At 70.2% G+C, this 40,597-nt stretch carries 33 protein-coding genes and 1 pseudogene (1 of these 34 only partly in view); 12 read left to right on the top strand and 22 right to left on the bottom strand.

Features of this window, described 5'->3' with window-relative positions; translation table 11 throughout:
* Nucleotides 1-234: the final stretch of a LacI family DNA-binding transcriptional regulator gene (locus WYM_RS19195; protein WP_019179616.1), read on the top strand. Its footprint begins 807 nt before the window's first position; the window shows 234 of its 1,041 coding nt (coding positions 808-1,041); the start codon falls outside the window, past its left edge; its stop codon occupies nt 232-234.
* Nucleotides 235-251: 17 nt separating this feature from the next.
* Here the strand turns inward: WYM_RS19195 and WYM_RS19200 are convergent, their stop codons facing one another.
* The 4 genes from WYM_RS19200 to WYM_RS04410 all read right to left on the bottom strand — a co-directional run bounded on the left by WYM_RS19200 (nt 252) and on the right by WYM_RS04410 (nt 6,152).
* Nucleotides 252-2,816 carry an alpha-L-rhamnosidase gene (locus WYM_RS19200; protein ID WP_192813709.1) on the bottom strand — a complete coding sequence of 855 codons (2,565 nt, stop codon included), beginning with the start codon at nt 2,814-2,816 and terminating at the stop codon, nt 252-254.
* A gap of 287 nt (nt 2,817-3,103) precedes the next feature.
* Nucleotides 3,104-4,954, bottom strand: coding sequence for a PKD domain-containing protein (locus WYM_RS04400; protein WP_040569060.1), 1,851 nt, complete (start codon nt 4,952-4,954; stop codon nt 3,104-3,106).
* 201 nt (nt 4,955-5,155) lie between these two features.
* On the bottom strand, nt 5,156-5,524 hold the full coding sequence (locus WYM_RS04405; RefSeq protein WP_019179619.1) for a nuclear transport factor 2 family protein: 369 nt from the start codon (nt 5,522-5,524) through the stop codon (nt 5,156-5,158).
* A 73-nt stretch (nt 5,525-5,597) separates the two neighbouring features.
* Nucleotides 5,598-6,152, bottom strand: coding sequence for an XRE family transcriptional regulator (locus WYM_RS04410; RefSeq protein ID WP_157524867.1), 555 nt, complete (start codon nt 6,150-6,152; stop codon nt 5,598-5,600).
* Nucleotides 6,153-6,234: 82 nt separating this feature from the next.
* Here WYM_RS04410 and WYM_RS04415 point away from each other — a divergent pair, with 82 nt between their 5' ends.
* Entirely contained in the window at nt 6,235-7,104 is an 870-nt protein-coding gene (locus WYM_RS04415) for a DMT family transporter (RefSeq protein WP_019179621.1), read from the top strand.
* A 13-nt stretch (nt 7,105-7,117) separates the two neighbouring features.
* Here the strand turns inward: WYM_RS04415 and WYM_RS04420 are convergent, their stop codons facing one another.
* The gene (locus WYM_RS04420; RefSeq protein ID WP_019179622.1) at nt 7,118-7,672 is read right to left on the bottom strand and encodes a helix-turn-helix domain-containing protein; all 555 of its coding nucleotides are present in this window, start codon (nt 7,670-7,672) and stop codon (nt 7,118-7,120) included.
* A gap of 65 nt (nt 7,673-7,737) precedes the next feature.
* Here WYM_RS04420 and WYM_RS04425 point away from each other — a divergent pair, with 65 nt between their 5' ends.
* Both WYM_RS04425 and WYM_RS04430 read left to right on the top strand, forming a co-directional pair.
* The gene (locus WYM_RS04425; RefSeq protein ID WP_019179623.1) at nt 7,738-9,276 is read left to right on the top strand and encodes an FAD-dependent oxidoreductase; all 1,539 of its coding nucleotides are present in this window, start codon (nt 7,738-7,740) and stop codon (nt 9,274-9,276) included.
* A 192-nt stretch (nt 9,277-9,468) separates the two neighbouring features.
* A complete protein-coding gene (locus tag WYM_RS04430; protein ID WP_019179624.1) occupies nt 9,469-9,801 on the top strand; it encodes a hypothetical protein in 333 nt (110 codons plus the stop codon).
* Between the two features lie 39 nt (nt 9,802-9,840).
* On the opposite strand, the gene WYM_RS04435 is transcribed toward WYM_RS04430, so the two are convergent.
* The 6 genes from WYM_RS04435 to WYM_RS04465 all read right to left on the bottom strand — a co-directional run bounded on the left by WYM_RS04435 (nt 9,841) and on the right by WYM_RS04465 (nt 16,529).
* On the bottom strand, nt 9,841-11,253 hold the full coding sequence (locus WYM_RS04435; RefSeq protein ID WP_019179625.1) for a serine/threonine-protein kinase: 1,413 nt from the start codon (nt 11,251-11,253) through the stop codon (nt 9,841-9,843).
* Between the two features lie 286 nt (nt 11,254-11,539).
* Nucleotides 11,540-12,550 carry an alpha/beta hydrolase gene (locus WYM_RS04440; RefSeq protein ID WP_019179626.1) on the bottom strand — a complete coding sequence of 337 codons (1,011 nt, stop codon included), beginning with the start codon at nt 12,548-12,550 and terminating at the stop codon, nt 11,540-11,542.
* A gap of 68 nt (nt 12,551-12,618) precedes the next feature.
* Nucleotides 12,619-13,992 (bottom strand): FAD-dependent oxidoreductase, encoded by a 1,374-nt coding sequence (locus WYM_RS04445; protein ID WP_019179627.1) that lies wholly within the window; start codon nt 13,990-13,992, stop codon nt 12,619-12,621.
* Between the two features lie 78 nt (nt 13,993-14,070).
* Nucleotides 14,071-15,126 carry a polyprenyl synthetase family protein gene (locus WYM_RS04455; RefSeq protein WP_019179628.1) on the bottom strand — a complete coding sequence of 352 codons (1,056 nt, stop codon included), beginning with the start codon at nt 15,124-15,126 and terminating at the stop codon, nt 14,071-14,073.
* 9 nt (nt 15,127-15,135) lie between these two features.
* The gene (locus WYM_RS04460; protein ID WP_083866142.1) at nt 15,136-15,852 is read right to left on the bottom strand and encodes a class I SAM-dependent methyltransferase; all 717 of its coding nucleotides are present in this window, start codon (nt 15,850-15,852) and stop codon (nt 15,136-15,138) included.
* A 122-nt stretch (nt 15,853-15,974) separates the two neighbouring features.
* Nucleotides 15,975-16,529 (bottom strand): DUF402 domain-containing protein, encoded by a 555-nt coding sequence (locus WYM_RS04465; protein WP_019179630.1) that lies wholly within the window; start codon nt 16,527-16,529, stop codon nt 15,975-15,977.
* 22 nt (nt 16,530-16,551) lie between these two features.
* Between WYM_RS04465 and WYM_RS04470 the strand changes: the two genes are divergently transcribed.
* Nucleotides 16,552-17,841 (top strand): isochorismate synthase, encoded by a 1,290-nt coding sequence (locus WYM_RS04470; protein ID WP_040569038.1) that lies wholly within the window; start codon nt 16,552-16,554, stop codon nt 17,839-17,841.
* 332 nt (nt 17,842-18,173) lie between these two features.
* Complete coding sequence (locus tag WYM_RS04475; RefSeq protein ID WP_019179632.1) at nt 18,174-18,944, top strand: class I SAM-dependent methyltransferase; 771 nt, start codon at nt 18,174-18,176, stop codon at nt 18,942-18,944.
* A gap of 5 nt (nt 18,945-18,949) precedes the next feature.
* Here the strand turns inward: WYM_RS04475 and WYM_RS04480 are convergent, their stop codons facing one another.
* From WYM_RS04480 to WYM_RS19205, 3 genes are all read right to left on the bottom strand, one after another.
* Nucleotides 18,950-19,813, bottom strand: coding sequence for a polyphosphate kinase 2 family protein (locus tag WYM_RS04480; RefSeq protein ID WP_019179633.1), 864 nt, complete (start codon nt 19,811-19,813; stop codon nt 18,950-18,952).
* Between the two features lie 33 nt (nt 19,814-19,846).
* Nucleotides 19,847-21,652 (bottom strand): 2-succinyl-5-enolpyruvyl-6-hydroxy-3-cyclohexene-1-carboxylic-acid synthase, encoded by a 1,806-nt coding sequence (menD, locus tag WYM_RS04485; protein WP_026059543.1) that lies wholly within the window; start codon nt 21,650-21,652, stop codon nt 19,847-19,849.
* A 71-nt stretch (nt 21,653-21,723) separates the two neighbouring features.
* Nucleotides 21,724-22,224 (bottom strand): PLD nuclease N-terminal domain-containing protein, encoded by a 501-nt coding sequence (locus WYM_RS19205; RefSeq protein WP_019179635.1) that lies wholly within the window; start codon nt 22,222-22,224, stop codon nt 21,724-21,726.
* A 102-nt stretch (nt 22,225-22,326) separates the two neighbouring features.
* Between WYM_RS19205 and WYM_RS04495 the strand changes: the two genes are divergently transcribed.
* Complete coding sequence (locus WYM_RS04495) at nt 22,327-22,617, top strand: DUF4229 domain-containing protein (RefSeq protein ID WP_019179636.1); 291 nt, start codon at nt 22,327-22,329, stop codon at nt 22,615-22,617.
* Nucleotides 22,618-22,750: 133 nt separating this feature from the next.
* On the opposite strand, the gene WYM_RS04500 is transcribed toward WYM_RS04495, so the two are convergent.
* Nucleotides 22,751-23,731, bottom strand: a complete 981-nt coding sequence (locus WYM_RS04500; protein WP_019179637.1) for a 1,4-dihydroxy-2-naphthoate polyprenyltransferase — start codon at nt 23,729-23,731, stop codon at nt 22,751-22,753.
* A 199-nt stretch (nt 23,732-23,930) separates the two neighbouring features.
* On the opposite strand from WYM_RS04500, the gene WYM_RS04505 reads away from it, so the two are divergent.
* A complete protein-coding gene (locus WYM_RS04505; protein WP_040569062.1) occupies nt 23,931-24,323 on the top strand; it encodes a VOC family protein in 393 nt (130 codons plus the stop codon).
* Between the two features lie 7 nt (nt 24,324-24,330).
* On the opposite strand, the gene WYM_RS04510 is transcribed toward WYM_RS04505, so the two are convergent.
* Both WYM_RS04510 and WYM_RS04515 read right to left on the bottom strand, forming a co-directional pair.
* On the bottom strand, nt 24,331-25,485 hold the full coding sequence (locus WYM_RS04510) for an AMP-binding protein (RefSeq protein ID WP_019179639.1): 1,155 nt from the start codon (nt 25,483-25,485) through the stop codon (nt 24,331-24,333).
* Nucleotides 25,486-25,582: 97 nt separating this feature from the next.
* Nucleotides 25,583-26,653: a 1,4-dihydroxy-2-naphthoyl-CoA synthase gene (locus WYM_RS04515; RefSeq protein WP_019179640.1), complete on the bottom strand. Its 1,071-nt coding sequence runs from the start codon at nt 26,651-26,653 to the stop codon at nt 25,583-25,585.
* A gap of 76 nt (nt 26,654-26,729) precedes the next feature.
* On the opposite strand from WYM_RS04515, the gene WYM_RS04520 reads away from it, so the two are divergent.
* Together WYM_RS04520 and WYM_RS04525 are read left to right on the top strand one after the other, a co-directional pair.
* Complete coding sequence (locus WYM_RS04520; protein WP_019179641.1) at nt 26,730-27,287, top strand: hypothetical protein; 558 nt, start codon at nt 26,730-26,732, stop codon at nt 27,285-27,287.
* Nucleotides 27,288-27,295: 8 nt separating this feature from the next.
* The gene (locus WYM_RS04525; protein ID WP_019179642.1) at nt 27,296-30,262 is read left to right on the top strand and encodes an ATP-binding cassette domain-containing protein; all 2,967 of its coding nucleotides are present in this window, start codon (nt 27,296-27,298) and stop codon (nt 30,260-30,262) included.
* A gap of 99 nt (nt 30,263-30,361) precedes the next feature.
* Here the strand turns inward: WYM_RS04525 and metH are convergent, their stop codons facing one another.
* From metH to WYM_RS04545, 4 genes are all read right to left on the bottom strand, one after another.
* Nucleotides 30,362-34,015 (bottom strand): methionine synthase, encoded by a 3,654-nt coding sequence (metH, locus tag WYM_RS04530; protein ID WP_019179643.1) that lies wholly within the window; start codon nt 34,013-34,015, stop codon nt 30,362-30,364.
* Between the two features lie 79 nt (nt 34,016-34,094).
* Entirely contained in the window at nt 34,095-34,895 is an 801-nt protein-coding gene (locus WYM_RS04535) for an LLM class F420-dependent oxidoreductase (protein ID WP_019179644.1), read from the bottom strand.
* Nucleotides 34,896-34,961: 66 nt separating this feature from the next.
* Nucleotides 34,962-35,921, bottom strand: coding sequence for a permease prefix domain 1-containing protein (locus tag WYM_RS04540; RefSeq protein ID WP_019179645.1), 960 nt, complete (start codon nt 35,919-35,921; stop codon nt 34,962-34,964).
* A 1-nt stretch (nt 35,922) separates the two neighbouring features.
* Nucleotides 35,923-36,258: a PadR family transcriptional regulator gene (locus WYM_RS04545; protein ID WP_019179646.1), complete on the bottom strand. Its 336-nt coding sequence runs from the start codon at nt 36,256-36,258 to the stop codon at nt 35,923-35,925.
* Between the two features lie 143 nt (nt 36,259-36,401).
* On the opposite strand from WYM_RS04545, the pseudogene WYM_RS19210 reads away from it, so the two are divergent.
* Nucleotides 36,402-37,410 (top strand): annotated as a pseudogene (locus WYM_RS19210) (o-succinylbenzoate synthase).
* 62 nt (nt 37,411-37,472) lie between these two features.
* Here the strand turns inward: WYM_RS19210 and WYM_RS04555 are convergent.
* Nucleotides 37,473-38,129 (bottom strand): TetR/AcrR family transcriptional regulator, encoded by a 657-nt coding sequence (locus WYM_RS04555; protein ID WP_019179647.1) that lies wholly within the window; start codon nt 38,127-38,129, stop codon nt 37,473-37,475.
* A 154-nt stretch (nt 38,130-38,283) separates the two neighbouring features.
* Here WYM_RS04555 and WYM_RS04560 point away from each other — a divergent pair.
* Nucleotides 38,284-40,597 (top strand): MMPL family transporter (locus WYM_RS04560; RefSeq protein ID WP_019179648.1); only part of this gene is annotated, 2,314 nt, incomplete at its 3' end.

Genomic DNA, 40,597 nt, shown 5'->3' on the forward strand with positions numbered 1-40,597 from the left:
GATGACATCGGCGTCGTGGGCTTCAACGATGAACCCCGGGCGGCACATGCCAGGCCCCCGCTGACGTCCGTGCGCCAGCCGCTGCGCGCCATGGCGGCGCGGGCCGTTGAACTCGTCGCCGAATTGCGCCGTCACGAAGACGACTCCTTCGAGCGGATCGAGCTCCCGAGCGAACTGATCGTGCGCGGATCGACGAGGAAGCTTCCCGTCGAGGAACAACCCTCGGGCAGCTGACGCGCTCATGCCGCCAGTCAGTCGCGCGGATAGGAGCGTGCGACCTCGCCCGGGCCGACGACCTCCACCGCACTGCCGACACGCATTGTCGCCGTGCACCCCTGCGGGATGCTCGCCCTCAGTTCGACCGCCTCCGCGTGCCGCCTCCATGACACTTCGATCGGGCCTCGTACGGTGTCCAGGCGTGTTCGGGCGTGGTCGATGGGCCCGTCCACATCCGGAGCGACCAGCACTTCTGCGTAGCCTGGCGCCGTCGACTCGATGCCCCCGATCCGGCGTACGAGCCAGTCGTCGACGCATCCGAACGCGTAGTGGTTGAACGAGGATCGCGTCGGTGTCCCGTCCTCGCGGATGGCGTCCCACGATTCCCAGACGGTGGTGGCGCCGCGGTCGACAGCGTAGAGCCACGACGGGGTGGTCTCTTGCCAGAGGATCCGCCGGGCGACGTCCCGCTCCCCCGCCTCCCAGAGCACATCGAGGAGGTGCGGGGTCGAGAGGAAGCCCGTGTCGAGATGATGGTCCGCCTCTTGGATCAGGCGTACGAGGTGCCCGACTGCGCGCTCGCGTCGCTCGTCGGGGATCAGGTCGAATGCGATCGCCAGCACGTAGATGCCCTGCAGATCGATTGGCAGGGTTCCATCCTCGGCGACGTACTCGTCGACGAATGCCCGGCGGATGCGCGCTGCGCGTGTGGCCAGGGCGGTGAAATCCTCGTCCAGACCCAGGACGCGGGCAACCTCCGCAGCCAGCTGGGTACTACGCGCGTGGAACATCGCGGTCACGATTTCACTGCGAAGGCGCGGCATCGCCATCTCGACCGGATCCAGGCCCTCGCGCATGATGCTCGGTGCGAGCCAGTCGCCGAACTGCCACCCGGTGTTCCACATCAGCCTGTGGCGGGCGAGCCGTTCGGGGTCAGCATCCCTCAAACGATCGGGGACCGCGGTCAGCGCCTGAGCCTGCTGGAAGTCGACCCACCTACGTATGGCGGAATAGTTCTCAGCGAGCACACGCGTGTCGTCGTACCGCTGATACAGGGTCCACGGGACATGCACGATGGCATCGCCCCACCCTGCGGCGGCGGTGACATCCGACGGACCTCCGTCATGCATCGAGGGGATCACCGGGATGACGGGCGGGATCCGGCCATCCGGATGCTGATCGACACGAGCGTTCGCGAGCCATCGCTCCACGAAGGGGCGGATGTCCATCACGGTCGCTGCGGATGGAGCGTAGACGAGCAGGTCTCCGGTCCAACCGGCGCGTTCCCGCTGCGGGCAGTCGGTCGGGATGGAGAGAAAGTTGCCCCGCTGCGACCACACGACGTTCTCGTGCAGACGATTGATGCGCTTGTCGGAGGTGTGAAACTCGAGCGTCTCGCGCAGGTCGGAAGCGAGGACGACACCCGTTGCGGCGTAGAGCTGGAAATCCTCGTCTGAGGTGATGCTGGCGTACCGGAACCCGTGGAAGGTGAAGGTCGGCTCGTATTCCTCGACCTCCTCGCCGCGGGCGACGTAATGGTCGGTCTGATCCTTGTTCGGGCCGACGATGTTGTCGAAGAACGACCCGTCGGGCGCGAGCACCTCGCCGTGCTGCAGGGTGAGGCGCACGCCGCTCGAGGCCCTCACACGAATACGCAGGCGACCGGCGATGACCTGTGCGAGATCAACGAGATACTCCCGGGGCGAGACGTGCGTGATCCTGCCGTCGATGTCGCGGGTCCTGCGAATCGGCTCGCCGGCGAACGGGACGAGCGTCGTGACATCGTCACCGCCGTCACGGCACGGAGCCCAGCCCACGACCTCGCGGGTCGGCTCACTCCAGCCTGGGTCGGCACGACGAGCGTCGAAACACTCGCCGATGAAGATGTCGGCGTAGTCCCACGGCGCAGAATTGCTCATACTGGCTGCCGCATCGGAGACGACGATCTGCCGCTCTCCGTCCGGGTACTCCACCGACAACTGCCAGATCACGGCGAGTTCGTCCCCGTATTGCGCGCTCGATCCGGTGATCCCGATGCGGCCGGCGAACCACCCGTCCGAGACTGTCATGCCCACGACGTTCTCTCCGGCCGCGAGATGGTCCGCTACGTCGTAGCACTGGAAGGACAAGCGTGAACCGTACGCGTCCCACCCTGGCGCCAGCACCTCCTCACCGACTGCTCGGCCATTCACTTCGGCCGTGTAGATGCCACGCGCCGTCGCGTAGAGGCGAGCGCGCACGGGCGCGTCTCGGAGGTGGAACGGCTGCCGGACGCGCCGGGGCGGGTGCAGCCGCTCAGACGGATCACCCACGGGGACGGCACGGCCGGCAACGATGTCGGGGATCGTGAAGATCTCGCGATCGACCCGCTTCTGTGATGGCACCACCCACCGCGCGCTCCAGTCATCAACGCGTAACAAGGAGGTGCCGAAGGTGCCGGACGCGGACGCCTCCTCACCCTCCGTCGACCAGGCGTCGACGGTCCAGCTGTAGTCGGCATCCGACTCCAGCGCGGCGCCGCCGTACACGACGTCGATGGCGTGGGCGCTCTCGAGTCGACCGCTGTTCCAGACGACCTCAAACCCTTTCGTGATGGTCACAGCACACGCGGCTTGGGCGAATCCGAGACTCGACCGCCAGCCGAACACCGGCACGGCCGTGGCGATCGCGGACGGGCTCGTGCTCCGCTCCACCGTCAGCGAGTGAATCGTCCTCGAACCCTCGCTCATGGCGATTCCTTCCTGCCCGCGTGGGACGCGGCACCGACGAACCACGTTAGGACGGCGGTCTGCTCGACCCAATCAGTGAGCGAGAATTGCGCAAGCAGCCCTTCATGCGTGGCCGGCCGCGGATGGATGCCCCCGGAGGGGCATCCATCCGCGCACCTTCACGGAGTGACGACCACTCGCACTCGGTCGATGTTCTGCAGCAGGGCGAACTTCGCACCGACATTGCCGTCGCGCTCCGCCGTCACCCGCACGCTCACGAAGTACGTACCGGGTTGACTGAAGGTGTGCTTGGTCGTGAGCGCCACGATCTTCTGTGGTGTCCGCACCGCGCCGGTGACATAGGTGCCGTCGCCTTCGAAGTCCCATTCGGCGGCAACGACCTTTCCGCCGCCGAGCGGCGTGTGCGCGGCCGCGATGAGGTTCACGGGCTTGCCCACCTTGGCCTTGATGACACCGTTGCCGAGCGACACGAAGTCGACGGTCGGCTGGATGCCACCGCGAACGAGCGCGAGCGGTGACACCTCGATCTGCGAGTCCTTGATCGAATAGCGAGTGGATGCGGGAGCCGGCACGCCGTCCTCCGCCCAGCGGGCCACATCGCGCAAGGCCTGCTCGACCCCGCCGTACCAATCCACGAGCGTGGCAGCCCGCGCGCCCGTGGGCGTTGCGTCCTGGTGGTCGGCGTGGTCCGTGAAGTACACCCGGTAGTTCCCGGATGCTGCGGATCCGAGAGCCGCCTCGACGCGCTTGCGGTACCAATCTGTGTGCAGCGGCAGCGCGTCGCTGTCGTACAGGTTGGACACCACGATGACCTTGCCGTTGATCGTCCCGTCGAAGGCGGCGTTGCCCGAGACCGCCCCGGAGAAGCTGGGCTCCACAACCGCACGCTGCGGGTAGATCGGCGTGCCGTCGGGCTTGCGGAACTGGTTGAGCGCGACCCAGCCCGTGTTCGCTGCCGGCAGCTGGTAACGGTAAGCGAATCGCTTGGCGATATTCCAGCGGTGCCCGACGGTGTCACCCATCTCGGCCAATTCCGTCCGCACGCGCTCCCCCAGCGGACTGTTCTCGGTGCCGAGATAGCCAGGTGCGTTCCAGAAGTCGACGACGTAGGTGGGGTCGTATGTAAGCGGCGCGTCGGAGTCGAGACCGCCACCGAAGTAGGCCGGGTCATATCCGAGGAGGTAGTCGGAGTTCTCCCACGCCTTCCACGGAATCCCGAGCTTGTGCAGCTCGGTGAGCATCGCACTCTCTGCCGCGTCGAGCGTCGCATACGGATCGCCGCTGCCCCCGGGCAGGAGAGCGTCGCGGATCGCCTCTGCCTTGTCGCTGAGGATCAGCTCGGCCGCCGCGCGTCCGTTGAAGTTGTAACTGTTCGGTGTCGGAACCGCCTGAACCATCGGAACGAATCCCTGCCAGACCCCCTCGGTGTTCTCGGCAGCACCCACCGTCTGGAACGACCCACCGCTCGGACCGTAGAGGTAGCCGAAGATCTCACGATCGCTGCCGTAGTACTCCGCCGCCAGGGTTTCTGCGAACTTCGCCGCCGCAGCTGAGTGGCGATAACCCAGAGAAATGGAACCGTTGCCCGCCTGCACGGCATATCCGCCACTGGCCAGGGCGAACCCGATGGCGCGATCGCTCGCACGAGCAGTGCTCTGGCCTGCCGCAAACGTCGTCGGGTACGTGTACTGGAAGAACCGCCCATCCCACTGCGCCTTGTCTTGTTCGGCATGCAGATAGATGTTGAATTGGATGTTCGTGCCTTCGAAGTGTCCGGACACCCGGCGGTGAGCAACCGGCGACGTCTCGTCGGTCTCCGCGTCGATCACCGGCTGTGCGTAGAGGGCGTCGATGCAGTCCGCAGTCACCGCCATCGGAGCATTCGGCGCCGACTGAACGCAGGGCGCGGGTGCGGCTGCAGCGGGCACCGCCGGCAGCAGCACAGCTACCAGCGCGATCGCCGCGCCGAGCGCGACCGGCGCTCGGCGAGCAAGAGAGGTTTGGGGCACGGTGATTCCTCCAGCGTCTTCGATGGCTGCCTTCACGACCGTCGTGCCGGCAGGGCTCGCTCCTCACCGTCTCGGAGAGATGCGAACAGCGACTGACGCTAAGTCGTGCTGCGGACGCACACAACGAAGCGCTCGACTATTGCGCAAGATGCGACGCCGCTCGGACTGATGCGCTTACGACCTCTTCCCGCGCCTACGCAGTTAGGCCCAGGTGGGCGCGTTCCGGTCGACCCAGAATTCGGTGAACTCCGTTGCTCGGCCGTCGGCCCCGAGACGCACGATCCAGAGGTTGTCATAGACCGTCGTCGGATAGGTCGACACACCGCGGATCACCGCCGTGTCTTCTTCCACCGCGACGACGGACCACTCGAAGGTCGTGGACCCTGGGTCGTCCCGGTGCGCCTGCCATCCTGCGACGATCTCGTCGCGGCCCACCCATGGCGGATCCGCCGGCGACGGAAAGTACGACGCACCCTCGCTGAAAGCAGCCGCGATGTCGTCGGGAGCGTTGGACTCCCACGCTCGGCGGTAGGCGGCCACCCAGGCCGCGACGTCTCCCCGCGTCACCATGGCGTCCATTATGGCGAAACCTGCCCCGTTGGCGGATGCAACCGCACATCACTGCTGATGCGCTTCCGCGCCGCTACGCGATGACGATGCGCACGAAGGTGACGGGACCTTCGGTGGCGTTGAGGTAGCTGTACTGCTGATCGCTCGCGTACGTGGCATGCTCGCCGGGATCGAGAGTGAGGGTCGAGTCCTCGATCTGGATCGTCAGCCTTCCAGCGGTCGCCACGACCATCTCGCTCCAGCCCGCCGGATCGGGTTCCGCGTCGTATCGGTCTCCCGGCGCGAGGGCCCAGGTCCACAGCTGCACCTCACGCGCGGCGGGCGAACTGCTGTGGAGTACGCCGACGCTCGAAGGGTGGGCGCCGCGCCACGTGATCTCGTCGATCGCGGTACGAGGTGCGCCGCGCTCCGCGACGAGCGTAGCGAACGTGGTGTCCAGGGCGTCGGCCAGTCGATCGAGCGCGGAGAGACTGATGTTCGCCTCGCCGGCCTCGAGGCTGATGATCGTGCGACGGCTGACCCCCGAGTCCTTCGCGAGCGCGGCCTGGCTGAGTCCTGCCTCTGCCCTGAGCCGCCGCAGGTTCTCGCCGACGTGGCGAAGAACGGTCGCCTCACGGTCGCTTTGCATGTGCACAATATTGCACACTAGGGTGTGCAGTATGTTGCACTCCCAGTCGCGATCGCTTCGGGTGTCGCGTCAAGAATGGGCGTTGATCGCCATCACTGCGCTGTGGGGAGGGACGTTCCTCGTCGTCCAGATCGCCGTCTCATACAGCGGGCCCTGGTTCTTCGTCGGGCTGAGGTTTCTTGTGGCCGGGCTCATCAGCGCGGTGATCTTCCACAGGGCGCTGCGCCGGATGACGAGAGCGGACCTGCTGGCCGGTGCGGCCATCGGCGTCACGATCTACCTCGGCTACGGCTTGCAGACCGTCGGCCTGCAGACCATCGAGAGCAGCATGTCAGCCTTCATCACGGCGTTCTACGTGCCGCTGGTGCCGCTGTTGCAGTGGATCGTCCTTCGCAAACCGCCGGGCGCGCTGACTCTCGTCGGGGTGGCGCTGGCCTTCGTCGGACTGGTCCTGGTGGCCGGTCCCTCCGCCGAAGGAGTCGTCCTCGGCGAGGGTGAGCTGCTCACTATCCTCAGCACGGTCGCGATCGCCGCCGAGATCGTCCTCATCAGCCTCTTCGCAGGAAAGGTCGACCTGGTCAGGGTCACCGTCGTTCAGCTGCTCGTGGCAAGCCTGCTCGCCTTCGGCACCATGCCGGCCGTAGGCGAGGCGCTGCCCGCGTTCTCCTGGGTGTGGTTGGCATGCGGTGTGGGCCTCGGAGCAGCGAGCTGTCTCATCCAACTCACCATGAATTGGGCTCAGCGCTCGGTCTCCCCCACCCGAGCCACCGTCATCTACGCGGCCGAACCGGTCTGGGCCGGCATCATCGGACGAATCGCCGGCGAGCGTCTGGGGCCACTGGCACTCCTGGGTGCAGCGTTCATCATCGCCGGCATGCTCGTCAGCGAGATCAAACCGCGCCGGCAGAAGCAGACATCGGAGCCCACGGCCGAACCGACCGCGAGCCGATAGATCGCGCCTTCCGTCATGGGGCCTGGTGGGTGTGCATGCGCTCGCCCGCGGCGCTGAAGATGCTGAGCACCTCGGCCGGCCCGTCCGCCGTGGCGCTGAGGCTGTGCGGCATCTGCGTGTCGAACTCGACCGCCTCGCCGCGCTCGATGATGTGCTCGTGGTCGTTCAGCGCCAGCCGCACGCGGCCGCTCAGCACATAGAGCCACTCATAGCCGTCATGAACGCGAGGCGCCGGCGCGGCGTCCGACGCTGGAAAGATGACCTTGTAGGTCTGCACCGGTGAGTGCTCGAGCGTCAGGGGGGCGATGACCATTCCGTCGCGGCGTTCGACGCTGCGGCGCACGCGGGGGTCGACCGGCGCATCGGGGAGCAGGTCGTCGAGGCGTACGCCGAGCTGCCGGGTGAGTGGAAGCAGGAGGGGAAGCGACGCCTGCCGTTTCCCTGATTCCAGGCGAGAGAGCGTGCTCACCGACATCCCCGCGCGCGCCGCGAGGTCTTCGAGCGTCCAGCCCCGCGCCCGGCGGGCAGCCCGCAGGCGGGGTCCGATCTGTGCGAGTTCGGCATCCATGACCCAATCTTGCCATTTCAGCAACTAACTTTGCTGCCGGATCACCTACGGTCCACGCTGGAGATATGACGAACGAATGGGATGCCGTGGTCATCGGCGGTGGTGTGGCGGGCCTCAGCGCGGCGCAGATGTTAGGACGCTCACGGCGACGCACCCTCGTCATCGACGGCGGAAAGCCGCGGAACCGCTTCGCCGCCCACATGCATGGCGTGCTCGGCCATGACGGACTCGACCCGGCGCGCCTGCTCGAGACAGGGCGCGCCGAGGCTCGGGCCTACGGGGTCGAGATCGCGACCGGCACCGTCAGCTCGCTGATCGACGACGGCGAGTTCATCCGTGTGGAACGCGCAGACGGAGCGGTCGACACCGCGCGCGTCGTCGTCATCTCGACGGGTATCCGAGACGAGCTCCCGGCTGTCCCCGGGCTCCACGCCGAGTGGGGCCGAACGGTTCTGCATTGCCCGTACTGCCACGGCTGGGAGGTCGCAGGACTGCGCCTCGGCGTGCTGGCGACGTCCCCCGCGAGCGTTCACCAGATCGAGCTCGTGCGTCAGCTCTCCGACCACGTGACCGCCTTCACCGCCGCGGCGGAGCCGCTCGATGAAGACACCACGACGCGATTCGCCGCGCGGGATGTCGGCGTCGTCTCAGAAGGGGTGCGCGCGGTGCGCCGCGACCAGGACGGTCTCGTCATCACCACTGAGGACGGCGCGGAGCACATCGTGGACGCACTCTTCACCGGAGGAGACCCCGACCTCCGACTCGAGTTCGCTGGCGAGCTCGGCCTGGCGCGCAGTGATATGCCGGGCACGCCCGTCGCTGTCGACCTGCGAGGGGCCACGAGCCACCCTCGCGTCTTCGCCGCGGGCAACGTCACGGCGCCCTTCGCGAACGTCCCGGTCTCGATGGGCTCGGGTTCGATGGCCGGTGCCGGCGCGAACGCGATGCTCGTGGCCGAGGACTTCCGTCGCGCCGTGGCCGACCGCGCCGATCTTCGCAACGCCGGGTGGGAGGAGCGCTACGCCGCCGAAAACCACTTCTGGTCCGGACGCGTCAACGCGTCTGTGGCTGCCGTCGTCGCCGATCTGACGCCGGGCACGGCGCTGGATGTCGGTTCGGGTGAAGGAGGCGACGTCGTCTGGCTGTCGGAGCGAGGGTGGCACGCGACAGGCGTCGACGTGTCGCCGACAGCCGTCCGTCGCGCGACCGAGCTCGCCTCCGCTCGGGGCGTCGACGCCCACTTCGTCGTGGGCGACGGCGCCCGATCGGTCGAGGGCGAGTTCGATCTCGTGCTTGCGAGCTTCTTGCACTCGTGGGAGGCCGATTTTCCGCGCTTCCGGATGCTGCGCGAGGCGGCTGCACGGGTGGCTCCGGGCGGACGCCTCCTCGTCGTCTCGCACGCCGCGCCTCCCCCGTGGGCGCGCGAGCTGCCGGCGCATATGCCTCCGATGCACTCGCCGGAAGAGGAACTCGCCCTTCTGGACCTGGACCCGGCGCAGTGGCGGCCCGAGATCGTCGAGCTCCGCCGCCGCGAGGCCACGGCCCCCGACGGCACTCATGGACACCTGGACGACGGCGTCCTGCTTCTGCGACGAGTGACCTGACGCCCCTTGTCGCACCAGTGACCCTATGTCAAGGGCCTCGGGGTGAGCTCTCTTTGCGACGTACGGTGTCGTGTCGCGTCGGCAGCAGGGTGAGGAGAGGACGATCGATGTCTCCAGTGGAACTCCCGGCGGCGCCGTGGCGACTCTGACAAGCGCGCGCGACCGCGCGGGGTGCCGAGCGAAGCAGGCCACATGGGGAAGCTGATCTACGAGGGATTGGTGAAGGTCGACTTCGAGGACCGGACGCTCGCCCACATCCAGTACGTGATCGCCGCGAAGCTTCGCCGACGGGAGCCGATGTACTTCACGTGGCGCGACGATCCCAGCCTCGGCGACGGCCGCACGACGGTGTGGATCCACCCGCGCTGCTCCCTCGTGTACAAGTACATGAACCGCGCCCCGGCACGGTTGAACCCGGCGTGGATCGATGCGCTGTCGCGCACGGCGAATTCCGCCACGGGGCTGTATCTGGTGCCCGAGCCGCCGCCTCCCGCGGCTGACGATGGCGGGTCGCCGCGACGCTGACCCCGCGGCGGGGTCCCCCACCGCGCACGGAGACAGTGATCAGTCGTCGCCGTCCTGATCGTCCTCGGCGTCTTCCTCGTGCTTCTTCTGCTCCTCCTCGAGCCGTTTCTGCTCTTCTTCGGTCCGCTTGCGGTTCTCCTCCTCTCGCTTGCGGGCCTCTTCCTCCTGCTTGCGGGCCTCTTCCTCGGCCTTCTTGCGCGCCTTCTCCTGCTCCTCGAGCTGCTGTTCGGTCAGTCCAGGGTCGACCACGACCTCGTTCCCGCCCTCGGTCGGGGCCGGCACGTCGGTCGGACCGGGTCCTGCAGGCGTGGTCGCGGCCGGAGCCGGCTGCTGACCCGGGGTGCCGGCCGTCGTGACACCGATGATGGTGGCCGTCGCGACGACGGCGGCCGCAACGCCGGCACCGACGCCCGCGAGCAGGCGTCCGGCGCGGCGGCGGGAGTCGGGGTTCTTACCCGACGCGGCGGCGGCCCGCGCGGGTTCCATCGCCGCGGCGCCGGCGCCGACGCCGACGCTCGCGCCGGCTGTGGGCGCCACGAGGGTGGCGGCCGTCGCCGGGGCGGTCGCAGCGGTCGCTTCCGCATCGACCGAGCCGGCGGCGGTCGCGGCCGAGGTCAGGCCATCCGTGAGTTCCCCGGCGGCGACGGCCACTTCCGCAGCGGTCGGACGTCGCGACGGCTCGAGGTTCAGCATCCGCGTCAACAGCGACGTCCATCCGGGACCGAGAGAGACGGGGATGATCGGCGGACTCTCGACTCGGGCCAGCGCTGCGGCCATGCCTCCACCACGAGGGTGATCCCGCTCACCCGTGAGCGCTTCGAGAAGGACGAGACCGAGGGAGTAGATGTCGGCCGGCGGCGCGGGCTCGCCGCCGCGGAGCTGCTCGGGCGCGAGGTAGGCGACGGTGCCGATCACGAGCCCGGGCGAGGTCAGTCGCGAACCGTCGAGGAGGAGCGCGATGCCGAAGTCGGCGAGCTTCGCCCGGGGTCGGGCCCCCGGGAGGGCGGCGGGACTGAGGAGGACGTTGGACGGCTTGATGTCGCGGTGCACGATGCCGGCGGCGTGCACGACGTGGAGCGCCTCGGCGAGCTCGGCCGCGAGGTGCGCCACGATGCCGGGAGACAGGGGTCCCGAGTCCAGACGAGAGCCGAGCGTGGGCCCCTCGACGAACTCCATCACGAGATACTCGGGCTGCCCCGGCACGAGGTGGGCGTCGTAAAGGGTGACGAGCGACGGATGGTTCAGCGATGCGAGCACCGTCATCTCGCTGCGGGCACGCTCCGACACGGCTCCGTCGACACCGGGCCGGATCATCTTGATCGCGACCGTCCGGCCGAGCACGACGTCCTCCCCCCGGTAGACGCGTGCCATGCCGCCCTCGCCGACGCAGGCGCCCAGCCGGTACCGGCCGTCGAGCAGCGGTGTCAACGGGTCTTCCTCGGCGCCAGTCATCGGCTCCTCCCCCTCGTCGCGCCCCGGGCGTGCGCGCCGACCCTTCCGAAACTAGTCGCCTGTGCGCCGCCTCGCCGCCCCTGGACAAGCCGAAGGCCCCGGGTGCTGGGGACACCCGGGGCCTGTCGTCACCGGTTCTCGCACGTCCACCCCCCGGCGAACGGCTCTCGGCGACGAGTTGGGAAAGGTCTTGGGGATCGACCTCTCCCTGAGGCGCTGGGGACACCTCCCGTATAGCGTAACCCGATTGGTAGAACCATCTCTGTCCCCTCTTCGGGGGACACCCTCACCGGGCGTGCGCCACGTATCCGGCGAGCCAGCGGTCCAGCGCCTGATACGCCGCGGCGCGCGGCGCGGGGCGCGAGAGGAAGACGTCGTGGATCGCGCCGTCGATGCGCGCAACGGTCACGAGGCGCCCGATCCGGGTCGCGGCACGCGCGATGTCGTCGACGACAAGCACCGAGTCGGTCGAGGTCATCGACTCCCGCCAGGTCAGCGCCGGCGTGGAGTGCGCCGACAGCATCGCGAAGGCGGGGCAGTCCACCTCGACGCCCGCGGCCACGCGGCGGTGGCCGTTGAGCACGGCGGCGAGCCAGCCGGGCGCCGTGGGAAAGCCGCGGTCGGGGCGCCACGCCGCCCGCTCCTTCCCGGCGGGAAGGCTGCCGATCTCGTCCTGCGCTCGCGTGTAGAAGCCGAGATCGACGGCGGGCTGCGTGCCGCGGGGATCGATGCGCGCCCGCATCTCGACGATCGGAGCGAGCGCCTGGCGACCGATCGCGCCCACTTGCAGCTCGAGCCACGGACTGTTGAGCACCAGGGCGCTGGCCCGCCCCGGATGCCGGGCGGCCCACAGCGTCAGCGTCAGACCGCCGGTGGAATGACCCAGCAGGACCAGCCGACGGCGGGACGAGGCATCCGCCGCCGTCCCGTGCCCCATCGCTGCCAGCGCCGCCTCGATGTCGATGTCGTAATCGTCGAGCGAATCGACGTAGCCGGGCTGCTCGCCATCGCGCAGGCTTCGCCCGTACCGCCGGAGGTCGAGGGCATAGAAGCGCGCTCCCCGGCTGTTCCAGAAGCGCGCGAGCTCGGCCTGGAAGAAGTAGTCCGACCAGCCGTGCACGTAGAGCACGTCGACGTCCCGGAGCGACGCGAACAGCGTGGTGACCGGATTCGGGATGCTGCGGACCACGGTCGCGACGAGCGGCCCGTGATCTCCGTCCACCCCCAGCGGCAGGGTGAGCTGCTCGAACGGCTCGCCGAGCACGTCCGGGACCCACTGCTGAGAATGCCCGGCCATGACGTCAGCCTAGGGGTGAGGCTCTCTGCCCTCCGCCGGACTCAGCGACGGAGGGCAGGATGCGCGGTTCACTCGCCGCGCGAGATCGACACCATCTCGTCTCGGGGAACGACCTTGATGCGCGCACGCTCGTGCGGGGCGCCGAGCGCGACCTCGTGCTCGTCCAGCCGGTGCCAGCCCGCGAGGTCGGTCCACTGCACGCCGCGCGAGGCGAGCAGCTCGGGGATGCCCTCCTCGGACGAATCGACGGGCTGCCACCACGACCCCTGGTCGTTGATGAGGTGGCGGACGGTCTCCATCGCGTCGGACTTGGTGTGACCGATGAGGCCCACCGGTCCGCGCTTGATCCAGCCCGTGGCGTAGACACCCGGAACGCGCTCGTTGGAGTCCTTGCGCAGCACCTGGCCCTCATGGTTCGGGATCACGCCGTGGCGCTTGTCGAAGGGCACGCCCGCGAGCGGCGAGCCGAAGTACCCGACGGCGCGATAGATCGCCTGGATCGGCACCTCGCGGATCTCGCCGGTGCCCTCGACCCCGCCCTCGCCGTCGGGGCGGGTGCGCTCGTACCGGAAGGCCGCCACGCGACCCTCTTCGTCTTTCACGACCTCCAGCGGCTTGGCGTAGAAGTGCAGGTGCAGGCGACGGGAGGCCGTGCCGCCGGTGTTGTTGACCGAGTCGCGCTTGCGCCAGGCCTGCAGCACGCGGTCGATGACCATGACCTGCTTGTTGCTGGCGATCGCCGCCTTGGACGCCTCGTCGTAGTCGAAGTCCTCGTCGTAGACGACCATGTCGACATCGCGCAGCTCACCGAGCTCGCGCAGCTCGAGCGGCGTGAACTTCACCTGAGCGGGCCCGCGTCGGCCGAAGACGTGGACGTCGGTGACCGGCGAGTCCTTCAGGATCTCGTAGACGTTCTCGGGGATCTCGGTCGGCAGCAGATCCTCGGCGTGCTTGGCGAGCATGCGCGAGATGTCGAGGGCCACGTTGCCGTTGCCGATGACGGCGACGGATGCCGCCTCCAGCGGCCACTCGCGCGGCACATCGGGGTGGCCGTCGAACCAGCTCACGAAATCGGCGGCGCCGTACGACCCGATCGCGTCGATGCCGGGGATGTCGAGATCGGTGTCGCGGATCGCGCCGGTGGCGAAGATGACGGCGTTGTAGTGGTGCTTGAGGTCGTCGAGGGTGATGTCTTCACCGAACCGGACGTTGCCGAAGATGCGGATGTCGCCACGGTCGAGCACTTCGCGCAGCGCGGTGATGATGCCCTTGATGCGCGGGTGGTCGGGCGCGACGCCGTAGCGGACCAGGCCGTAGGGCGCCGGCAGCTGCTCGAAGAGGTCGATCGAGACGTCGAACTTGCGCTCGGCCTTCAGCAGGATGTCGGCGGCATAGATGCCCGCCGGTCCTGCACCGACGATCGCCAGCCGGAGCTTGGTCATGGGTGTCCTTTCGGGGAGCGGTCCGACGGGCGTGTCGAAGGTGGTGTTCGCGCCCTTCGACGGGCCCCGGACCGCAGGCTAACTGGAGCGGTCGGCGACGGCCTGAGCGAATCGGGTCAGCGCCTCGCGCACGGCCCCGTCCGGGAGCGGGGCGAGCGCGTCGATGGCCTGCTGCGACCACGAATGCGCGAGGTCGAGGGTGGCCTGCGTGGCCTCGTGCTCGCGCAGCTGAGAGAGCGGCTCGTCGAGGATCGCGGGGTCGGCGCCGTCGGCGATGAGCGCGACGCCGTCGTCGATGCGGGCCCGCAGCGCGGCTGAGGAGGCATCCGTCAGCTGCCCGAGCACGAGGTACGGCATGGTCGGCACGCCCGCGCGCAGATCGGTGCCGGGCACCTTGCCGGTCTCGTCGGGGTCCGCCGACAGGTCGATGACGTCGTCGAGCAGCTGGAACGCGACGCCGGCCTTCTCGCCGAAGACCACCATCGGCTGCTCGAACTCCCCGGGGCCTCGGGAGAAGATCACACCGGCCTGCGCGGCGGCGGCGATCAGCGAGCCGGTCTTGTCGGACAGCACCTGCAGATAGAACTCCACCGGGTCGTCGCCCTCGGCGGGCCCGACGGTCTCGTGCATCTGCCCGAGCACGAGCCGCTCGAAGGTGTCTGCCTGCAGGTGGATGGCCCGGTCTCCGTGACGCGCCATGATCTGGCTGGCCCGCGAGAAGAGCAGGTCTCCGGTGAGGATCGCGACGCTGTTCCCCCACACCGCGTGTGCACTGGGCACCCCACGGCGCTTGTCTGCGGCATCCATCACGTCGTCGTGATACAGCGAGCCGAGGTGCGTCATCTCGAGAGCGGTCGCACCCTCAATGACCTCATCGGTCGTGCCCTCGCCCAGCTGCGCGGTCAGCAGCGCCAGCATGGGGCGCACCCGCTTTCCGCCCGCTTGGTAGAGGTAGCGGCTGGTGGCGTCGGCGAGCGAGTCGGCGACGCGCAGCTCGTTCTCGAGGGCGCCGTCGACGCGCTTGAGGCCCGCTTCGACCGCAGAGAGAAGCTTGCGGGACCGGGGCCCGGCGAAGATGCGATCGGTGAGGCCCAGCTTGCCCGCGATACGCGAGCCCGGCGCTGAGGGAGTCACACCCCCAGCCTACCGGGGGCCGGCGGTCGGCTCGGCGGCCGCGACAGGGCCCCGCGGCTTGACAGCCCGGTGGAGGGCGACGATCCCCATCGAAAGATTGCGGTGCGCGACGCCGGTCCAGCCCGCGTCGCGGATCCACGCGGCCAGCGTGCGCTGGTCGGGCCAGTCGCGGATCGACTCGTTCAGGTAGTCGTAGGCGTCGGCGTTCGAGCTCATCGCCTTGGCGACGACGGGCAGGATCCGGTCGTTGTAAAAGCGGTACAGACCGCTGAACGCCTTCGACGGCGGGTGCGAGAACTCGCAGATCACCAGCCGTCCGCCCGGTCGCGTGACCCGGAGCAGCTCGCTCAGAGCTTTCCGGGGCTCGTTGACGTTGCGCAGCCCGAACGACATCGTGACGGTGTCGAACTCGTCGTCCTCGAAGGGCAGTGCCGTCGCGTCGGCCTGCACGAAGGACAGATTCCGGATGCCGCCACCCGGTGCGCTCGCACCGTGCCGGCGCTCGCCCTCGGCGATCATGCCCGGCGAGAAGTCCGCGGCGACGACGGTCGCGCCGCTGCGCGCGAGGGCGACGCTCGAGGTGCCGGTGCCGGCGGCGAGATCGAGGATCTTCTGGCCTCGGCGCGGAGCGACCGCCCGGGTCGTGGCGGCCCGCCAGAACCGGTCGTTACCCATGCTCAGCACCGTGTTGGTGCGGTCGTAGCCGGCGGCGACCTGGTCGAACATGCCGCTCACGCGCGACGGATCCTTGTGCAGGTCGGCGCGGTTCGGTTCAGCCGCGGAGGGTTCGGATGCCACGCCTCGAGTCTAGGTGCGTCCTCCTTCGCCGCGGCGGGGCCGGACGCCGTTCAGGGGAGGTCGAGACCTTCGAGACGGGTGAGCCACTTGTCGGCGGTCGCCTGATCGAACGGCGCCTCCCGCGCCTCGACCCGCCGCTCGAGGTCGACGGCGAGCGCCTCGAGCTTCTCGACGACGTCGGCCGGATAGCCGAAGTCGACGCGGTGCTCGTCCCACTCGTCGCGGTCGTCGATGAACACGCCGCGCTCGTCGAGGGCGCGGACCACGTCGAGGTCCATGTCGATGCCGGAAGGCTCTTCGTCCTCCCAGTGGGCGTCCCACGCGAGGTCGATGTACACCCAGTACGACGCGGGCGGTGCCTGGTTGAGCGTCACGACGTGATCGCCGTCCGGCGGCAGCAGCGTGACGTTCGGCGCGTCGGCCAGGAAGTCCCGCCCGGGCCGGAAGCTGCGCCAGCCGGCGAGCTGGCCGAACCAGTCGCCCCACTCGTCGGAGCCCAGGTAGACGCACTCGTGCACCCAGTGATCGGAGCCGTCCCACTTGCGCCAGCGGAAGAGCAGTCGCGTGCCCGGCAGCGGGCGCGGCGGTATGACGAGGTCGGTCATGCCGCGAGTCTAGGCTGGAGGGGTGACAGGCTCGCATCCACCGGACCGCCTGGTGGTCGAGACCCGCGAGATCGACCCGGTCGGCGATCTGCTGGCCTACACCTCGCCCGATGCGCCGCTCGCCTGGCTGCGTCGTGGCAACGGCATCGTCGGGATCGGCTCGCTCGGCGGGTTCGAGCAGGGTCCCGACGCATCGTCCGCCGTCGACGCACCCTCGCCCGCCGAGGCGTGGCGTCGGATGGCCGCGGACGCGGAGGTGGACGACCCCGTCGGGCTCCCGGGAACCGGGCTCGTGTCGTTCGGCACGCTCGTCTTCGACGAGCGCTCGACGGCCACCAGCCGCCTCGTGATCCCGCAGGCGGTCGTGGGGCGTCACCATGGCCGCTCCTGGATCACCCGCATCCGCTCCACGGGCTCCGACATCGTCGAGCCCCTGATCGACCCGATACCGTACGGCCCGTATTGGTCGGCCACGCTGGGTCCGGGCGCCCTTGCTCCCGCCGGATACCAGGCGGCGGTCCGCGCGGCGGTCGACGCGATCCTCGCCGGCGACCTCGAGAAGGTCGTGCTGGCGCGCGACCTCGTCGGCACGATCCCCGCCGGGGCGGATCTGCGACGGCTCGTCCGCGCTCTCGCCCACGACTACCCCGATACGTGGACGTACGCGGTCGACGGGCTGATCGGCGCGAGCCCCGAGACCCTCGTCACCGTCTCGCACGGAGCCGTGACCGCCCGGGTGCTCGCCGGGACGATCCCCCGTGGGACTGACGCAGGCGATGACGCCGAGGCATCCTCTTCCCTCGCGCACAGCGCCAAAGACATGCAGGAGCACCGCTACGCCGTGCAGAGCGTGCTCGACACCCTCGGGCCCCACGTGCGCGGCATGCGCGCCGACGCCGAGCCGTTCACCCTCGAGCTCCCGAACCTGTGGCACCTCGCCACCGACGTCGCAGGTGAGATCGCCGACCACGCGTCCTCGCTCGATCTCGTCGCGGCGCTGCACCCGACCGCCGCAGTGGCGGGCACGCCGACGGATGCGGCGATCGAGCTGATCCGCACGCTCGAGCCGTTCGACCGCGGCCGGTACGCCGGCCCGGTCGGCTGGGTCGACGGGGACGGCGACGGCGAATGGGCGATCGCACTGCGGTGCGCCCAGATCGGCAGCGGCCCGGTGCGGGGCTACGCGTCGTTCAGCGACACGGTCCCCGTGGTCGCGCACGCCGGAGCCGGGATCGTGGCCGCCAGCGACCCCGAGACCGAGCTGCTCGAGACGCGGGTCAAGTTCCGGCCGATCGTCGACGCGCTCGCCTGAGCCGAGCTGAGCTGAGCCGACCGCGCAGGAGATCCAGGCCTCCACAGGAGCTTCACGGTCCTGGTTCTCCTGCGCGGAAGCAGTTCTCCTGTCGAGTCCGCCCGTATCAGGCCGGCAGGTCGGAGCCGGTGAGGGTCAGGAGCTTCCGCAGCGGATCGAGCCCCATGGGAGACAACGACAGCGCCTCGCGATGGAAGGCCCGCAGCGAGAACCGCGCGCCGAGCCGATCCTCGTGAGCCTACCGCGCTTCGAGCCGCGTCACCGCCTGAGCGTACGGGGGCATTGCGGCCGTCTCTTTCCCGCGTCGCGCCGCCCGGCGTACACTCGCCGCCATGTCGTTCGACGTCGCTGCCGAGGCCTATGACGGGTTCATGGGGCGGTTCTCCGCTCCCCTCGCCGTGTCGTTCGCCGATTTCGCCCGTCTTCCCGCCGAAGGTCGCGCCCTCGACGTCGGCTGCGGCACCGGCGCCTTGACCGCGGTGCTGGCCCGGAGGTTCGGCGAGACCGAGATCGCCGCCGTCGATCCGTCGGAGAGTTTCGTCGCCGCGATGACACAACGCTTCCCGTGGGCCGACGTCCGCCACGGCCACGCCGAGGCGCTTCCGTTCGACGACCATCTGTTCGCGGCGACGCTCGCCGAGCTGGTGGTGCATTTCATGACGGATGCCACGGCCGGCATGCGCGAGATGCTGCGGGTCACCCGGCCTGGCGGCGTGGTCGCCGCATGCGTGTGGGATTTCGCCGGGCGTCGCGCACCGCAGCGCACCTTCTTCGAAGGCCTCGCCGCCGTCATCGACGACATCGACGACGAGACCGATCGCGTCGGCGCGAGCGAGGGCGAGCTGGTCACCCTTCTGTGGGACGCCGGCTGCACGGACGTCGAGGAGGCAGAACTGACCGTTGCGGTCGAGTACGGCGACTTCGACGAGTGGTGGGCGTCGTACGGCCACGGCGTCGCCCCCGCCGGGAGGCAGCTCACCGCGCTGTCGGCAGAGGACCGCGACCGGGTGCAGGAGCAGTGCGCCCGACTGCTCGGCACCGGCCCCTTCACGATCGCCGCGACCGCGTGGGCGGCCCGCGGCGTCGTACCGGGCCAGATCTAGGCGGGTCAGCTCGCGGCGAGCCGCTTCTTCTCGGCCTCGATGTCGAACGTGGCGGCCGGCCACTGCGGATCGATGTCTTCCAGCGCCTCGAGCAGCAGGTGCTGCACCGCCAGGCGTGCGTACCATTTGCGATCGGCGGGCACGACGTGCCACGGCGCGTGCTCGGTGGAGGTCCGCTCGAAGACGCTTTGGTAGGCATCCATGTACTGCGGCCACAGCTTGCGCTCGTCGACGTCGCCGGGGTTGTACTTCCAGTGCTTGTCGGGACGCTCGAGGCGCTCCATGAGGCGCTCCTTCTGCTCCTCGGGCGAAATGTGCAGCATCACCTTGACGACACGGGTTCCGGCATCCGTCACCGTCTTCTCGAAGTCGTTGATCGCGGCATACCGGCGCTCGATCTCGTCGGCCGGGGCCAGCTCGCGCACCCGTCCGATGAGCACATCCTCGTAGTGCGAGCGGTCGAAGACGCCGATGAACCCGGGCTCGGGCAGGCGCTTGCGCACGCGCCACAGGAAGTCGTGCTCGAGCTCTTCCGGCGTCGGCTTCTTGAACGCGGCGAGCGCGACACCCTGCGGGTCTACCGAACCGACCACATGCCGGATGATCCCGCCCTTGCCAGCCGAGTCCATCGCCTGCAGGACCAGCAGCACGGAGGCGTTCGTGACATCGACACGACTGCGGGCGAAGAGGCGCTCCTGATACTCGTCCAGCTGCACCGAGCCGGCCGCGAGGTCTTCGGCCGCGTGCACCTTGTCTTTCTCGTAGCCGGGCGTGGAGCGGGCGTCGACCTCGGCGAGCCGAAAGCCCTCGCCGACGCGCAGCATCTCGGCGACATCCCCGGTCCAGTGCTTCTGGCTCTTCGCGATCATGGAGCCATCATGGCGGATGCCGCGGCGCGCCGGTCAGCGCGCCAGCGGGACCTCGATGATCTGCCGGCCGGTCACCGGCGCCGTGAGCGCCTGGTCGAGCGCCGACCGCGTCGCGACTCGGCGGTACTCCCACCCGTACGCGGCGGCGAGCTGCTCGAGGCTCACCGCGTGCGGCGTGTACAGCACCCGGTCCATCACCTCGGGAACGGCGACGGCGGCCACCTCGAGCGCGTCGAAGATGGTGCCCCCGCCGTCGTTGCCGACGACCACCTGAAGGCGCGGCTGCTGCTCGGTCGGCGGCAGAAGGAGGGCGCCGGCGTCGTGCAGCAGGGCGAGGTCGCCGAGCAGCACGCGGGTGACTCCGGGTCCGCCGCCGGCCTGGCTGGCGAGCGCGACGCCGATGGCGGTGGCGACCGTGCCGTCGATGCCGGCGAGGCCGCGGTTGGAGTGCACGGGCACCTTCTTGCCGGGGAGGAGGGCGTCGGCGACGCGGACGATGCGCGACGATCCGAACACCAGCCGGTCGTGCGGCCAGGTCGCTCGCCACACGGCGTCGACGAGCGCCGCACGGTCGAGCGGAGCCCGGATGACCTCGAGCTCGGCCGCGATGGCGCCCAGGCGCTCCTCCGGCACGGCCGACGCAAGGCCGTCCGCGTCGGGGGCCGGCGGAGCGAGATCGACGGATGCCGCGCGCGACGCCTGCAGCCACGCCCCGAGCCAGACGCGGTCGGGGTCGCCGGTCGCGACGGCGATGGTGTCGGCGGCGGTCGTGACCCCGTTCAGATTGAGCGGCTCCCCCGGCCCCCGCACCGCGACGACCTCGATGCCGGGATCGGACAGCAGCGCCGACGACTCACGGCTGAGCGTGGGATGCCCCAGCACGACGACGCGCTCGATGCGACCGCCGAGGTCGGGATCCGACAGCAGCGCCCGGTAGCCGTGCACGAGGTTCCGGCCGAATCGCGCGCCACTGACGATCTCGGCGACCAGCGGCCAGCCGCCGGCATGCGCGAGCGCCTCGGCGTCGGGCCCGGCGTCGGCGCCGGCCAGCACGATCGTCCGTGGGCCGCGCTCCAGCACGACGGGGTCGTCCTCGGGCTCGAGCGGAACATCGGACTCGCCGATGCCGCCGCCGCCCTGATAGAGCGCGCCCGACATCTCGTCTTCGGGCGGCGCTTCGGCCGGCGGAGCGTCGGGATGCGCGCCCGAAGCCGTGGCCAGCTCCGCCGCGGGCACGCCGATCCACTCGGGCAGTGCCCCCGAGAGCGGCTCGCGGTACGGCAGGTTCAGATGCACCGGCCCGGCGGTGCGGACCCCGGCGCCGAGCGCCGCCGTCATGGCCTCCTCGGCGACGCCGCGCAGCATCAGGCTCTGTTCGCCGCAGCCGTCGGCGTCGACGTCCTCCGGTACGGGCAGGTCGGCCTCGAACCGGACCGTGGGCGCGAACATCCCCGGCTGGCGCGTGGTCTGGTTGGCTCCGACGCCCCGCAGCTCCGGCGGCCGGTCGGCCGTGAGCAGCAGCAGCGGCACCGCACCGTGGTGCGCTTCGAGCGCCGCCGGCAGCAGGTTCGCCACGGCGGTGCCTGAAGTGCAGACCACGACCGCCGGCATCCGCGTCTCGCGACCGATGCCGAGAGCGGTGAATCCGGCGACGCGCTCGTCGATGCGGACGTGCAGCCGGAGGGCGCCGCGCCGCTCGAGCTCTGCGGCGACGAGAGCGAGCGCCTGCGAGCGCGAGCCGGGGCTCAGCACCACATGGCGTACGCCGAGCTCGATGAGCCGGCACAGCAGAGCGGCAGCTGCGTCGGTCGCGGCGGCCGGGGCCAGAGGCACCGCCATCGGCGGTTCGTCGGGCGCAGTGGCGCCGGCGGGATCGGCCACGACGGGGCGATCGGCGCCGTTCGGGTCGGTCACGTCAGCCGACGGCTCCGCGCTGACCGCGGGAGTCGTCTTCGCCGTCGCCGGGCCGGGCCGGCGGCTCGACCGGGGGTGTGCCGGTCGGGGCAGGACCGTCCGCACCTCGGGGCGGTCGATCCGGACGCGGTGGCGTCGTCGGGTACCGCGGGAAGCGTCGGCGGCTGGAACCGGGGGTCTTCGCCCTCGGCGTCGAGCTGGGCGAGCTCTTCTTCCATCCGACGGATGCGCTCGTCCTGGTCGCTGATCGTGCCGATGCGCCCGAGGAAGTCGGGGTCGTCGTCCGGCGCCTTCCGGCGGGCGATGGCCGACTTTCGTGTGCGTCCGACGGCGAGCCACAGGATGCCGCCGAGCACGGGCAGCACCACGACGATCAGGATCCAGACGGGCTTGCTGACGCCTCGGTGGCGAGTTGCGGGCTGCACGGCGCAATCGACGATGGTGAAGACCCAGAACACGGTCGCCACCAGCGCTACGATCAGCAACCCGCGAGCCATCTTCCCATCCTAGGCTGGCCCGCGGCCGCACGGGCGCCCGCGGGAAGTCTCGTGACCGAACCGTCGCCGACCATGGGCTGCGACCGAACCTAGGATGGATGGGTGAAAGCACGCTCGGCCATCGTCTACTCGGTCCTGCGGCTGCTGGCATTCCTCGTGCCGTTCGGCATTCTCATGCTGTTCCCGATCATGCAGGAGTATTACTGGCTCGCCGCGATCTTCGCCGCCCTCATCGGGCTGAGCCTGTCGCTGCTCTTCCTGCGCAAGCCGCTCGAAGAGGCCACCTCGGGGCTGGCCGAGCGCCGCACCCGCGCGCGGACGGCCATCAGCGACGAAGACGCGGAGGATGCCGCGGCCGACGCCGCGACCCCGGATCAGCCCGATCGTCCCTGACCGGCCGTGCCGCGGCATCCGCTGCTCTGCAGGCCCGATCCGATAGCCGGATCCTTCCGCGGTTCCCCGGATCGGGACGCGCCGCGATCTCCGGGAACGCACGCGAACTCCGGTCTCTCGACCCGGCGCCGCGTCAGCCGATGAAGGCCCACATCAGGAACGCGGCGTATCCGACCGAGGTCAGTGACGTGAGGCCGAGGGCGACGACCAGCTCGCGCGGGTCGCGGTACGTCCACACGATGAGGATCGCGGGCAGGCCGGCGAGCAGCGCGAGCAGCGACAGCCACGCGATCGGGTAGAAGAGCGCGAGGAACGCCGCGATCACGAACGGCGCGAGCACGAACAGCGTGAACACCACGCGGGTCGCGGTGCGCCCGATCAGCACGGTGAGCGTGCGCTTGCCGGCGACGCGGTCCTGGTCGATGTCGCGGAGGTTGTTGGCCAGCAGCACCGCGCAGGCGAGCAGCCCGACCGCGACGGCCCCGAACCACGCCTCCTGCGGCAGCGCGAGGGCCTGGACCCACGTCGTGCCGAGCGTCGCGACGAGGCCGAAGAAGACGAAGACGAAGAGCTCGCCGAGTCCGTAGTACCCGTACGGGCGCTTGCCGCCGGTGTAGAACCAGGCCGCGACGATGCAGACCGCGCCCACGGCGATGAACCACCACTGCTGCGTGCGGATGGTGATGGCAAGGCCCGCCAGCGCCGCGATGGCGAAGAAGGCGAGCGCGACGAAGAGCACGGTGCGGGGCTTCGCGCGGCGCGACGCGGTGAGCCGGGCGGGGCCGACGCGGTGGTCGTCGGTGCCGCGGATGCCGTCGCTGTAGTCGTTGGCGTAGTTCACCCCGATCTGCAGAGCGACCGCCACGAGCAGGCAGAACAGGGCGATGACCCAGTGGAACTGGTCGACGACGATCATCGCAGCACCGGTTCCGACCAGGACGGGGCTGATCGCGAGCGGAAGGGTGCGCAGGCGCGCGGCACCGATCCAGTCGCGCGCGGTCGCCTTCGGGGTGTGCGCGGGGTCGCGCGGAACATGGGCCGTCTGCGGATTCCGGCGCGCCGGCTGCTTCTTCGGTGCTGGACGCTTGCGCTTCTTGCTGGGGGTGCCTGCCACGAAAGCACATCTTAGGTGCTGCGCCGATGGAGCCGATCGGCCGGCGGGGTGGTCGCTGGGGTGACCGCTGGGGTGACAACGCATGTCCTACGTGCCCGCCGTCATCTCCCGATGCCGGCGCAATCCGGGTGCTCCAGTGCGCGAGATGGGGACATGCACTCCCTTGCCGAGCGTCGTGGGTGCCCCCGACAATGGCGGCATGCTGAGCATCGGATCGATCGTGCTGACCGTGGAGGACATCGACCGCGCCGGAGACTTCTGGCGGGCCGCCCTGGGGTACGTGAACCGGAAGGAGCCGGGCGAGGACTGGGTGATCCTCGATCCGCCGACGAAGACCCACTGGCGCGAGCCGGGTGCCAGTCTCGCACTCTCGGTGACGGGCTATCCGCAGCACTACCCGCCCCGCATCCACCTCGACCTCTACGCCGACGATCAGGCGGCCGAGATCGAGCGCCTCCTCGCCCTGGGCGCCCGCGAAGTCGACTGGCACGACTACCCGGACGACGCGGACTGGATCGTGCTGGAAGACACCGAGGGCAATCGCTTCTGCGTCGTCGACGTCGGCGCCGACGACCCCGACCGTCCGGACTGAGCCGGCGTCAGTGCAGCGCGATCACCGCGCGGCGGATGGCCTCGCGGTCGGGCTTACCCGACGGCAGCGTCTCGAGTTCGTCGACGAGGATCAGCTTCGAGGGCCGTGCATGCGGGCCGATCTCGGCATGGACGGCGGCGCGCGCCTCCTCCAGCTGCACCGCCTCGCTGCGCCGCAGCGCCTCGCCTCGCGCGGAGACGATGACGGATGCCTCGCCCCAGCGCTCGTCGGGGACTCCGACGACGACGGCGAGGGCGAGCCCCGGCACGCCGCGCACGATCCTCTCGACGCGATCGAGCGAGACGTTGATGCCGCCCGACACGATGACGTTGTCGAGGCGCCCGCGCACCCTCAGCACGCCTTCATCGAGGAGGCCCGCATCGCCGGTGCGGTACCACCGCGTGCCGGCGTCGTCGCGGAGGAAGGTCGCCTCCGTCCGCTCTGCGTCGCCGAAGTACCCGTCGGCCAGCACCGGACCGGCGAGCTGGACCTCGCCGCGCTCGATGCGAATCTGAACGCCCCGCAGCGGCACACCGTCGTAGACGCAGCCGCCACTGGTCTCGGTGGAGCCGTACGTGCGGACGATGCGAGCGCCGGCGGTCTCCGCGCGCTCCAGGGTCGCCGCCGGGAGCGCCTGCCCGCCGATGAGGATCGTCTGGAACGACCGCAGCGCGGCGAGCACGGCCGAGTCGTGCTCGGCCGCATCGAGCAGCCGCGACAGCTGCGCGGGAACGAGTGACGTGTACGTCGGGACGCGCTCGCCGCCCTCCGTCGAGACCATCGTGAGTGCGGCGGCCGCGAAGGCCTGCGGCGTGAAGGCGCCGGAGAGGATGGCGGGCTCGCGGTCGGCGACGAGCGACCGCACCAGCACCTGCAGGCCGGCGACGTAGCTGGCGGGCAGGGCGAGCAGCCACGCGCCGTCGCCGATGCGATCGGCCGTCGCCAGCGCGCTCGAGGTGAGGGCATCCCGGCTCAGCACGACGCTCTTGGGAACACCGGTCGATCCCGACGTCGTGACGACGACGGCCGTTCCGGCGCGGACTTCTCCGGGCAGCTGGCTCACCAGGCCGAGGCCCAGTGCCGGGCCGGCGCCGTGCAGCGCTCCGCGCAACGCCCGCAGGATCGACCGCGGGTCGTCGTCGATGACGGGTTCGAGCTTCATGGCCGTGCGCAACTCCTGAAGATCGGCGGCATGGCGCTCAGCCGAGCGCGGGTGGGGCTCGCGGCGAGCCGGATCTCAGGAGTTGCGTCCGCGGGCATCAGTAGTGCCAGGGGTACGGCGACCAGTCGGGGTCGCGCTTCTCGAGGAAGGAGTCACGGCCCTCGACGGCCTCGTCGGTGCCGTAGGCCAGACGCGTGGCCTCGCCCGCGAACACCTGCTGCCCGACCATGCCGTCGTCGACGGCGTTGAAGGCGAACTTGAGCATGCGGATGGCCGTCGGCGACTTCGTGAGGATGGTCCGAGCCATTGCCAGTGCCTCGCGCTCGAGATCGGCGTGCGGCACGACCCGATTGACGGCGCCCATCTCGTACGCACGCTGCGCCGAGTACTCCTCCGCGAGGAAGAACACCTCGCGGGCGAACTTCTGCCCGATCTGCCGCGCGAAGTACGCCGAGCCGTAGCCGGCGTCGAACGAGCCGACATCGGCGTCGGTCTGCTTGAAGCGGCCGTGCTCGGCCGACGCGACGGTCAGGTCGCACACGACGTGCAGCGAGTGCCCGCCGCCCGCCGCCCAGCCGGGGATCACGGCGATCACGACCTTGGGCATGAAGCGGATGAGCCGCTGCACCTCGAGGATGTGCAGGCGGCCTGCCCGGGCGTTGTCGACTCCCCCGGTCCCCGAGCGCGTCTCCCCGGCCCCCGAGCTCGTCTCCCCGGTGCCCGCGCTCGCCTCCCCGGTGCCCGCGCTCGCCTCCCCGGTCCCTGAGCTCGCCTCCCCGGTCCCTGAGCTCGTCGAAGGGCCCGCGGACGCGTCGACAGGCGCAGCAGCCGACTGCTCGTACTTGTAGCCGTCGCGGCCGCGGATGCGCTGGTCGCCGCCGGAGCAGAACGCCCATCCGCCGTCCTTCGGGCTCGGGCCGTTGCCGGTGAGCAGCACGACTCCGATCCGCGGGTCCTGGCGGGCGGCGTCGAGCGCGCGGTACAGCTCGTCGACGGTGTGCGGCCGGAAGGCGTTGCGCACCTCCGGCCGGTCGAAGGCGATGCGCGCAATCCGGCCGTCGGTGGAGACATGCGCCGTGATGTCGGAGTAACCCTCCGCGGGGGCGCCCAGCGCCAGATGGGACTGCGGGGACCACGCGCTGTCATCGAACAGCTCCGAAACGCTCACCCGGCCAGCCTAGGGCGGTGCGACGCCGGGCGTCATGTGAAACAGGGGGTCGACCGCCGGCCCCTACCCTGGATCGGTGACCTCGACTCTCCGCTCAATCGCTGCTGCCGCGGCATCCGCCGTTCTCCTTCTCTCGCTCGCTGCTTGCGCGACCGGCGCACCGGAGTCTTCGGCCACCCCGACCGCCTCCGACGCGGCGAGCGCGACCATCACGACCGACGCCGCCTGCGCGGGCGACGAGGGGGTCACGCTCGTCGTCGACGCCACCGCACTCGAGGGCGGCGACGCGCAGGAATGGTGCCTGCTGACCGAGGAGCCGGTCATCGCCGGAGACGCGTTCACTGTCGCGGGCATCGAGACTGAGGGCACTGAGGAGTACGGCGACCAGGTCGTCTGCCGCGTGAACGGCGTTCCCTCCGAAGACACCCCGATCCCGGCCGAAGACGGCTCGGAGTACTTCGAGACCTGCGCGGCGATGCCGGCCGCATTCGCGTATTGGTCGCTGTGGGAGAAGCCCGCCGACGGCGAATGGGGCTACGCACAGGAAGGGGCGTCGACCCTCGAGCTCGAGCCCGGCGACGCCGTCGAGCTGCTGTTCACACTGAACGGCGAGCCTGCCACTCCGACCCCGTAAGCCATGCCGTGACGATCCGACCCGGGCCACTTCGCGCCGCGGCCGTTCTCGCCGTCGCCTTCGTCGCGGTCCGGGTCGTCTACCGCGTCCTCTTCCACGGCGCGGACGGCACCGGGGCGGTCGTCCTGCCGCTTCCCGAGCTGCGCCTGCCGCCGCCGTTCTCGCACGTTGTGGTGCTGGGTCCGGTCACCGTCGATGGCCTGTGGGATGCCGCGGCCAGCGCCTTTCCGATCGCCCTGACGATCCTCGCCTTCGGGCTGGTGAACTCACTCGTCGACGTGCCGCGGGTGCTCGCCCGCGCCTCACGACGCGGGCCGCTCCGGGGCATCGCGCGGGCCCTCGCCATCGCGTGGGCGACGCTCCCCTCACTCGCAGACGCCGCCCGCCGGGTGCGGTTCGCGCAGCGCCTGCGGGGCGAGCGCGCAGGCGTGAGGATGCTGATGCCGCTCCTCCAGCGCACGCTCGAGCGCGCCGGAAGCGTCGCCGCGGCGCTCGAACTGCGGGGCTTCGCAGGGCGCTCGCGCGAGGGCGACTGCCGGACGCCCGTCGAGGTGCACGACGCCGAGCTGGGCTTCGGCGCCGGCGACATGACGGATGCCGGAGGGCGCAGCATCCGGATCGGATCTCTGGTGCTGGCGCCCGGCAGCCTCACGCTGCTGACGGGCGCCACCGGCTCGGGCAAGTCGACGCTCCTGCGCGCTCTTGCCGGACTGCACACGCACGTCGACGGTGGATGGATGACGGGCACGATGAGGGCCGCCGGGCACGACCGCCAAGCCGTTCCGCCCCGAGACCTCGCGCAGCGGATCGGCGTGGTGCTGCAGAACCCGCGGGAGGCCTTCGCGACCGAGCGGGTGCGCGACGAGCTCGGGTTGGCCCTGGAGCTGCGAGGTGTCGCTCCGGTCTTGGTCGCGGCGCGGGTCGCCGAGGTGGCCCGCCGGGTCGGCATCGCGCCCCTGCTCGATCGGCCGACGCGTGGTCTTTCGGCCGGCGAGGCCACGCTGGTCGCAGTGGCCGCCGCGATCACGGAGCAGCCGCTCCTGCTGCTCGTCGACGAGCCGCTCGCAGATCTCGATGCCGACACGCGCACCCGCGTCGCGCACCTGCTGCGCGATCTCGCGCACGAGGCCGGCATGTGCGTGCTCGTCGCCGAGCACCGCGCCGATCCCCTTCGCGCGCTGGCCGACACCGAGCTGCGCATCGCGGGAGGCGCGGTGGCCGATGCCGGCTTCGGCGTCGGGACGCCTGCGGATCGCGCATCCGACCTCGATGCCATCCGCCCGCTCGTCTCTTCCCCATCGCTGCCGGGCGGTCAAGGCCGTGACGGGCACTCCGCCATGAGCGGGGCGATCGCCCTGCGCGCGACCGACGTGACGGTGCGGCACGGGAGCGTCCTCGCCATCGATCGGGCGAACATCGAACTCCAGGCTGGCGAGATCGTCGCGCTCGTCGGTGCGAACGGCGCCGGGAAGTCGAGCCTGCTCGCCGCGCTCGCGCTGCCCGGCCGCGACACCCGGATCGAGTCCGAGGGACGCGTGGCGCTGGTACCCGACGCCTCGGACGACCTGTTCGTGTACGACACCGTCGCCGCCGAGTGCCGCCGCGCCGACCGACGTGCCGGGGCATCGGGCGAGTCCTCGGTGAGAACGGCCTCGACCGCCGAGCGCGTCGCGGGGTTCCTGGGGCTCGACCCCGACAGCGCCGAGTTCACGCAGCGTCTCGCGCGGCATCCGCGGGATCTCTCCGTCGGCGAACGGCGCTGCCTCGCCCTGGCCATCCAGCTCGCCGGCGGCCCGGCCGCGCTCCTCGTCGACGAGCCGACCCGCGGCCTGGATCCGGAGGCCCGGGGTCTGGTGTGGGCGGCGCTCGCCACCCTCTCGGCGCAGGGCACCGCGGTGCTCGTCGCCTCGCACGAACCCGACGTGGCCGCAGGGGCGGACCGCGTGCTCTCGATGCGTGACGGCGTCCTGTCGAGCGCCGGTCCGTTCGCAATTCAGTCTTCGCGCCGGCTGGAGCCCCGTGTGAGGCGGGATCCGGCCGTGGTGGCGACACCGCGGACTGAATTGCGAACGCCGACCGGCTCGGCTTCTCACCGACTGCCCGACCTCGACGTCCCTACCGAAGACAGAGCCCGCGCGTCGGGCCGCGCGGCATCGAGGCGAGCGATCCCGCTCCTGGCGCTCGTCGCCGCGAACCTCGTCGCGCTCGGCGCGTTCTGCTGGCCTCTCCTGGCGACCGCGGTTCCCGCGCAGGCGCACGCCGCCGTGCCGGTCGCGGCGCTCGCTCTCGCGCCGCTCGCCGCGCTCGTGGTCTTCGCGACGCTCGACGGCTCGGTGCGCTCGGCGCACATGCTCGCACTCCTCGGAACGCTCGCCGCGATCGGCGCAGCGGTGCGCATCGCGAGCACCGGAGTCGGCGGTGTGGAGGCCGTCTTCATCCTGCTGATCCTCGCCGGCCGCGCGTTCGGGGCGCGGTTCGGGATGCTTCTCGGCATGGCGACGATCGCCCTCTCGACGGTGGTCACCGGAACCTTCGGACCCTGGACGCCCTTCCAGATGTTCGCGTGTGCGTGGGTCGGCGCGGTCGCCGGGCTCCTCCCTCGACGCCTCGGCGCAGCGACCGAGATCGCGATGCTGTGCGTCTACGGAGCCGTCGCCTCCTACATGTTCGGCCTGCTCATGAACCTGTGGTTCTGGCCCTTCGCCGTCGGCTTCGGCACCGAGATCTCGTACGACGCGGCCGCGCCGCTCGGCACCAACGTCGCGAACTTCCTGCTGTATTCGCTTGTCACGTCGACCCTCAGCTGGGACACCCTCCGCGCGATCACCTCGCTCATCGGCATCCTGATCATCGGCCGCCCCGTGCTCGCCGCGCTGCGGCGTGCGAAGCCGCTTCAGCCCCGCACGCTCGGGCCGGCGCCCACAAGAGGACGCACACAGGAGAACGCTGCTTCCGCAGGAGGTCTGCGGGGCTGAACGACCTGCGGAAGGCCGAGTCTCCGGCGGAACGGCAACAAGCGAGCGGATGCCGCGGCCCGCGGCTCCGCGGCACCCGCCACCGGCGAGCGCCCCCGATCAGACCGAGAAGTACTTCGCCTCGGGGTGGTGGAAGACGAAGGCGTCGGTGGACTGCTCGGGATGCAGCTGCAGCTCTTCGCTCAGCTCGACGCCCATGCGCTCGGGCCGCAGGAGTTCGACGACCTTGCGCCGATCCTCCATGTCGGGGCAGGCGGGGTAGCCGAGCGAGAAGCGGGCGCCGCGGTACTCGAGTTTGAACAGGCCCGCGGTCTCCGTCGGGTCCTCGTCCGAAAAGCCGAGCTCGGAGCGGATACGCGCGTGCCAGAACTCGGCGAGCGCCTCGGTCAGCTGCATCACGAGGCCATTGAGCTCGTAGTAGTCGCGATATCTGTCTTCGGCGAACAGCTTCGCCGTGACGGAGTCGATGTGCGCCCCGGCGGTCACCAGCTGCACCGGCATGACGTCGACCACGCCCGATTGCCGCGAGCGCACGAAGTCCGCGAGGCACAGGTGCCGGTCGCGCCGCTGCCGCGGGAAGTGGAACCGCAGCCGCTCGGTGCCGACCTCGGTCGCTGAGCCCGTCGAGGTGCCCGAGCCGCCGTCGGGTGCGAGCAGTCCGGGCACACCCAGCACGCCGTCGCGATCGTCGCCGTGGTGCAGCACCACGACGTCGTCGCCGTCGGAGACGACCGGGAAGTATCCGTACGCGACCGAGGCGTCGAGCATCCCCTCGCCGAGGATCCGATCGAGCCAGTAGCGCAGCCGCGGGCGGCCCTCCGTATCGACGAGCTGCTCGTACGAGAGCCCGTCCTCGCTGCGGCCGGGCTTGAGGCCCCACTGCCCCATGAAGGTCGCGCGCTCATCGAGGAAGGCGGCATAGTCGTGCAGCGCGATGCCGCGAACGATGCGCGTGCCCCAGAACGGCGGCACTGGAACCGGGTTGTCGGATGCCACGTCCGAACGCCCCGGCATGGCCTCGGGCTCCGTGAGCGTGAGCTTGGACCCCGCCGCATGACGACGCTTCTTCAACGTCGGCAGGCCGACCTCGGCCGGATCGGCACCGCGCGCGATCTTGACCAGCGGCTCCATGAGGGCGAGCCCCTCGAACGCATCGCGCGCGTACCGGACGTGGCCGCCGAAGAGCCCGGCGAGGTCGTCCTCGACGTAGGCGCGGGTCAGCGCAGCGCCTCCGAGGATGACGGGCCACTTCTTGTCCAGGCCCCGGGATTGCAGCTCCTGGAGGTTCTCTTTCATGACGACCGTCGACTTCACCAGCAGCCCCGACATGCCGATGACGTCGGCGTCGTGCTCCTCGGCGGCGGCGATGATGTCGGCGATCGGCTGCTTGATGCCGAGATTGATGACGTCGTAGCCGTTGTTGGTCAGGATGATGTCGACGAGGTTCTTGCCGATGTCGTGCACGTCCCCGCGGACCGTCGCGAGCACGATGCGACCCTTGCCCGAGGCATCCGCCTTCTCCATGTGCGGCTCGAGCAGGGCGACCGCGGTCTTCATGACCTCGGCGGACTGCAGCACGAACGGCAGCTGCATCTCGCCCGCGCCGAACCGCTCGCCGACGACCTTCATTCCCTCGAGGAGGTGGTCGTTGATGATCTGAAGCGGAGTCAGCCCCTCGGCCCGCGCGAGGTCGAGGTCGGGTTCGAGGCCCTTGCCCTCGCCGTCGATGATGCGCCGCTCGAGTCGCTCGCCCAGCGGCAGCGCGGCGAGCTCGGCCGAGCGCTGGTTGCGCAGCGCCGCGGTGTCGACGCCGGCGAAGAGGTCGAGCATCCGCTCCAGCGGGTCGTAGGCGACGTTGCCGTCGGCGTCGTACTCGCGGCGGTCCCAGACGAGGTCGAGCGCCACCTTGCGCTGCTCGTCCGAGAGCGACGCCAGCGGCACGATCTTCGCGGCGTCGATGATCCCCGAGGTGAGCCCGGCTTCGACGGCCTCGTGCAGGAAGGCCGAGTTCAGCACGCTGCGAGCGGCCGGGTTCAGACCGAACGACACGTTCGAGACGCCGAGGGTCGTCTGGATGCCCGGGTACTTCCTCGAGATCTCCCGGATCGCCTCGATCGTCTCGATGGCGTCGCGCCGCGTCTCCTCCTGACCCGTGGCGATCGGGAAGGTCAGGCAGTCGACGATGATGTCGCTCACCCGCAGACCCCACTCGCCCACGAGCTCGTCGACGAGGCGCGACGCGATGCGCACTTTGCCTTCGGCGGTGCGCGCCTGACCCTCTTCGTCGATGGTGAGCGCGATGACGGCGGTGCCGTGCTCCTTCACGAGCGGCATGATGCGGCCGAATCGGGATGCCGGGCCGTCACCGTCCTCGTAGTTCACCGAGTTGACGACCGGGCGTCCGCCGATGAGCTCGAGGCCCGCGCTGATGACGGCGGGCTCGGTGGAATCGACGACGAGCGGGAGCGTCGAGGCCGACGCGAAGCGCGAGACCACCTCGCGGATGTCGGCGACGCCGTCGCGCCCGACATAGTCGATGCACACGTCGAGCAGGTGCGCGCCGACGCGGATCTGGTCACGCGCGATCTCGACGCAGTCGTCCCACCGCTCCTCGAGCATCGCCTCGCGGAAGGCCTTCGATCCGTTGGCGTTGGTGCGCTCCCCGATCGCGAGGTACGAGGCGTCCTGGTGGAACGACACGTGCTGGTACAGCGACGCGACTCCGGGCTCACCGGTCGTCGCACGCGATCGAGCAGTCGCCACCAGCGGACGCAGCCGCTCGACGACCGCGGCCAGGTGCTCGGGCGTGGTGCCGCAGCATCCGCCCACCAGCCCCAGGCCGAACTCGCGCACGAACTGCTCGTGTGCGGTCGCGAGCTCGGCCGGCGAGAGCGGATAGTGCGCGCCGTCGGCCGTCAGCACCGGCAGGCCGGCGTTGGGCATGCACGCGATCGGCACCGCCGCGTGCTTCGAGAGGTGCCGCAGGTGCTCGCTCATCTCGGTCGGCCCGGTCGCGCAGTTGAGTCCGATCGCATCGACCCCCAGGGGCTCGATCGCGGTGAGCGCCGCGCCGATCTCACTGCCCATGAGCATGGTCCCGGTCGTCTCGACCGTCACCTCGACGAAGATCGGCAGACGGATGCCGCGGCTCACGATCGCCTGCTTGCATCCGTTGACAGCGGCCTTGGTCTGCAGCAGGTCCTGCGACGTCTCGACGAGGAAGGCATCGGCTCCCCCGTCGATCAGTCCCTCGGCCTGGAGCGCGAACGTCTGCTTGAGGTGCTCGTAGGAGGTGTGACCGAGGCTGGGGAGCTTCGTGCCCGGGCCCATCGAACCGAGCACCCACCGCATCCGGCCGTCCGCCGTCGCGGCCGCCTCGGCACGCTCGCGTGCGATGCGTGCCCCGGCTTCGGCGAGCTCGGCGATGCGGTCGTCGATGCCGTAGTCATCGAGGTTCGACCAGTTCGCACCGAAGGTGTTCGTCTCGACGGCGTCGACGCCGACCGCGAGGTAGGCGTCGTGGATCGCGGCGACGACGTCGGGCCGCGAGACGTTGAGGATCTCGTTGCACCCCTCGAGACCCTGGAAGTCGCCGTCGATCGACAGGTCGAACTGCTGCAGCATCGTGCCCATCGCACCGTCGGCGATGACGAGGCGCTCGCGCACGGCATCCAGCAGCGCCTGCGCGCGCTCTGGCCGCGGCACGCCGTCGATGTCGAGGGCGAACCGAGGGGCGGTCGGGGCGGCGGTCACCCGCGCGATCCTATCCGCCGCCGTCGGAACCGCCGGGTCGCATGACATCTCCCGCAACCCGGCGGCCGTGATCCCGGGGTCAGGCGTTCTTGGAGTCCCGCCAGCGCAGCCACGAGGCGACGAGGTCGTAGTCCCAGTCCGGGCCCTGGAAGGCCAGGGTGAACAGGCGCACGCCGGCGTCGTAGAGCTCGTCGCCGAAGTCCTCGCCGCGCTGGTGCAGCTCGTTCGAGATGACCAGGCCCGAGGTGTCGCGCTGCTCCTTGTCGGCCCACCGCTCGATGACGTCGAGCTTGTGGGCGAGCTCGTCGGGACGCACGAAGCTGTGCCAGATGTCGGCGTGACGTGCCACCAGGCGCAGGGTCTTCTGCTCGCCCTTGCCGCCGATCATCACCGGGATCTCGCGGGTCGGCGCCGGATTGAGCTTCTGCCAGCGGGCCTCGATCCGTTCGAGGCCGGCCGCGAGGTCGTCCAGTCGTGAGCCGGCGGTGCCGAACTCGTAGCCGTACTCCTCGTAGTCGCGGGCGAACCACCCCGAACCCGTCGCGAAGATGAACCGGCCCTCGCCGCCGTTCTTCGCCGAGATGTGGTCGATCGTGCGGGCCATGTCGGCCTGCAGGTCGGGGTTGCGATAGCTGTTGCAGTTGACCAGCGACCCGAACTCGACGCGCTCGGTCTGCTCGGCCCATGCGGCGAGCATCGTCCAGGACTCGAAGTGCAGTCCGTCGGGGTCGCCCGAGAGCGGGAAGAAGTGGTCCCAGTTGAACAGGATGTCGACGCCCATGTCTTCGAGCCGACGGACGGCGTCGCGGAACGCAGGGTACGGAGCGTGCTGGGGCTGCAGCTGCACGCCGAGGCGCACGGGAGTGTCGAGAAGAGGCATGCGATTCAGCCTAAGAGAGGAAGGGAGGGGCGCGGCGCGCACCCCTCCCTTCCGTCCCGCTGTCCCTCAGCGGCGGCCGATGCGACCCCGCCTCGCCTTGGCGGCGACGTCGATGATGTCCCAGACTGCGATGCCCGCGATGACGAAGCCGGTGATCACCGTGAGGATCGACCCGACGTCGGCGCCCGGAGTGGTCGTGGCGAAGAAGTCGGGATTCAGCAGCTCACCCTGCGCGAGGAGGATGAGGGCGGGGACGGCGACCGCGAGAGCCAGCGCCGCGTTGAGCACCGCGAGCGGCACGGTCCACCGTCCGACGAAGTACACCGCGATGCTGAGCGCGGCCTCGAGCGCCATGAGCACGAAGAGCCCCGCGAAGACCCACGGCCACAGGTCCGGGTTGAAGAACGACAGTCCCGGTTCGGTGGGGACGAAGCCGATGAACCGATCCCACAGCAGGGCGGCGGCCGCGACGACGAGGAAGATCAGGCTCGCGACCATGTCGCCGAAGCCGGCGCCGCGCTGACGCGGCTCGGGCAGCATCTCGGGCTTCCACGCCCCCTCGTACGGCTTGCGCATGCGGGTGCCGGTGCGCTCGAGGATCACGACGATGAGGACCGTCCAGAAGAAGACGTGCATCGCCACGTTCAGCAGGGCGACGACGGTCGCCCCGATGACCTCGCCGATCCCGGCGCCGCTGAGGGTGTGCGCGATCGCCACGCCGAGTCCCGCCAACGGGATCACGATCCACAACAGGAGCTTCGTCAGCCGCCACCAGTCGAGGTAATACCGCGGCCCGACGAGGTACAGCTGCCGGTCGGTGTACTGCGCGGCGAGGAGCTCGGGGTCGCCGAGCTCGACGATGACCGAGCGTTCCGCCTGCTCGCGCGGTTCGCCCTCGGCGACGCGCGCATCGATCTGGTCGTCGATCGAGACGCGCAGTTCGTCGGCGAGGTCGGAGCGCTGGTCTTCGGGGACGGTCCGCATCGCGGCGTCGACGTAGCGGTCGGTGAGAGTGGTGGTAGGCATGTCAGTCCTCCTGAGGAAGGGCGTCGATCGCGGTGGCGATCGCGCGGAAGTCGTCGGTGAGTGCGCCGGCGAGTCGCTTGCCCGCTGCGCTGGTGCGGTAGAACTTGCGGGGCCGTGCCTCGTCGGTGTTCCACTCGCTCGTGAGGTGGCCCTGCTTCTCGAGGCGACGAAGCAGGGGGTAGAGGGTGTTCGCGTCGGTAGGGAAGCCATGCGTCCCCAGCTGTTCGAGCAGCCCGTACCCGTAGCCCGGAGTCTCGAGCAGCCGCAGGCATGCGAGCACGATCGTGCCGCGACGCAGCTCCTGCAGGTGCGTCTCGAGGATGTCGGTTTCGCTCATGCACCACACTGTACTGTGCGTCACACACTATCGTCAACCACACATTGTCGTCGCCGCCCACTTGGACGCTTGCGGACGGGACACGCCGCGGTCAGCGCCTCGAGTCGCGGCGTGTCTCGTCCGTAAACGGTCATGATGAGGGGGTGAGCACCGACGCCGCGGAACCCCTACCTCCTCTCGACGACATCCTCGACACGGCACGGGTCGTCGCACTGCCGCTGGTGACGCGGTTCCGCGGCATCGACGTGCGCGAGGCGGTGCTGTTCGAGGGGCCGGAAGGCTGGACCGAATTCTCGCCCTTCGTCGAATACGACGACGCGGAAGCGGCGACATGGCTGGCGGCTGCCGTCGATTTCGGATGGATGCCGCAGCCCGCCGCCCGACGCGACGCCATCAGCGTCAACGCCACCGTGCCCGCAGTGGCGGCGGCCCAGGTCGCCGCGGTACTCGCCCGCTTCGATGGCTGCCGCACAGCCAAGGTCAAGGTCGCCGAGCCCGGCCAGCGCCTGGCCGACGATGTCGAGCGCGTCCGCGCCGTGCGCGAGGCGATGGGTCCCGAAGGACGCATCCGCATCGATGCCAACGGCGCCTGGAACGTGGACGAGGCGGAGCACGCTATCCACGCCCTGGCCGAGTTCGACCTGGAGTACGCCGAGCAGCCGTGCGCAAGCGTCGAGGAGCTCGCCGAACTGCGCCGCCGCGTGAAGTACATGGGCATCCCGATCGCCGCGGACGAGAGCGTCCGCAAGGCCGCCGACCCGCTCGCCGTCGCGCGCGCGGGGGCGGCGGACCTTGTGGTCATCAAGGCGCAGCCGCTGGGCGGCGTGCGCCGCGCCCTCGACATCGTCGCCGAGGCAGGACTGCCGGCCGTCGTCTCGAGCGCGCTGGACACCTCGGTCGGACTCTCGATGGGCGTCGCCCTGGCCGCCGCCCTCCCCCCAGCTCGACTACGACTGCGGACTGGGCACCGCCTCGCTGCTTGCGGCGGACGTCGTCGGCCAGTCCCTCGTCGCGCGGGGCGGCAAGCTCGCCGTGGGGCGGGTCACGGCAGAGCCCGCCCTCCTCGACGCGTACGCGGCGCCCGTCGAGCGCCGCGACTGGTGGCTGGCGCGAGTGGGCCGGTGCTTCGACAGGCTCAGCAACCCGGACTGAAGCTCAGCGGACGGGCTGAAGCTCAGCGGGCGGGCGTGAAGCTCAGCGGGCGGGCGTGAAGCTCAGCGGGCGGGAAGCTCGATGAGCAGCTGTGCCACCCGCGCGAGCTCTTCGTTCGTGCGGCGGCACATCTCCTCGTAGTCCAGTCCTGCCATGGCGGAGCGCACCGCCGAGCTCTCCCAGACGGTCAGCATCAGGCGGGCGGCGTCGAGGGACGGCAGGCGGAACCGCAGGACGTTCGCACGCCCGATGTCGTCGATGATCTGGGCGACGCTGCGGCACATCTCATCGTCCTGAGCCAGATACGCGGCCGCCAGCTCCGGACTGCGCATGGCATGGATGCGGATCTCGCTCATGAGGAGCACGCCCAGCCGGTCGTCCGACGACAGGTCGAGCACCTGCTGGATGATTTGGAACGCGTCGGCGTGCGCATCGTCGAACGCGCCGTCGCGCTCGAGATCGGCGACGCGCGAACGCACCGCGGCCACGCGTTCGCGAGCGACGGCACCGGCGAGCTCGAGGAACAGTTCGTCCTTGGTCTCGAAATTCGAGTAGAACGCACCACGGGTGAAGCCTGCGCGGTCGCAGACCGCTTCGACGGATGCCGCGTCCAGGCCGACTTCCGCGAAGACCTGGGCGGCTGCGTCCAGCAGCTTCTGGCGGGTCGCCTCACGGCGCCGCGATGTGACGGGCATCTCGACCATCGGGACGTCTGTCATCGGTCCTCCTCTCGACCACGTTGCCCGGGTCCATCGAAACACACACGGACATCCCAGGTTGGGGCTCGTTCGGAGTCTTACGATACACTCATGTATCCGATACAGCGCTGTATCGAAAGTTCCCGTTCTTCCCAACCGTGAACCCGGAGGCGCTGTGTCGACTCTTCTGTATGCGCTCGGCCGCTGGTCGTACCGCCACCCGTGGCGCGTCCTGGTTGCCTGGGTGCTGCTCCTCGGCATCGCCGGCGGAAGCGCCGCAGCCTTCATGACGAGCACCGACAACTCCTTCTCGATCCCCGGGACCGAGGCGCAGGAGGGCATCCAGCTGCTCGACCGCAGCTTTCCGCAGGCCAGCGGCACCAGCGCCCAGGTCGTGGTGGTCGCCGCGGACGGCGACACCGTCGACGCCGATCCGTACGCGTCGGGCATCGCCGACACGATCGCTCAGCTCGAAGACGTCGACGAGGTCATCGCCGTGACCGACCCGTTCGACGAGATGGTCACCGGGCTGGTCTCCGACGACGATTCGGCGGCGATCATCCGCCTGCAGTTCGACGGCCAGGCGACCGACGTGTCGGACGAGACCAAGACGACCCTCGAGGACGTCGCCGACGATCTGCGGGAGTCCCTGCCCGAGGGCTCGCAGGTGGCGATGGGCGGAGACCTGTTCTCGACGTCCGTCCCGGCGCTGTCGATCATCGAGGCGGTCGGTGTGCTCATCGCCCTCTTCGTCCTCATCGTGACCTTCCGCTCGATCGCTGTCGCGTGGTTCCCCCTGGTGTCGGCGCTGATCGGCGTGGGTCTGGCCATCGCGCTGATCTACGTCTCCACCGCCTTCGCGTCCATCTCGTCGACCACGCCGATGCTGGCGGTGATGCTGGGCCTCGCGGTCGGCATCGACTACGCGCTGTTCATCGTGGCGCGGCATCAGGATCAGGTGAGAGCCGGCGTCGACCCCGAGGAGTCCGCCGCGCGTGCCACGGGAACCGCCGGCTCGGCCGTCGTGTTCGCCGGCGTCACGGTGCTCATCGCGCTCATCGGCCTCGGCTTCGCCGGCATCCCCTTCCTCACCACGATGGGCATCGCCGCCGCCGTGGCCGTCGCGATCGCCGTCGTCGTCGCCGTGACCCTCACTCCCGCCCTCCTCGGCTTCTCGAAGGGCCGCGTCGCCGGCTGGGGCTACCGCGCCGCCGGAGCCGGCCTCCCGATGACCCGCGGCTCCCGCAAGCGCTCCTCGCGCCGGTCTCCCGCCGATGCCCCCGCCGACGACGACGTGGAAGCTCACTCGCCGGGCGAGCGTTCCGACGCGCGCACTCTGCGGCGCGTGGAAGCGCCGACGGATGTTGCGGCCACTCGCGAACCGGATCACGAGCCGACCACCTCGGCAGCGCACCCCACCCCCTCAGGCAAGAAGACGAACAGGTGGGTCCAGCTCGTGACGCGCCACCCGGTCGTCACCACCATCGCGGTCGTGCTGACTCTCGGCGTCATGGCGATTCCGGCCGCCAGCCTCACCCTGGCCCTGCCGAACGCGGGCGTGCAGCCGGAGTCGAGCCAGGCGCGTCAAGCGTACGACCTCACCGCCGAGCACTTCGGGCCGGGATCGAACGGTCCCCTCATCATGACCGGCACGATCGTCACCTCGACCGATCCGCTGGGACTCATGGAGGACCTCGCCGACGAGATCGAGCAGGTTCCCGGCGTCAAGGAGATCGCCCTCGCGACCCCGAACGAGACCGCTGACACGGGTCTCATCCAGATCGTCCCCGAGACCGCGCCCGACGACCCGGCCACGGCCGATCTGGTGCGCGCGCTGCGCGAGCTGGCTCCCGAGCTCGAGGACGAGTACGGCGTCGATCTCAAGGTGACGGGCTTCACCGCCGTCGGCATCGACATCTCCGACCGCCTCGGGGCCGCGCTGGTCCCCTTCGGCATCTTCGTGGTGGGTCTCTCGCTCGTGCTGCTGATGATCGTATTCCGTTCGATCTGGGTGCCGATCAAGGCCGCGCTCGGCTATCTGCTCTCGGTCGCCGCGTCGTTCGGTGTCGTCGCCGCTGTGTTCGAGTGGGGCTGGCTGGCCGACCTGCTGCACGTCACCCGCACCGGACCGGTGATCAGCTTCATGCCGATCATCCTCATGGGCGTGCTGTTCGGGCTCGCGATGGACTACCAGGTGTTCCTGGTCAGCCGCATGCGCGAGGACTACGTGCACGCCCGTCGCGCCGCCGCGGGTCACGCGACGCGCAGCCACCGCGACATCGCCATCGGCGCGGTCCGGTCGGGCTTCTCGGCCTCGGCGCGGGTCGTGACCGCGGCTGCCATCATCATGTTCGCGGTGTTCGCCGCGTTCGTGCCGGAGGGCGACTCGTCGATCAAGCCCATCGCTCTGGGCCTCGCGGTCGGCATCGCCGTCGACGCGTTCCTCGTGCGCATGACGCTCGTGCCGGCGGTCATGGCACTCCTCGGCG

The organism is Microbacterium yannicii PS01, from assembly GCF_000304335.1.
GTDB classification, from domain to species: Bacteria; Actinomycetota; Actinomycetes; order Actinomycetales; family Microbacteriaceae; genus Microbacterium; species Microbacterium yannicii_A.

Bases quoted from the DNA above. Each gene is read 5' to 3' on its own strand.
- WYM_RS04480 (WP_019179633.1), bottom strand. From the start codon at position 19,813: ATGATCGCGAAGAGCCAGAAGCACTGGACCGGGGATGTCGCCGAGATG.
- WYM_RS04430 (WP_019179624.1), top strand. From the start codon at position 9,469: ATGGGGAAGCTGATCTACGAGGGATTGGTGAAGGTCGACTTCGAGGAC.
- WYM_RS04510 (WP_019179639.1), bottom strand. From the start codon at position 25,485: ATGAAGCTCGAACCCGTCATCGACGACGACCCGCGGTCGATCCTGCGG.
- WYM_RS04410 (WP_157524867.1), bottom strand. From the start codon at position 6,152: ATGCAAAGCGACCGTGAGGCGACCGTTCTTCGCCACGTCGGCGAGAAC.
- WYM_RS04405 (WP_019179619.1), bottom strand. From the start codon at position 5,524: ATGGTGACGCGGGGAGACGTCGCGGCCTGGGTGGCCGCCTACCGCCGA.
- WYM_RS04460 (WP_083866142.1), bottom strand. From the start codon at position 15,852: ATGTTCGACCAGGTCGCCGCCGGCTACGACCGCACCAACACGGTGCTG.
- WYM_RS04435 (WP_019179625.1), bottom strand. From the start codon at position 11,253: ATGACTGGCGCCGAGGAAGACCCGTTGACACCGCTGCTCGACGGCCGG.
- WYM_RS04540 (WP_019179645.1), bottom strand. From the start codon at position 35,921: ATGCCTACCACCACTCTCACCGACCGCTACGTCGACGCCGCGATGCGG.
- WYM_RS04425 (WP_019179623.1), top strand. From the start codon at position 7,738: ATGACGAACGAATGGGATGCCGTGGTCATCGGCGGTGGTGTGGCGGGC.
- menD (WP_026059543.1), bottom strand. From the start codon at position 21,652: ATGGCGGTGCCTCTGGCCCCGGCCGCCGCGACCGACGCAGCTGCCGCT.
- WYM_RS04420 (WP_019179622.1), bottom strand. From the start codon at position 7,672: ATGGATGCCGAACTCGCACAGATCGGACCCCGCCTGCGGGCTGCCCGC.
- WYM_RS04440 (WP_019179626.1), bottom strand. From the start codon at position 12,550: ATGGCCGGGCATTCTCAGCAGTGGGTCCCGGACGTGCTCGGCGAGCCG.
- WYM_RS04445 (WP_019179627.1), bottom strand. From the start codon at position 13,992: ATGACCAAGCTCCGGCTGGCGATCGTCGGTGCAGGACCGGCGGGCATC.
- WYM_RS04465 (WP_019179630.1), bottom strand. From the start codon at position 16,529: ATGACCGACCTCGTCATACCGCCGCGCCCGCTGCCGGGCACGCGACTG.
- WYM_RS04555 (WP_019179647.1), bottom strand. From the start codon at position 38,129: ATGACAGACGTCCCGATGGTCGAGATGCCCGTCACATCGCGGCGCCGT.
- WYM_RS04475 (WP_019179632.1), top strand. From the start codon at position 18,174: ATGTCGTTCGACGTCGCTGCCGAGGCCTATGACGGGTTCATGGGGCGG.
- WYM_RS19205 (WP_019179635.1), bottom strand. From the start codon at position 22,224: ATGGCTCGCGGGTTGCTGATCGTAGCGCTGGTGGCGACCGTGTTCTGG.
- WYM_RS04505 (WP_040569062.1), top strand. From the start codon at position 23,931: ATGCTGAGCATCGGATCGATCGTGCTGACCGTGGAGGACATCGACCGC.
- WYM_RS04535 (WP_019179644.1), bottom strand. From the start codon at position 34,895: ATGCCTCTTCTCGACACTCCCGTGCGCCTCGGCGTGCAGCTGCAGCCC.
- WYM_RS04545 (WP_019179646.1), bottom strand. From the start codon at position 36,258: ATGAGCGAAACCGACATCCTCGAGACGCACCTGCAGGAGCTGCGTCGC.